The 57,671-nt window shown below is 61.2% G+C and carries 53 protein-coding genes and 1 tRNA gene (2 of these 54 only partly in view); 26 read left to right on the forward strand and 28 right to left on the reverse strand.

The features are described 5' to 3' along the window. Positions 1-701, reverse strand: the 5' portion of a protein-coding gene (locus tag LJD17_RS07830; protein ID WP_227383585.1) for a hypothetical protein. It extends 688 nt beyond the left edge of the window; only the first 701 of its 1,389 coding nucleotides appear in the window; its start codon is at positions 699-701; its stop codon lies beyond the left edge, outside the window. A gap of 150 nt (positions 702-851) precedes the next feature. On the opposite strand from LJD17_RS07830, the gene LJD17_RS07835 reads away from it, so the two are divergent. Continuing rightward, a complete protein-coding gene (locus LJD17_RS07835; RefSeq protein WP_406600770.1) occupies positions 852-1,880 on the forward strand; it encodes an ABC transporter substrate-binding protein in 1,029 nt (342 codons plus the stop codon). Between the two features lie 50 nt (positions 1,881-1,930). Here LJD17_RS07835 and LJD17_RS07840 read toward each other — a convergent pair whose 3' ends face one another. Next, on the reverse strand, positions 1,931-3,010 hold the full coding sequence (locus tag LJD17_RS07840) for a flavodoxin family protein (RefSeq protein WP_227383586.1): 1,080 nt from the start codon (positions 3,008-3,010) through the stop codon (positions 1,931-1,933). An 84-nt stretch (positions 3,011-3,094) separates the two neighbouring features. Then, entirely contained in the window at positions 3,095-4,795 is a 1,701-nt protein-coding gene (locus LJD17_RS07845) for an adenylate/guanylate cyclase domain-containing protein (protein WP_227383587.1), read from the reverse strand. 206 nt (positions 4,796-5,001) lie between these two features. Here LJD17_RS07845 and LJD17_RS07850 point away from each other — a divergent pair, with 206 nt between their 5' ends. Further along, positions 5,002-6,417: an alpha,alpha-trehalose-phosphate synthase (UDP-forming) gene (locus LJD17_RS07850; RefSeq protein ID WP_227383588.1), complete on the forward strand. Its 1,416-nt coding sequence runs from the start codon at positions 5,002-5,004 to the stop codon at positions 6,415-6,417. A gap of 232 nt (positions 6,418-6,649) precedes the next feature. Then, positions 6,650-8,086, forward strand: a complete 1,437-nt coding sequence (gene cls, locus LJD17_RS07855; protein WP_227383589.1) for a cardiolipin synthase — start codon at positions 6,650-6,652, stop codon at positions 8,084-8,086. An 81-nt stretch (positions 8,087-8,167) separates the two neighbouring features. Here the strand turns inward: cls and LJD17_RS07860 are convergent, their stop codons facing one another. The 4 genes from LJD17_RS07860 to LJD17_RS07875 form a co-directional block, all read right to left on the reverse strand. Next, on the reverse strand, positions 8,168-10,066 hold the full coding sequence (locus LJD17_RS07860; RefSeq protein WP_227383590.1) for a calcium-binding protein: 1,899 nt from the start codon (positions 10,064-10,066) through the stop codon (positions 8,168-8,170). A 140-nt stretch (positions 10,067-10,206) separates the two neighbouring features. Beyond that, entirely contained in the window at positions 10,207-11,841 is a 1,635-nt protein-coding gene (groL, locus tag LJD17_RS07865) for a chaperonin GroEL (RefSeq protein ID WP_227383591.1), read from the reverse strand. A 50-nt stretch (positions 11,842-11,891) separates the two neighbouring features. After that, positions 11,892-12,182 (reverse strand): co-chaperone GroES, encoded by a 291-nt coding sequence (gene groES / locus LJD17_RS07870; RefSeq protein WP_227383592.1) that lies wholly within the window; start codon positions 12,180-12,182, stop codon positions 11,892-11,894. 181 nt (positions 12,183-12,363) lie between these two features. Beyond that, on the reverse strand, positions 12,364-13,209 hold the full coding sequence (locus LJD17_RS07875; RefSeq protein WP_227383593.1) for a DMT family transporter: 846 nt from the start codon (positions 13,207-13,209) through the stop codon (positions 12,364-12,366). A gap of 215 nt (positions 13,210-13,424) precedes the next feature. Here LJD17_RS07875 and LJD17_RS07880 point away from each other — a divergent pair, with 215 nt between their 5' ends. The 4 genes from LJD17_RS07880 to LJD17_RS07895 all read left to right on the forward strand — a co-directional run bounded on the left by LJD17_RS07880 (position 13,425) and on the right by LJD17_RS07895 (position 16,656). Beyond that, complete coding sequence (locus tag LJD17_RS07880) at positions 13,425-14,207, forward strand: L,D-transpeptidase (protein WP_227383594.1); 783 nt, start codon at positions 13,425-13,427, stop codon at positions 14,205-14,207. A gap of 524 nt (positions 14,208-14,731) precedes the next feature. Further along, positions 14,732-15,061, forward strand: coding sequence for a DMT family transporter (locus LJD17_RS07885; RefSeq protein WP_227383595.1), 330 nt, complete (start codon positions 14,732-14,734; stop codon positions 15,059-15,061). An 81-nt stretch (positions 15,062-15,142) separates the two neighbouring features. Further along, entirely contained in the window at positions 15,143-15,949 is an 807-nt protein-coding gene (locus LJD17_RS07890) for an AraC family transcriptional regulator (RefSeq protein ID WP_406600771.1), read from the forward strand. Positions 15,950-16,044: 95 nt separating this feature from the next. Further along, positions 16,045-16,656, forward strand: coding sequence for a LysE family translocator (locus LJD17_RS07895; RefSeq protein WP_227383596.1), 612 nt, complete (start codon positions 16,045-16,047; stop codon positions 16,654-16,656). Between the two features lie 81 nt (positions 16,657-16,737). Here LJD17_RS07895 and LJD17_RS07900 read toward each other — a convergent pair whose 3' ends face one another. The 8 genes from LJD17_RS07900 to LJD17_RS07935 all read right to left on the reverse strand — a co-directional run bounded on the left by LJD17_RS07900 (position 16,738) and on the right by LJD17_RS07935 (position 26,746). Further along, entirely contained in the window at positions 16,738-17,460 is a 723-nt protein-coding gene (locus LJD17_RS07900; protein WP_227383597.1) for a DUF2076 domain-containing protein, read from the reverse strand. A 156-nt stretch (positions 17,461-17,616) separates the two neighbouring features. After that, complete coding sequence (locus tag LJD17_RS07905; RefSeq protein ID WP_227383598.1) at positions 17,617-19,611, reverse strand: methyl-accepting chemotaxis protein; 1,995 nt, start codon at positions 19,609-19,611, stop codon at positions 17,617-17,619. A 144-nt stretch (positions 19,612-19,755) separates the two neighbouring features. Next, complete coding sequence (locus LJD17_RS07910) at positions 19,756-20,337, reverse strand: NUDIX hydrolase (RefSeq protein WP_227383599.1); 582 nt, start codon at positions 20,335-20,337, stop codon at positions 19,756-19,758. A 199-nt stretch (positions 20,338-20,536) separates the two neighbouring features. Further along, positions 20,537-22,051 carry a chromosome partitioning protein ParA gene (locus LJD17_RS07915; protein WP_227383600.1) on the reverse strand — a complete coding sequence of 505 codons (1,515 nt, stop codon included), beginning with the start codon at positions 22,049-22,051 and terminating at the stop codon, positions 20,537-20,539. A 96-nt stretch (positions 22,052-22,147) separates the two neighbouring features. Beyond that, positions 22,148-23,500 (reverse strand): glycolate oxidase subunit GlcF, encoded by a 1,353-nt coding sequence (glcF, locus tag LJD17_RS07920; RefSeq protein ID WP_227383601.1) that lies wholly within the window; start codon positions 23,498-23,500, stop codon positions 22,148-22,150. A 9-nt stretch (positions 23,501-23,509) separates the two neighbouring features. Next, a complete protein-coding gene (locus LJD17_RS07925) occupies positions 23,510-24,127 on the reverse strand; it encodes a DUF2585 domain-containing protein (protein ID WP_227383602.1) in 618 nt (205 codons plus the stop codon). Between the two features lies 1 nt (position 24,128). After that, positions 24,129-25,316 (reverse strand): glycolate oxidase subunit GlcE, encoded by a 1,188-nt coding sequence (gene glcE, locus LJD17_RS07930; protein ID WP_227383603.1) that lies wholly within the window; start codon positions 25,314-25,316, stop codon positions 24,129-24,131. Continuing rightward, complete coding sequence (locus LJD17_RS07935; RefSeq protein ID WP_227383604.1) at positions 25,313-26,746, reverse strand: FAD-linked oxidase C-terminal domain-containing protein; 1,434 nt, start codon at positions 26,744-26,746, stop codon at positions 25,313-25,315. Before LJD17_RS07935 ends, glcE begins: the two co-directional genes overlap by 4 nt. Positions 26,747-26,899: 153 nt before the next feature. Between LJD17_RS07935 and LJD17_RS07940 the strand changes: the two genes are divergently transcribed. Continuing rightward, entirely contained in the window at positions 26,900-27,316 is a 417-nt protein-coding gene (locus tag LJD17_RS07940; RefSeq protein ID WP_227383605.1) for a c-type cytochrome, read from the forward strand. Beyond that, on the forward strand, positions 27,313-28,110 hold the full coding sequence (locus tag LJD17_RS07945) for a (Fe-S)-binding protein (protein WP_227383606.1): 798 nt from the start codon (positions 27,313-27,315) through the stop codon (positions 28,108-28,110). The genes LJD17_RS07940 and LJD17_RS07945 overlap by 4 nt, the downstream gene beginning before the upstream one ends. Before the next feature lie 46 nt (positions 28,111-28,156). On the opposite strand, the gene LJD17_RS07950 is transcribed toward LJD17_RS07945, so the two are convergent. From LJD17_RS07950 to LJD17_RS07960, 3 genes are all read right to left on the reverse strand, one after another. After that, a complete protein-coding gene (locus LJD17_RS07950) occupies positions 28,157-31,561 on the reverse strand; it encodes a PAS domain-containing protein (protein WP_227383680.1) in 3,405 nt (1,134 codons plus the stop codon). 295 nt (positions 31,562-31,856) lie between these two features. Next, the gene (locus LJD17_RS07955) at positions 31,857-32,849 is read right to left on the reverse strand and encodes a bile acid:sodium symporter family protein (RefSeq protein WP_227383607.1); all 993 of its coding nucleotides are present in this window, start codon (positions 32,847-32,849) and stop codon (positions 31,857-31,859) included. A gap of 146 nt (positions 32,850-32,995) precedes the next feature. Next, complete coding sequence (locus LJD17_RS07960; RefSeq protein WP_227383608.1) at positions 32,996-33,151, reverse strand: DUF1127 domain-containing protein; 156 nt, start codon at positions 33,149-33,151, stop codon at positions 32,996-32,998. Positions 33,152-33,446: 295 nt separating this feature from the next. Between LJD17_RS07960 and LJD17_RS07965 the strand changes: the two genes are divergently transcribed. After that, positions 33,447-35,132, forward strand: a complete 1,686-nt coding sequence (locus LJD17_RS07965; RefSeq protein WP_227383609.1) for a methyl-accepting chemotaxis protein — start codon at positions 33,447-33,449, stop codon at positions 35,130-35,132. Positions 35,133-35,198: 66 nt separating this feature from the next. Here LJD17_RS07965 and LJD17_RS07970 read toward each other — a convergent pair whose 3' ends face one another. Beyond that, on the reverse strand, positions 35,199-35,555 hold the full coding sequence (locus LJD17_RS07970; RefSeq protein WP_227383610.1) for a hypothetical protein: 357 nt from the start codon (positions 35,553-35,555) through the stop codon (positions 35,199-35,201). A gap of 234 nt (positions 35,556-35,789) precedes the next feature. Between LJD17_RS07970 and LJD17_RS07975 the strand changes: the two genes are divergently transcribed. From LJD17_RS07975 to LJD17_RS08015, 9 genes are all read left to right on the forward strand, one after another. Further along, positions 35,790-36,362 (forward strand): GNAT family N-acetyltransferase, encoded by a 573-nt coding sequence (locus LJD17_RS07975; RefSeq protein WP_227383681.1) that lies wholly within the window; start codon positions 35,790-35,792, stop codon positions 36,360-36,362. A 139-nt stretch (positions 36,363-36,501) separates the two neighbouring features. Continuing rightward, positions 36,502-36,867, forward strand: a complete 366-nt coding sequence (locus LJD17_RS07980) for an ArsR/SmtB family transcription factor (protein WP_227383611.1) — start codon at positions 36,502-36,504, stop codon at positions 36,865-36,867. Further along, positions 36,864-37,397 carry an SRPBCC family protein gene (locus LJD17_RS07985; RefSeq protein WP_227383612.1) on the forward strand — a complete coding sequence of 178 codons (534 nt, stop codon included), beginning with the start codon at positions 36,864-36,866 and terminating at the stop codon, positions 37,395-37,397. The genes LJD17_RS07980 and LJD17_RS07985 overlap by 4 nt, the downstream gene beginning before the upstream one ends. 129 nt (positions 37,398-37,526) lie before the next feature. Further along, positions 37,527-38,960: a LutB/LldF family L-lactate oxidation iron-sulfur protein gene (locus LJD17_RS07990; protein ID WP_227383613.1), complete on the forward strand. Its 1,434-nt coding sequence runs from the start codon at positions 37,527-37,529 to the stop codon at positions 38,958-38,960. Further along, positions 38,957-39,628: a LutC/YkgG family protein gene (locus tag LJD17_RS07995; protein WP_227383614.1), complete on the forward strand. Its 672-nt coding sequence runs from the start codon at positions 38,957-38,959 to the stop codon at positions 39,626-39,628. Before LJD17_RS07990 ends, LJD17_RS07995 begins: the two co-directional genes overlap by 4 nt. A gap of 17 nt (positions 39,629-39,645) precedes the next feature. Then, entirely contained in the window at positions 39,646-40,215 is a 570-nt protein-coding gene (locus LJD17_RS08000) for a putative glycolipid-binding domain-containing protein (protein WP_227383615.1), read from the forward strand. Positions 40,216-40,325: 110 nt separating this feature from the next. Next, complete coding sequence (locus tag LJD17_RS08005; RefSeq protein WP_227383616.1) at positions 40,326-40,583, forward strand: (2Fe-2S)-binding protein; 258 nt, start codon at positions 40,326-40,328, stop codon at positions 40,581-40,583. 83 nt (positions 40,584-40,666) lie between these two features. Next, on the forward strand, positions 40,667-41,155 hold the full coding sequence (bfr, locus tag LJD17_RS08010) for a bacterioferritin (RefSeq protein ID WP_227383617.1): 489 nt from the start codon (positions 40,667-40,669) through the stop codon (positions 41,153-41,155). Between the two features lie 98 nt (positions 41,156-41,253). After that, positions 41,254-41,766 carry a DUF3828 domain-containing protein gene (locus tag LJD17_RS08015; RefSeq protein WP_227383618.1) on the forward strand — a complete coding sequence of 171 codons (513 nt, stop codon included), beginning with the start codon at positions 41,254-41,256 and terminating at the stop codon, positions 41,764-41,766. 34 nt (positions 41,767-41,800) lie between these two features. Here LJD17_RS08015 and LJD17_RS08020 read toward each other — a convergent pair whose 3' ends face one another. The 3 genes from LJD17_RS08020 to LJD17_RS08030 form a co-directional block, all read right to left on the reverse strand. Further along, positions 41,801-44,518, reverse strand: coding sequence for a bifunctional acetate--CoA ligase family protein/GNAT family N-acetyltransferase (locus LJD17_RS08020; protein WP_227383619.1), 2,718 nt, complete (start codon positions 44,516-44,518; stop codon positions 41,801-41,803). A gap of 99 nt (positions 44,519-44,617) precedes the next feature. Further along, positions 44,618-45,151: a GNAT family N-acetyltransferase gene (locus LJD17_RS08025; RefSeq protein ID WP_227383620.1), complete on the reverse strand. Its 534-nt coding sequence runs from the start codon at positions 45,149-45,151 to the stop codon at positions 44,618-44,620. A 45-nt stretch (positions 45,152-45,196) separates the two neighbouring features. Next, entirely contained in the window at positions 45,197-47,890 is a 2,694-nt protein-coding gene (locus LJD17_RS08030) for a PAS domain-containing sensor histidine kinase (protein WP_227383621.1), read from the reverse strand. A gap of 191 nt (positions 47,891-48,081) precedes the next feature. Here LJD17_RS08030 and LJD17_RS08035 point away from each other — a divergent pair, with 191 nt between their 5' ends. From LJD17_RS08035 to LJD17_RS08055, 5 genes are all read left to right on the forward strand, one after another. Continuing rightward, positions 48,082-48,462, forward strand: coding sequence for a phasin (locus LJD17_RS08035; RefSeq protein ID WP_227383622.1), 381 nt, complete (start codon positions 48,082-48,084; stop codon positions 48,460-48,462). A gap of 27 nt (positions 48,463-48,489) precedes the next feature. Beyond that, positions 48,490-48,984 carry a phasin family protein gene (locus LJD17_RS08040; RefSeq protein WP_227383623.1) on the forward strand — a complete coding sequence of 165 codons (495 nt, stop codon included), beginning with the start codon at positions 48,490-48,492 and terminating at the stop codon, positions 48,982-48,984. An 80-nt stretch (positions 48,985-49,064) separates the two neighbouring features. Continuing rightward, positions 49,065-49,499, forward strand: coding sequence for an NUDIX hydrolase (locus tag LJD17_RS08045; RefSeq protein ID WP_227383624.1), 435 nt, complete (start codon positions 49,065-49,067; stop codon positions 49,497-49,499). Positions 49,500-49,836: 337 nt separating this feature from the next. Then, on the forward strand, positions 49,837-50,544 hold the full coding sequence (locus tag LJD17_RS08050) for an outer membrane protein (protein WP_227383625.1): 708 nt from the start codon (positions 49,837-49,839) through the stop codon (positions 50,542-50,544). Positions 50,545-50,753: 209 nt separating this feature from the next. After that, positions 50,754-51,122: a hypothetical protein gene (locus LJD17_RS08055; RefSeq protein WP_227383626.1), complete on the forward strand. Its 369-nt coding sequence runs from the start codon at positions 50,754-50,756 to the stop codon at positions 51,120-51,122. Between the two features lie 100 nt (positions 51,123-51,222). On the opposite strand, the gene LJD17_RS08060 is transcribed toward LJD17_RS08055, so the two are convergent. After that, positions 51,223-52,353 (reverse strand): GGDEF domain-containing protein, encoded by a 1,131-nt coding sequence (locus LJD17_RS08060; protein ID WP_227383627.1) that lies wholly within the window; start codon positions 52,351-52,353, stop codon positions 51,223-51,225. Between the two features lie 435 nt (positions 52,354-52,788). Here LJD17_RS08060 and LJD17_RS08065 point away from each other — a divergent pair, with 435 nt between their 5' ends. Further along, the gene (locus LJD17_RS08065; protein WP_227383628.1) at positions 52,789-53,064 is read left to right on the forward strand and encodes a hypothetical protein; all 276 of its coding nucleotides are present in this window, start codon (positions 52,789-52,791) and stop codon (positions 53,062-53,064) included. Positions 53,065-53,067: 3 nt separating this feature from the next. On the opposite strand, the gene LJD17_RS08070 is transcribed toward LJD17_RS08065, so the two are convergent. The 5 genes from LJD17_RS08070 to LJD17_RS08090 form a co-directional block, all read right to left on the reverse strand. Next, the gene (locus LJD17_RS08070; RefSeq protein WP_227383629.1) at positions 53,068-53,289 is read right to left on the reverse strand and encodes a hypothetical protein; all 222 of its coding nucleotides are present in this window, start codon (positions 53,287-53,289) and stop codon (positions 53,068-53,070) included. Positions 53,290-53,427: 138 nt separating this feature from the next. Beyond that, positions 53,428-53,504, reverse strand: a tRNA-His gene (locus tag LJD17_RS08075). 213 nt (positions 53,505-53,717) lie between these two features. Further along, complete coding sequence (locus tag LJD17_RS08080) at positions 53,718-54,695, reverse strand: tripartite tricarboxylate transporter substrate binding protein BugD (protein WP_227383630.1); 978 nt, start codon at positions 54,693-54,695, stop codon at positions 53,718-53,720. 59 nt (positions 54,696-54,754) lie between these two features. Beyond that, positions 54,755-56,257, reverse strand: coding sequence for a tripartite tricarboxylate transporter permease (locus LJD17_RS08085; RefSeq protein ID WP_227383631.1), 1,503 nt, complete (start codon positions 56,255-56,257; stop codon positions 54,755-54,757). Next, complete coding sequence (locus LJD17_RS08090) at positions 56,258-56,917, reverse strand: tripartite tricarboxylate transporter TctB family protein (RefSeq protein WP_227383632.1); 660 nt, start codon at positions 56,915-56,917, stop codon at positions 56,258-56,260. Positions 56,918-57,200: 283 nt separating this feature from the next. Here LJD17_RS08090 and LJD17_RS08095 point away from each other — a divergent pair, with 283 nt between their 5' ends. Then, positions 57,201-57,671, forward strand: partial view of a TerC family protein gene (locus tag LJD17_RS08095; protein ID WP_227383633.1) — the 5' portion only. Its footprint extends 273 nt past the window's final position; 471 of the gene's 744 nt are visible here — the first part of the coding sequence; its start codon is at positions 57,201-57,203; the stop codon falls past the right edge of the window.

Here is a 57,671-nt window from a genome sequence, read left to right on the forward strand (position 1 = left end):
CCGAACTCGTCAGCAAGGGGATCGGTCGAATACAGTTCATTGGCGAAGCTGGCGATCGGCAATGAGACAAGACCGGTCACCGTGACATCCGTGATGCGCCTCGTGACCCCATGCACGGGCCAGGGCGAGCCCCAAGAACGGACAACGCGATCCTGCACCTCATCCTTGCGGCCTGTCCGATCATCTCTCAATGCCATGATTTGACGAGCCGCATCGACGAACAATGTACGAAAACGCTCTTGGCCTGTTGCTTTCCAAAGAATAATCGCCGCGCGTCCTACGTAGGACCAGGTCCAAGCAAATACCTGCCCTCGGTCTTCAAGTGCGGGAAGTCCCTTCGCAGACGGATCGAGTATCTGGGCGATATGCTTCCTCAATGCATCAAAGAGCACATCAAGATGTGGCTTGGCGGCGGAAAAACTTCCAAGGTCGACCGGATCCGGAACGTTGTCCGAACTATCGAGCAGCTCTTCTATCTCTTTGCGCGGCACACTTTGCCCAGACGCAAGCGTCGTCCAGGCAGAGATGTAGCGTTCATAGAGATTTCGCTCATTTGCTACTGCACGATGCATCATCATGACAAAAGGCAGAGGCAGCGTTTTCAATACCGCGCGGCGCGTGAAACGATATGATGTTTGCTTTAGCAAGCTCAACGTCAGGTTCTCTAGAAGACTCACCCTTCCGCACAGAAAAAGACTCATCCTTCCGTACAGTAAAAGACAAATTCTCCGCTGATAACGCCGCCCACCTCCATTCGTTCACAGATGGAAGCAGCTTGACAATCCGACCGTACTCTCTTGATCTTGGTGACAATATAAGCCGGCTCATATTCGGCACGAGGAGGAAACACCGTGCGCCTACCGATTTTCGTTTTGACCGCCATGACTGGCCTTTGTGCGGCTCCCCTGGCCGCACAAGCGCAGGCCCCGCTGACGGTCTACTGCTCCATTCTGGAAGAACAGTGCCGCGTCGGTGTTGCGGCCTTCGAGAAGGCAAGTGGCGCCAAGGTCACGATGGTCCGCAAGAGCACCGGTGAAACGCTGGCTCAGATCCGGGCGGAAGCCTCGAATCCACGGGCTGACGTGTGGTGGGGCGGCCCCGGTGACTCGCACATCCAGGCCGCGGAGGAAGGACTGACGGCGCAGTACAAATCTCCCATGCTGCCCCAGCTTTACGATTGGGCGGCGCGCTTTGCGGAGCAGGCGGGCTACCGCTCAACCGGGACTTATCTCGGCGCATTGGGCATCGGATACAACACCAAGGTTCTCGCCAGTCGCAATCTGCCGGAGCCGAAATGCTGGGCCGATCTTCTCGATCCGAAATATCACGACGAGGTCCAGGTCTCAGACCCCAATTCCTCCGGCACCGCCTATGTGTTCCTCGCAACGCTCGTGCAGCTCATGGGCGAGGACAAAGCGTTCGAGTACATGAAGGCTCTGCACAAGAACATCAACCAGTACACCAAATCCGGCGCCGCTCCGGTGAAGGCCGTCGCTCTGGGCGAAACCGCCATCGGAATTGCCTTCATGCACGACATGGTGACGATGATCGCAGACGGGGCTCCGGTAAAGACCATCGCTCCTTGTGAAGGAACCGGCTACGAGACGGGCTCCGTTTCCATCGTCAAGGGCGGCAAGAATGCGGAAACGGCTCAGAAATTCGTCGACTGGGCCTTGTCCGCCGAAGCACAGAAACTCGTCGGTGCGGACCTGAAGATCTATTCGATCCCGTCGAACAAGGAAGCTCCGATCTCCCCCGATGCGCCGAAGCTGTCGGAGATGAAATTGATCAGCTACGACACGGCAAAATACGGATCGGTTTCCGAGCGTACCCGTCTTCTCAAGAAGTGGGACGCGGAAGTCAAATCCGCGCCGAAATAGACGTTTCTGGACAAGTCACGAGGCATGGGACCACGCGCAGTCCCATGCCTTTATTTTTGCCGCGGCGGCCTGAGATCCTGCCCCGCCGTGAGCAGCGTTCCCGATCTCTTTGCGGTTACCGCCTCCAGCAGCGCACGAGCGGTATTGCGCATTTCCTCTTGCACCGCGAGGTCGCGGTCCAGCTCCTCGTGGCTCGTCGCATAGGGCTGCCAATAGCCGATATAGCGATCGAGTTCCGCCGCCGGCCCCGCAGGGATGAGATCCATGTCGACAAGCCAATCCGCCAGGCTGCGGCGCAGGGTCTCGACACCGGCCGCATCGCCATGCGTCACGACGGAGAACATGCGGCCGGCAAGGTGCTTTGGATAGTCCCACCCGGCCAGTTCGATATCCTTCGCCTTTTTGGCGTCCTTTCCGTGCGTTCGCGTCGGATCGGGATTCCCCCCATCCGCGCAGACAAGACGGTCCATCATCAGCTTTAACGGGGACGTTGCCTGGTACCAGTTGACGGGCGTGACGATCATGATGCCGTGCGCCTCCACCCATTTTGGGTAAATCTCGTTCATCCAATCCTGGGTTTGCCCCAGGGAGTAGTTGGGATAGCAGGAGCAAGGCCAATGGCAGAGCGCTGCAGCAGTGGAAAAGCAGGCCTTGCACGGGTGAATGTGCCGTCCGTATTCCGACGCCAAACGGCTCAGCTCCAGAACCTCTACGGTAACATGAGGCACCGCCTCGAAGACCTCGCGCGCCAAGGTGACGAGACGATAGCTCTTGGACATTTCGCTCGGACACGTATGTTCGCTGCGAGAAGAGGCGCAAATCAGAAGAAGGCGCGTCGGGCCGCCCCGATCCTCATGCCGCCGCTGCGCAGCATGAATTGCCTCCTGCGCCGCAATCCAGTCGACAGCGAGATCGTAATCCGGATCTGCGAAGCCCGCGCCCGCTTTTCGGGTCCGCGGGCTCTTGCGGGAATGGGAGTAGGCGTCCCATGCTGCCGCGACGATGCGATCGAGTTCGTCTGACAGCGGATCGAAGGCCGGGTCCTGAAACTGATTGAGGAAACGTCTGCGGAACTCGTCTTCGCTCAATGTGGGGTCTGGCGTTCCCCGGCGCGGTTCTGGTGTAGGCAAGACGCGCTCCTCGATGAATCCGGCAGTGGAATGGAGGCCACTTTCCGTTTGTTCCCAGGATATCTTACCTGAATTGGGCGCCGTTCAAGAATGCGCCAAGTCGGATGTGAGCGCTGCGACATCACGAATGATCCAGGCATCGACAGGAGCGGCCCTGCCCCGCACGTTGGCGGTCTGGCGCTCATGCCCGTCCAGGGACAATCCGGCGAGATTGGCGAGCTCCGCCGAAATCACCAGAGCGGCATTGAGCTCCTTCGCCAAGCCCTCAAGGCGGCTGGCGGCATTGATCGTATCCCCGACCGCCGTCAAACCCATGGCTTGGCCGTAACCCATCTCGCCGATGATGGCCGAGCCGGCATGAAGGCTCACCACGACCCGGAGGGGCCTCTCCAACTCGCTTGCATAAAGGCGGTTGAGCTGATCCACCCCCTCGAAAATATTCAAGGCCGCTGCGAAGGCCTGCTTGGTCGCACTTTCGGGCGTATCGGCAAGCCCGAACAGGGCCAAGGCACCATCGCCGATGAATTTGTCGAGGTGGCCACCGGCGGTTTCGATCGCATGTCCGACGGTCTCGAAATAACGGTTGAGGAGAAACACCGTATCGAAGGGAAGGCGGTTCTCCGTCAGGCGGGTAAATCCCCGTAAATCGCAGAACAGGACTGCGATTTCACGCTCCTGTCCCCTTCCCGTGTGGCCGAGATCGGAACGTCTGGATCGTCCGGCATGGGCCGAGGAAAGAACCGGGATAACGGACAGATCGTGGGTCGGTCTGAGCTGGCAGGCAAGGCGGACATCAGGAGCCGCCTTGATCCTTCGAAGGGTCGCGGCCTCCTGCGCCGTCGGTTCCGGCTGCGCTTCCAAGCCGCGGACGACACGGATCCGACAGGTGGAACACCGCCCCCGCCCGCCACAGGCGGATTGATGCGGGATACCGCCGACGCGGCTTGCCTCGAGGACGGTGAAGCCCTGGGGAACGGAGATGGCATCGATCCCCGGATAGGTGACCAGCACCTGTCTGGCACGGTTGCGATAGGTGCGGAATGCCCGTGCCAGAAGAGCCGCGCCGACAGATCCCGAGAAGGCGAGGTAGAGGCCTTGCCGGATATCAAGGAGCAACGCGGCATCCTCGGCCGTCGGAGACGTCTCCGGGAATCGCGTCGGATCGGCGCTGATATCCATTCCGCCTTCCGCGAAGCCGAGCAGCGCCAAGACGGGGACCAAAAGGGCTCCCGAAAAAAGGAGCAGTGAATACCGCGGGAACCAATCCTTGGACCGCAGCCAGAAAGACACGCCGAGGCAGCCGTGCAGCCAGGCAACCAGAAGCGCCACGGTTTGCCTCGCGCCATTGGCGGGAGCCACAACCCAGAGCCCCCGCAGCACATCCGGATAGCCGACCTCCAGGCCGGTCACCGAGAGTTCGATGCGCGTGCCGACCACATGCGGGATCAGCAGAAACGGCAAGGACAGCCCCAGGGCCAGCTGCGCGGCCTCCTTCAAAGGCATGCGCAAGGTCTCGTGCCGGTAAAGCGCCAAGAGCGCCAGACTGAAATGCACCAGCAGAGATCCATAGAGCAGAACCGTGCCGACCGGGTTGCGCCACAGGAGATTGAACACGTGGCGCCCCTGCTCCATCGCCGCAATGGACAGGAGCCCGAGGGCGTGGTTCGTGAAATGCGTCACGAGAAACGCAAGAAGAACGAGGCCGGTCGTAAGCCGAACCTCACGCAGACCTGCTCTGCGCGGTAGGGCGTTTGAAGCGGCAGGGGGTTGGCGTGTCGAATCCATCGAACACTGATCCCTCAAAGCTATACAATATTCCAGTCCGCCCGGGCTTCCATCACAGGCTCTTGATGGCCGCCCGCCCCTTCCCTTGCCAAGTATGAACAGGGAATCACACGTCCTAAGGCTGCCATCCCCCAAAGGTGCACTATCTAAGGTCGTGGTTGTTCCCATCGGGCGTCCTGCCGCCCATGAAGCAATGGAGAGTATTTTTGCCTCGCCTTGTCGTTGTTTCCAATCGCGTCGCCATTCCCGATCCGACCGGTAAAGGCTCGGCCGGAGGTCTTGCTGTCGCCCTGCGGGAAGCATTTCAGGCTTATCAAGGTCTCTGGTTCGGCTGGAGCGGCCGGGTTTCCAGTCATCCGTCGCCCGAGCCGAAGATGGTGGACAAGGGCAATGTCCACTATGCCCTCATGGACCTCACCTCCATCGACCGGCAGGAATATTACAACGGTTTCGCGAACCGGGCCCTTTGGCCCAATATGCATTACCGTCTCGGTCTGTCGGAGTTCTCCCGCGCGGATTATGCCGGCTACCTGCGCGTCAATCGAAGCTTTGCCAATGCGCTGGTCCGGATGATCCGGCCGGACGATCTGATCTGGGTTCATGATTACCACCTGATCCCCCTGGCGGCGGAACTGCGGGCCTTGGGCGTCACGAACCGGCTCGGCTATTTCCACCACATCCCTTGGCCCGCACCCGAGGTCTTCGGGACCCTTCCGGGGAGCCGTGAGCTGCTGCGTTCGATCGCGGACTACGATCTCGTGGGCGTCCAGACGGATCTCGATGCGGACAACCTGCGCCGTGCCATCATGCAGGAGGTGGGCGCGACACCGCAGGGCAGCGATGTCCTTGTTCTCAACGGTCATCGAACGCGCGTGAAGGGTTTTCCGATCGGGATCGACGTCAAGGGTTTCCAGCAGGTCGCCCGCAGGGCGCCGGCGCACCGGGTGGTGACGCAGACCCTGGCGAGCCTCGGATCGCGCAGCCTCATCATCGGCGTCGATAGGCTCGACTACTCGAAAGGCATCCCAGAGCGGATGGAATCCTTCGAGCGGTTTCTCGTCAGCAATCCTGACCAGCGTGGACGCGTCACGTTTCTGCAGATTGCGCCGACAAGCCGTAGCGAAGTTCCTGAATATGCCTCCTTAAGCCGCACGGCGAGCGAAACCCTGGGACGTATCAACGGGACATTGGGCGAACCCGGCTGGGTCCCCATTCACTATGTGACTTCGGCCTATCCTCGTTCGGTGCTCGCGAGCCTCTACAAGATTGCGCGTGTCGGGTTGGTGACGCCCATGCGGGACGGCATGAACCTGGTTGCGAAGGAATATGTGGCCGCCCAGGATCCGAATGACCCGGGTGTGCTCGTGCTCTCCAAGTTCGCCGGAGCGGCCCATCAGCTCACCGATGCTCTGATCGTGAATCCCAATGACAAGTTCGAGGTCGCTGAGGCAATCCGCGAAGCGCTCCACATGGATCTGGATGAGCGCAAGGCACGCTGGCAGCGCATGATGAAAACGATCCAGGACTATGACGTCTCCTGGTGGGCGGATGCATTCCTCAAGGATCTCAGCGGCTATACGGGAACAAGCAAAGCCCGAAACCGCGTGCGGATCGGCGGATAAATCCGGTTGATCGCCTGTTGATCACGCGGCGCGCAGGCATCGCTCAAGTGCCTGCGCGAGATGATCGGCGGGTATATCTCATGAATGCAGGGCCTGAACCGGCTCATCTGGACAGGTTGAGGCCACCTGCTCAAGATGCGCACGGTGGCATGCCATCTTCTCGGCGGACCCATCATGTGCACCGGCAAGGGAGCAGCGGCATGATTTTCATGGTGGAAGGGCGGCGATCCCTATGAGCCTTCTCGCCAACCTGTCCTGGGGATCGGTCTATTTCGCCTCGGAGTGGCTCATCCGCCTCGCGATGCTCATCGTCGTTCCGTTCCGGCGCTCTCCGGAAGCCGCGAAAGGATGGCTCCTCTTCGTGTTCTTCCTTCCCTGGCCGGCTTTGGTGCTCTACCACATCATCGGGCGCCCCAATTACCCCCGCTGGCGCCGGGAGCGCTTTGCACGGCTTCCTGTCGTCTTCAAGGGCGTCGCAGACCGTGTCCGAGCTTTGACCGAACGCCAGGAGCCGGAGCTTCCGGAGAATTTGAAGCAGGCCGCGACGCTGATTCAAAATCTGGGCCGCTTCCCCAGTGTGGATGGAAACAGCGTGGAATTGCTGTGCTCCTACGACGAGTCGATCAACCGATTGATCGCGGATATCGACAGAGCCACCGGGCACGTTCACCTGCTTTTTTACATTTTCGCGGACGACCGCACCGGATGGAGCGTGATCGACGCCCTGGCGCATGCAGTCGAAAGAGGGGTGACATGCCGCGTCCTGATCGATGCGCTCGGCTCCCGGGCATGGGCTCCTCGCGTGGTCGATGCGCTGAGGCAACGTGGTGTGGCGGTGCGGCTCGTCCTTCCGGTCACCCTGCTGCGCCGCAAGTCCGCGCGCGCGGATCTTCGCAATCATCGCAAGATCGCCGTCATCGACGGCATGATCGGCTATGTCGGCTCCCAGAACATCGTCGACGCCGACTTCCGGCCGGGCATTACAAACCAGGAGCTCGTAGTCCGCGCGACCGGTCCTGTCATTCTCGAACTGCAGGGCGTGTTCGTGGCGGACTGGTTTCTTGAGACACAAGAGATTCTCCACACGCCGGACCTGTTTCCGACACCCGCGCATACAGGCCACGTGGTGGCGCAGGTTCTTCCAAGCGGGCCGGATTATCCGGAGGCCAGCGTGGGGCGCCTGATCGAGGCGATGGTTCACGGCGCCCGTCGGCGCGTCGTGATCACAACCCCATACTTCATCCCGAATGAAGGCCTGCTGCACGCTCTCGGAACAGCGGTCCTGCGGGGCGTCGAGGTTCATCTGGTCTTGTCGAAACCCGCGGATCAGCTGCTCGTCAGCCTCGCCCAGCGCTCCTACTACGCGGAACTGCTCGGGGCCGGGATCCGTATTCATCTGTATCGGGACAAGCTTCTGCATGCCAAGCACATGAGCGTCGACCGCCGTGTCTCGCTCATCGGCTCCAGCAATGTGGACATGCGCTCGTTCACCCTGAATTCCGAGGTCAGCCTGATCCTCTTCGACCGGGAGGTGAACGCGGAGCTTCGCACCGAGCAGGAGCGCTATTTTGCATCCAGCGAAGAGCTTTCCCTCGATACATGGAAAGCCCGCTCCCTCGCGTCCAAAACCATCGAGAACATCGCCAGATTGGTCAGTCCTCTGCTATGAGCCGGAACCCAAGGAAACGCGTGAACCTGTTTTCTTGGGTTCAAGATCTATGGAAAGAACTTTCCTGAATCCTGATCCTTGTCACTGGATCAGGAAATCACTGGCCGAAAGGTGAATGCCTGCCTTTACCTGCGCAAATTTCACCGCCCCATAGGCCATATCGGAGCCGTCCTTGTCGTAGAAGAGACTGCCGCTCTTACGATCGTAAAGGATCCGGTCATCTGCAGCGAGCGCCTTGGTGCCGAGCCGGAACTCGTCCTTGCCCAGAAGGCCCTTGCCGATATTGCCGAAGATCTTTCCCGAGAGCTGAATTGTGTCGTCAGCAGTTTTGAAATCGAGGATGCGGTCAATATTGCTCTTGCTGAGCTTCGTCGTGAAGGCGAACACGTCATCGCCTGCTCCGCCCTTCAGCTTGTCCCTGCCGAGACCTCCGTTGAGCTGATCGTCGCCCGCTCCACCGATCAAGGTATCGGATTTCTTGCCGCCTTTCAGAACTTGGGATGCGGTTTGGTCCGCGGCAACAGACCTGTCGCCTTGGCTGACCGCAATGGCAGTGCCAGTGACCGTAACAATCAAGTGAACGTCGAGAGAGGCTCCCTTGGGGTCGCTTGCACGCACGACAAGGTCAAAGGATTTATCCCCTGCCTCGAAAGCCTTATCGACGACGAGTTGATCACCCTGGATGCGAAAATGATGGCCGGGATTAGTAGCGAGGAAATACCCGAGCGTGTCTCCATCCGGATCGACCCCACTGAGATGGCCGACGAGGGCGCCGGGCTTGGCTCGCGCGTCGATACTCGTCGTATCCAGGCTGACGGAGGTCGGTGCAGAGTTGGTCGTCGAAGTCAGCGCAACTGTACGGTCAGCGAACTGCGCGTATTCAATGCCGATCAGCAGGTCAGAGCCGTCGTTCAGGCCGGTGCGGTTATCCATGATCGTGTAGCTGCCATCAGCCTGCTTACGAATGGTGTAATCGGCGAAGTTCCCGCTGTACGCAGAGACATCGACACCGAAGCCTCCGGAAAGGGAGTCGTTCCCTGCGGCTCCGGTGAGCAGGTCATCACCGTTATTACCCTCGAGAAGATCGTTCCCCCCAGCGCCGTTCAGAGAGTTCGCGTCATCGCTTCCATACAGGCGATCCTGCAAGGGACTTCCGGTCAGGTTCTCGACGTTGCGAATCGTATCCCACGCACTATCAGACGTCTTCTGCTCGTCGGTGGCCCTCAGATCCACGAAGACCTGACGACGAAACTGAATTGTATCGATCCCCTCGCCGCCATCGATGACATGGGTGCCGCTCCCGATATGGAAGGTTTCAGAGGCTGCGCCGCCTAAAGCGACATCATCACCACTGTAAAGATAGATATCTCCCGTCAGGCTGCCACCTCGTCCATCATAAACGTCGTTGCCGTAGCCGAGGAGCACGGACCCCTTGATGAGTCCTGAATTGATGACAGTATTTCTTCCGTGAGCGCTGCCGAAGATTGCTTCACCGCCTGTAGCTTCGATCACGCCGGTGTTAGTGATCGTCAGGGACGCTGTGCCGAGGTCGGTCAGATAGGTCCAAATGCCGTGATCTCCCGTGATCTTACCCGAATTGTTGATCACAGTCTGGGCCGTCGTGATGAAAATGCCGGCGTCCTCTCCCGAGATCGTCCCCGCATTGTTCACAGTCGCACTGAGTTCATCGAAGCTGTCCCCAAGGAACAGCCCCTCCACTCCGGATACACTCCCGGACTGCCCAACTGAGAGCATCCCGCTCATCGAAATCCCAATGCCTTGAGCACTGTGAACTCGGCCGTCGATGAACAGATTGACCCATCCAGAGGCATTGATGCCATCTGCCGAATAGCCTGAGGCCCGGATTTCGGCACCCTCTGCCAGAAGAACCACGTCCCTGTCGGCAATCTGGAGCGCATGCTCATAATCCGCCGTGGTTGGCGGGAGGGGGTTAGACGGATCGACGACATAGACGGTCACGGGCAGCTCCACCAAATTTCTATTTAAAGTTATATCATAACAATAGACTTGACAATAAAATCCCCTGTCTCGTTTCGCAAACAAAAAAGCCCCGGAGTTTCCTCCGGGGCTTCCGTAAAGTCAGCGCTGTTCGGCTGGACTTAGAAGTCCATGCCGCCCATGCCGCCGCCCGGCATTGCCGGAGCGGATTCCTTGCGGGGCAGCTCGGCGACCATGGCTTCGGTCGTCACGAGCAGGCCGGCGACCGAGGCCGCGTCCTGGAGAGCCGTGCGCACGACCTTCGCCGGATCGACGATACCGGCCTTGAGCATGTCGACATACTCTTCCGTCTGGGCGTTGAAGCCGAAGGTGTCGGACTTGTTCTCGTTGATCTTGCCGACAACGATCGAACCTTCCACACCGGCGTTCTCGACGATCTGACGGATCGGAGCCTCGAGAGCGCGCAGGACGATGTTGATACCCGCCTTCACGTCAGCGTTGTCGCTGACGAGCTTCGAAACGGCAACCTTCGCACGGAGCAGAGCCGTGCCGCCGCCGGGAACGATACCTTCCTCGACCGCCGCGCGGGTGGCGTTCAGAGCGTCGTCCACGCGATCCTTCTTCTCCTTGACCTCGACTTCGGTGGCGCCGCCGACGCGGATCACCGCCACGCCGCCCGCCAGCTTCGCCAGGCGCTCCTGGAGCTTCTCACGGTCGTAGTCCGAGGTGGTCTCCTCGATCTGCGCCTTGATCTGGCCGACACGGGCTTCGATGTCGTTCTTCGAGCCGGCGCCGTCGATGATCGTGGTGTTTTCCTTCTCGATGCGAACGCGCTTGGCGCGGCCGAGCATGTTGAGGGTCACGTTCTCGAGCTTGATGCCGAGATCTTCGGAGATGGTCTGGCCGGCGGTGAGGATGGCGATGTCCTCGAGCATGGCCTTGCGGCGGTCGCCGAAGCCGGGAGCCTTGACGGCGGCGATCTTCAGGCCACCGCGCAGCTTGTTGACCACGAGGGTGGCGAGAGCCTCGCCTTCCACGTCCTCGGCGATGATCAGCAGCGGCTTGCCGGTCTGAACAACAGCCTCGAGGATCGGCAGCATGGTCTGGAGCGACGAGAGCTTCTTCTCGTGGATGAGGATGTAGGGATCCTCGAGCTCAGCCACCATCTTCTCAGCGTTGGTGATGAAGTAGGGCGAGAGATAGCCGCGGTCGAACTGCATGCCCTCGACCACGTCGAGCTCGGTTTCGGCGGTCTTGGCTTCCTCGACGGTGATGACACCCTCGTTGCCGACCTTCTGCATGGCATGGGCGATCATCTCGCCAATGGAGGCATCCCCGTTCGCGGAAATCGTGCCGACCTGGGCGACCTCGTCGGAGGACTTCACCTTCTTGGCGCGAGCCTGGATGTCCTTCACAGCTTCGGCAGCCGCGAGGTCGATGCCGCGCTTGAGGTCCATGGGGTTCATGCCGGCGGCCACGGCCTTGGCGCCCTCGCGAACGATCGCCTGGGCCAGAACCGTCGCCGTCGTCGTGCCGTCACCGGCGATGTCGTTGGTCTTCGAGGCGACCTCGCGGACCATCTGGGCGCCCATGTTCTCGAACTTGTCAGCAAGCTCGATTTCCTTGGCGACGGTAACGCCGTCCTTGGTGATGCGCGGGGCGCCGAACGACTTCTCGATCACCACGTTACGGCCCTTCGGGCCGAGGGTCACCTTCACCGCGTCGGCGAGAATGTCGACACCGCGCAGCATCTTTTCGCGGGCGTCGGAGGAAAACTTTACGTCTTTGGCAGCCATGGGCTTTGCCTCCAGTTAAATGGAAAACGAATGGAGAGAAGGACGGCCGCTTACTGCGCGACGACGCCCATGATGTCGGATTCCTTCATGATCAGGAGATCCTGACCGTCGATACGCACTTCCGTGCCGGACCACTTGCCGAACAGCACGCGATCGCCGGCCTTCACGTCGAGAGCGACGACCTTGCCATTCTCGTCACGGGCGCCCGGGCCGACGGCGACGACTTCGCCCTCTTGCGGCTTTTCCTTGGCGGTGTCCGGGATGATGATGCCGCCCTTCGTCTTCTCTTCGCTCTCAAGGCGGCGGACGACGACGCGGTCGTGCAACGGACGGAACTTCATGGAACTTCCTCTTTGACTGTTAGCGTAGCCCCCAATGGCCACGTCCTGGTCTGGCGCTGTTAGCACTGTCAGACGTCGAGTGCTAACGCTGGCCGCGAGATAAGCAGGCCGATCCGGGGAGTCAAGACTCTCAAAAGAGATATCGTGAACGCCCCTGCCCTCTCCCGCCCGCCATAGCGCCTCAGCGGCGGGAAGTCAGGAGGGCCGCCAGAACGATCAGAGCACCGCCGCCCATGGTCGCCCAGGTCGGGATTTCACTGAAGACACCGTAGCCGATGAGGGCCGCCCAGATGAGCGCCGTATACTCCAGGGGGGCCAGCCGGGCCGCTTCCGCCTTGGCATAGGCGGTCGCCATGAGGATGTGGCCAATGACGCCGAGCACCCCCATGAGCATGAACCAGGCCAGGTGAGACCACTCCAGAGGGTGCCAGACAAGAAGCGCGAAAGGCAGCACCAGAACTCCGGGGCCCATGTTCTGAAAGTAGACGATGTGCATGAACTTGTCCCGCTGGGCCCGCTGGCGCAGGAGAACAAGGCTGAACGCGTAGGTGACCGCCGACAGGAGCGCAGCCGAGACGCCGGACCAGGACCGGGACGCCTGGGTCCCCTCCGACTGGCCGAGAACGACGATCAGCGTCCCTCCAAAGCCGACCGCGATCGCCAGGATGATCCGGCTATCGACCTTCTCGCGCAGCAGGAGAAGGCCGAACAGCGCGATGAACATGGGTGAGAGGAAGGACAGAACGAGGGTTTCGGCCAGGGGCAGCTGACCGAGGGCATAGAAGAAGCTGACGGCCGTGATGACTGCCGCGATCGAGCGTAGCAGGTTGGCGACGACCGTTTCGCGAGAGGGCCAGCCCGGACGCAGGGCGGCCACGACGCCCGTCGCGACCAGAGTCCCGCAGGCAAAGCGCAGGAAAGCGACCTGGAATATAGGATAATGTACGGCCATCGCCTTGATGACCGCATCCATGACGGACAGGACCGCGATTCCCGCGGCTGCCCGCAAGGCGGGACCGAACTGCATAATATCTCGACGATTGTGGAAGCGCCCAAGAGAGCGCTGCTGGTGGCCTAGTAGCGGCTCATAGCGCAATCGGGTCACATTATCACTAGCGGTTTTGGCCGTTTTGACAGGAAAGAAAACCGGTGTGTCTTCCTGTTCTGGCGTTTTTTGGGAAACAATCGCCGCGCTTTCCGTTATGTCAGGAAATACCAAAGCTTACACAACAGGATGCTTCGATGCGCCACCTGCTTCCTTGCACCGCCACGCTCTTCGCGCTTCTTTTGCCTGCTGCCGCTGCGGCCCAGCCTGCCGGCTACTACGGGATTCCGCGAGACGTCTACGGCAACCCGCTCGTCGTGCCGGACACCAATGCCGGATATGTGCCGGGATACAGCTTTCCGCCAGGCTACCCCCAGGATGGATACCGTGAAACCTATCCGCGCGTGACCCGTCCGGCGCGGGTGGAGGTTTATCGTCAGGTCGACCCGATGACCGGCGCCTCCTACGGCCGGGCCTCCGCCTCTCTTCCCGATGAGGACCTGACGGGAACCGATGGCAGCTTCGATTATGCGATCAAGCCGCAGTTCCAGCGCCAGATCGTTGCATATCGGGGCCCCGAAAGGCCCGGCACGATCATCATCGACACACCGTCCCGGTACCTTTATCTCGTCCAGGCTGGAGGCCGCGCCATTCGCTACGGCATCGGCGTCGGTCGCCCGGGCTTCGAGTGGGCGGGCCGCAAGACCGTCAGCATGAAGCGGGAATGGCCTGACTGGCGCCCTCCGACAGAGATGCTGAGGCGCCGGCCCGATCTGCCGAAACACATGGAGGGCGGTCCAGACAATCCCCTTGGCGCGCGGGCCCTTTATCTCGGGTCATCCCTCTACCGCATCCACGGAACCAACGAGCCCCACACCATCGGCCAAGCGGTTTCGTCCGGTTGCATCCGCATGCTCAACCAGGATGTGATCGACCTCTACAATCGCGTGCCCGTTGGGGCTCCGGTGATCGTGATCTGATCCTGTCTTTCACGGCTTGGTATAGGGACAAAGGCCGGGCGACAGCTCGGCCTTTTTCATGCATGTCGCGAGCCGAAACGAACAATGTTCTATTTCCGTTCGAAAACTATACCGATTTCGAATAATGTTACATATTTTGGAGGGCGTAAGCCGAACAAAGGACAAATAAAACGGGAACAACTAATCCGTAATTCCCATCGTGATCAAAATACTCCCTAAATATATAGCTTACCCTTGGTCAATAGTCCAGTCTAATTTCCTAACTCCCTATATGAATGAAGGGGATTGTTGTATCCAAGCATCGATGAAGTCTTTGAGTTGAAGGATGCGTCAAGAATAGAGCGCTCCCCGCAAAGATACTACTCCGCCAATATTTCGTATGGCATCGACAGACATTCCTCGAACCGGATGACCTCCGCCTCCTCGGTCACAGCCATGCTCACGGAACATAAAGGCGGGATCTTCCGGCCCCCGTCCTTTCCGGGTTATCAGGGACGCGCGTCGTCCCAACACCCCGAGGCTCCATGACCTATGCCTACCTCCTCGTCGCCATCCTCAGTGAGGTCATCGCCACATCGGCCCTGAAAGCGACGGAGGGCTTCACGCGGTTATGGCCGTTGGTGATCGTGGTGATCGGTTATGGCGTGGCGTTCTTCTGTCTCTCCCTCACCCTGCGGACAATCCCGGTGGGAGTCGTTTATGCCCTGTGGTCCGGAATCGGGATCGTTCTGATTGCCCTTGTCGGATGGTTCCTCTACCGCCAAGCCCTCGACGTCCCGGCCATACTGGGCATCGGCCTGATCCTGGCAGGTGTGCTCGTCATCAACCTGTTTTCCCGCACCGTAGGCCATTGACGCAGGTTCGGCGCATTGGTCCTGACGGGCTCGCATGAAAGCCGGAGGCCGGCTACACTGAGACCGATCGAGAAGCCAGCAATGATGCCCCGTGCCTTCCGGATGCTTCGGTCCCATATCGATGGGGTGGATGCGGTCATGGCATCCACTTCGCACGCCTTTTCGCGCCACATACATGATCAGTTCGGAATTGGCGTGATTTCACAGGGGGCACAAAAATCCGCCAGCGGGCGTGGTCCGGTGGAAGCGGGTGCGGGCGATGCCATAACGGTCAATCCCGGCGAGGTTCACGATGGAGCGCCCATCGGCGATCGCGGCCGATCGTGGCGCATGCTCTATATTTCCCCTGCGGTGATCGAAGAGTGCCATCGAGACATCAGCGATGGCCGAAGTTCCTATGGGGAGTTCACCCATCCCGTCATCACGGATGACCGACTCGCTCATCGTTTCGAATGCCTGTTTTCGCTGATCACGTCAGGGGATGAACACGACGCTTCATTTTGTGAAGAGCAATTGCTGTTGCTGATTGCATCGACCACCGAGGTGCGCAGCTCTGTTCAAGACCGGGGCATCCCTCATGTCATCGAACGCGCCGTAAGCCTGATGGATGACGATCCGACGAGCACCGTCGGATTATCTGAACTGGCACAGATAAGCGGCCTCAGCCGCTTTCAGCTGCTGCGTGGGTTTGCAAAAGCCACCGGGCTGACGCCTCACGCGTACCTCGTTCAACGCCGCATTCAGCTTGCAAGGCGTCTCATTGCCGAAGGCACTCCGCTGATCGATGCCGCCCTTGCGAGCGGCTTTGCGGATCAGAGCCATATGACGCGGATTTTCAAGAAAGCTTATGGGCTGTCCCCAGGGGCCTACGCGGCAGCGATCCGCTAAGCCCCGAGCGCCTGCAATTTCCTTCAAGACAGGCGGTCCCTGTCGCGAGAAGCTCGTGCGCATCAATCCTTTGAGCGTCTGAGAGCTTCAAACCAATGGGTATCGACTATCTCGTCAAGTCATTGATCATGATTGCGTCCCCTGGGACCGGCGCGATCTATACGCTTGCTGCCGGGCTCTCGCGGGGATCGCGGGCCAGCATCGTCGCGGCTTTCGGGTGCACCTTGGGCATCATCCCGCATATGGCGGCGGCGATCTTCGGCCTGGCCGCGCTGCTGCATACCAGCGCCTTGGCATTTCAGAGCCTGAAATACGCGGGCGTAGCCTACCTGCTGTACATGGCCTGGGATTCCTGGCGGGAGAAAGGGGCTTTGCGGGTGGAGAAGACGAGCGAAGTTCGGTCAAACCGGCAGATCGTCATCAGGGCGATCCTGATCAACATTCTCAATCCCAAGCTCTCGATCTTCTTCCTCGCCTTTTTGCCTCAATTCGTCAGCAGCGACGAGCCGCTTCCCATCACCCGAATGCTCCTGTTGAGCGCCATGTTCATGATGCTGACCTTTGTGGTCTTTGCCGGCTATGGCCTTTTCGCCGCATCCATGCGTCGCCATGTCGTTTCTCGCCCCGGCACCATGATGTGGATCCGACGCATTTTTGCTGCGAGTCTCGTCAGCCTGGGCGTGAAACTGGCTCTTTCCGAACGCTGAGCGATGGCGCCATTGGGCCAGCGCTGGGACAGACGGACCGATCCCGGCGCGCCCGGTCGACACGCCTGCTCGGAATACCCGTCAGATCCAGTCGCCTTGATCTTCGCCCTCGCCATCCATGTCCCAGTCGCCGGATGCGCTGTTGTCGTCCTGTTGGTTCGGATAAAGCGCGTCGGTAATACCGGCATTGCCACTCTCGTTGGCCGGCGCAGGGTCGAGCCCCGCGAGCGCCGATCGATCGCCGAGAGCGTTCTGGGCCGCTTCCCCAGCGCCGCCGAAAGCGTGAGACAAGGCGTTGGCGATCATCATGCCGCCCGCAACACCCGCCGCGGTTGTAAGAGCGCCGGACAGGAAACCTCCCCCGCTTCGCATGCCGCCACCCCATGGGCCGGGAGCACCCATCATGCCGGCCTGCTGGCCGCCGAAGGTCTGCTGGGGCGGGTACGGCTGCGGCGCTGAAGGCTGCGGCTGCCCCCAAGGCGAGGCCTGGCGGGGCGGCTCGCGATATTCAGGTTCGGGCGCGGGCGCCCTCCCGCCACCGAAGATTCCAGACAGAAATCCTCCCTGCTGGGGTTGGCGGCGCTCGGTCTCGAGCTCTGCGCGCAGGGCTTCGTTGTCCGCTTGAAGTTTTGCAAGCGCCTGCTCTTGAACGAAGACCGCCTGCGCCATCGCATAGGGGGCGTAGGGTTGACGGCGGATATTCTCGGCAATGAAGGCTTCCGCCTCAGGATCGCGCGGCTGGTTGGCCACCTGCTCCAGGCGGCGGAAAATATCGGCAATGACCTGGCGTTCCTGGTCGTTCATGACAAATCTCCTTCATACGCCTTGCGTATCGGACGAGATGTAAGCACCGCTTCAGGGTTTTTTAGAGGTCTGCTCTCGTCATCTTGAAGAAGGATCTGCGCAATTGGGATCAACCGCGCCCTCGTAGAAGCGGCTTCTTCCCATGAGCAGCCGCGATCACGCGGCCCTGACGTTGTTGAGGAACTGGCCGATCTCGGCACCGAGCTGCTCAGCCTGCCTTTCAAGCGCGACCGACAGGTCCGCCACCGCCTGGGCCGCCTCGAGGGAGCGTACGGCGACCGTCTCGGTCGCCTGAATTGCGGTAGCTCCAGCCTGAGCCTCGCTCGACACCTGAGAAACCGACCGGGCGATTTCAGAGACTGCGGCCGTTTGCTGACCGACCGAAGTTGCAACGGCCGACACAACGGACGCCAGATTCTCCACACTGCCCTGAACGCTGCCGAGCGCGCCGAGGGTGTTGCGGGACGCCTCCTGAACTGCCTCGATCTGTCGGCCAATATCCTCCGTCGCTCGGGTTGTCTGTGCCGCGAGGGTTTTCACTTCCTGCGCCACCACGGCAAAACCCTTGCCGGCTTCACCGGCTCTTGCGGCCTCGATGGTCGCATTGAGAGCAAGGAGGTTCGTCTGAGCGGCGATCGAGCGGATCAAGCTGGCCACTTCGTCGATCTGCGACGTTGCCGTCGACAGAGCCTGCATGCTGTCGGATGCTCCTCGGGTCTCCGTGACAGCCCTCTCGGACGCTTGTGTCGAGGCGCTTGTCTGCGCGGCAACTTCCGCGAGCGATGCATCGAGCTCTTCGGCCGCGCTGGCCACCGCAGAAACGTTCATCGACGCGCGGGTCGTCGCATCTCCGGCCAGCTGGGCCTGCTGGGTCACCTGATGAGCCGAACCCTGAAGCTCGCCGGCCGCCCTCGCGAGTTCAGCGGACGCATGGCGGACCTCGGTCAGGATCTGTTCGACGGAGGCATCAAAAGCACTGATCGCCTGGGCAATGGCGCTGGCACGCTCCGCCTCGAAGGACGCAGTCCTTTCACGCTCCCCGGTCAGACGTTCGCGCTCCCGGGCATTGTCACGGAAGACCAGAACGGTTCTGGCCATCGCCCCAATCTCGTCAGACGCCTTGGTCGACGGGATCTCGGACCGGGCATCCCCATCCGCGAGACGTTGCATTGCCTGTTGCAGGCGGGTCAGCGGCAGCGAGATCGAACGGCCGACCAGGACAGTCAGGATCAAGCCGAGCGCCAAAGCGCCTCCCATGACCCAAAGAATTTGGGCAAAGGTCTCGTGCTGCGAGGCGATCAACTCCGTATCGGCCTTCGCCGATTCCGCCCGGACCTTTGCAAGAAGCTGTTCGAGGGTCGGCACGAGAAGTTCGAACTGCCCCATCAGATGCTGGCTCTCGCCCGAAACCTTTTGCTCCAGGTCGGCCCACGCCGCAAAGGCCTTCTGATAAGTCTCTCCCGCCTCCTCGAGAGCGGGCTTGTTTTCCGCGGCCTCTCCGGCAAGGCGGTTGAGAGCCCGCGAGAACCGGCCCTGCTCCACGTCGAAGTTGCCGAGAAGCGTCGTGTCCTCCAGGGATTCGTGTGCCCGTGCCTCCTGCAGGAACATGCCCAGCGTCGCCGCCCAGAGGCGTTGCCCCTCCGTTTCACCACTGCTGGCAAGGGGCCGGACGAGCTTCTCCAGGTTCGCCTGAGCTTTCAGAAGGTCACCGCGCGCGCCCTGGTCCGCTTGATAGCCGATCTGCAGATAGAGACTGTCCAGAATCCGGGCCTGCTGGTTCAGCCCGGTAGCACGCTGAACGAGCTCCGCCACTTCGGGACCGACGAGCGCGGCCCCCCGCGCAGCGTTCATGGCGACGAGCTGCTCCACAAGGGCATTATGCTGATCGCTGAAGGCTTGGCTCAGGTGGCCAAGCCGTGAGGCCGTCCACTCCCGCGCCGTCACCTTGAGGGCGTCGGCCCGAACCCGGAACTGATAGGCCTTGTCCGCGAGAGCTGAGTAGGTCTGCTGAGAATCGAGAGCCCGTTCCACCCCCGACCGTCCGCCCTGGAAGACGACGGCGACGGTGCCGAAGCCGAGGATCATGACAGCACTCAGAGCCGCGACACGCACCCGTACCGACGGCCATCGAAAACGAGCAAGCAACGCCATTGCCCGACCCTCCGCACTATTCTACGGCCAGCACAATGTCGTCAAACTCGTTAATGATGACTTAGCGTAATACGCAAGCGACGTCTTCGTTCGTCGAAGTAATGATGTCCGGACCCGGTTCAAACAACTTCGAGTCAGCTGATGTCAGGAATAAACGACTCCCGCTGCATGCATATGCGCCAAGGCTTGAGGCGCGATACCGGCCAAGATACCGAGCGGATGCCAAGCGGCCTGCTCTACTTCCCCTAGGTCCGGTCTCAGGTTGTCGGTGCCGCGGGCACGCATGAGGTAGCGAATGTCGTGGTGCCAATGCTCCGGCTCGCCTCGCTGAGGACGAGCGGGAATGAGGTGGCTGTCGATATCGATCGGGATTCCTGTTTCCCTGTGCCACGGGTCGAGGGAAATCCCCGCCAGACCTGTTTCCTCCAGCGCCTCGCGAAGGGCGGAGGCCTCGAGCGCATCGGGCACTTCGTAATGCCCGCCGGGTTGCAGCCATCGCTGGAGGGAGCGATGGCGAATGAGAAGCGTGCGCTGGCCGGTCTCATCCAGGATCAGGGCCGACGTGGTGATATGACCGGGAAAGGTGGATCGGGAATGGATGTCCTGCCCCATCGCAATCTGGCTGCGTAAAAGGGCGTGATCGGAAAGCTCGCGGCCGAAATAGGTGTTATGAGCGTCAAGAAGATCCAGCACCGTCTGCCGGAAGATCGCCGGATCGAAAGTCAATGGATCTCCCCGCCGTTGACGGCGGCCCTCTTCAACGGGCTCGAATCGCACGTATCCTCTAGCCTGGCGATGAAGACGGCAAGCGGTTCCTGGAAAGCCAGAATCCGCTTCGTTTTCACCGCAGGGAAGCGAAGCCTCTTGCTGCGCCGGTCAAGATCGGAAGAGCGCCGTCCCGCCGAAAAGCCCTCGGGGTGAAATCCTACTCGGCATCCGACGACTTCAGCGGCCGGACATTGGTTTCAACCTCCACGTCATCTGCGTCAAAGAGAGTCGGATCCTCTTCCGTCATGTCGAGACGGGTTTTCTTGCGCAGCGAAACGTATTTCTTCTGGATCTTGATCCGGCTTTCGCGAGCGATCTCCAACGCCCCCTGGACAAGGGAGCGCTCGGCCTTCTCGTTCTGCAGCTCCTCCGTCAGGCGGCGATTAGCGGCCTCCAGGGCATTGCGGTCCTGCTCGAAGCGCTTCGTCAGCTGGTCGATGCGCTCGGCAAGGCTGGTGACCTTGTTGTCGGAGCTCTCGATCTGGAAGTCCTTCGCGGCGATGGCCTTGTTGAGCATCTCGACCCGCTCCTGCAGTTCGATGCGTGAGCGCTGAAGCTCGTTCACCATGGCGACCTGACGCTCGACCTCCTGCTGTGTTGCCTCCAGGCGCCGCTCCATCGTGTTCTTTTCGATGGTTGTTTCCTTCAGGCCGCGTTCGACGCCCCTCAGCGCCTCGTTCTTGTCGCGCAGCTGGTCGCGGGTGTGCGCCAGGATCTTGTCCGTTGCGGTGAGGCGAGAATTCAGCCCCTCGATCTTCATATCGAGCGCGGAAAGGTCGGTCTGATGGGCGGAACGCTCGGAATCGAGCTGCGTCTCCAGCCTTTGGCGAAGAACCTGCTCACTCATGAGCCTGGTTTCGAGTTCGGATGCGCGCTGTCGGGTGGCTTCGAGCTGGGTTTCCAACTCGCCATAGCGATTGGTCAGGCTCGACAGGCGATAATTCTGCTCTTCGGCGACCTTCTGAAGTCTCTTCACCTCATGGTCGAGAAGGCCGTTTCGCTCGCGGGTCTCGATGAGTTCGCGCTCGGCACGGGCAACGGTCTGGTCCGCCTCCTGAGCTTCCAGCCTCAGGGCCTGGTTTTCCTCCGTGATATTGCGCGCCCGCTCGGTCTCGATCGTGAGCTGGTTTTCAAGGTCGGCAACGATGGCCTCCTTGTCCTTCAGGTTGAGTCGAAAGTCCTCGACCAGGGATTCCTGCTCCCGAACCTTGGTCTCGGCCTTCCGGAGTTGAGAAACCGTGGCTGAAAGATCGTCGGTCATGCGGGCATGAATGCCGGTGAGCTCGGCCAGCTCGCGTCGCAACTGCGCCGTCGTTTCCGTTTCCTGGCGCAGCACAGCCTCGGTTTCCAGGAGGCGCGACTGGAGGCCGGGATAGCTGCGGATCAGATCGCTCACAGGCTCGCTGAGGAGGGTGAAATCGTCCTTCAGACTGCGGATTTCCTCCAGGCGATCAATCATATTGGCAAAGCGAACGCGGATCAGCTCGTTCTTCTGGCCGACGGAATCAAGTGCTCCGTTCGGGCGGACATGAAGCGGCTCCTCCTTCGGGGCCACAGCCGTCGTTGCAGGAAGTCCCGCAAGCTCAGCGGCTTCCGGCGCAAGATTCATCACAACCTCTGCCTCCGGCTTCTTGCCGAAACGGTTCTTGAAAGGCATCCAGCCGGATGACATCGTCGCCCCCTTTGACCCAGGACCTACTCTGAGCCCTTTTACCTCAGAGACGACGCCAACGGAAACGAAATTTCGTTACGAAAGATTGTCGCAGGGTCACTCTGCGGCGATCGCAAGGGAATCGAGGCGTTTCTCGAAGCCCGCCGCCTCCAAGGCTTCCGGCAGAGGCCCCCCTGTGGCCCAGTCGAGAAGCTCGACCGTATGCACGATGGGGATTCCGGTTCCCTGCCCGATCTGGGTCATGCAGCCGATATTGCCGGTGGCAATCAGATCGGGTTGGGTTCGTTCGATATTGGCGACTTTCCGGGCTCGCAGCTGGGCGGCGATTTCCGGCTGGAGAAGGTTGTAGGTTCCGGCGGACCCGCAGCAGATATGGCCCTCCGGAACATCCTTCACTGTGAAGCCTGCCCGCTTGAGAAGGGTCTTGGGTTCGGTGCGGATCTGCTGGCCGTGCTGCATCGAGCATGCGGAATGGTAGGCGACCACGAGATCGGTTGCGCGTACCGGCTCCATCAGGGTCAGGCCGGCGACATATTCGGTGACATCCTTGGCAAGGTTCGAGACCCGGGCGGCTTTGTCCGCATAATCCGGATCATCCCGGAACATGAAGCCGTAATCCTTGATGGTCGTGCCGCAGCCTGAGGCCGTGATGATGATCGCGTCGAGCCCCTCTCCGTCCATCTCGGCAATCCAGGCGTCGATATTGCGCTTGGCGAAGGCGTGCCCTTCCTCGTCCCGTCCCATGTGGTGGACCAGGGCGCCGCAGCACCCTTCCCCCTTGGGCTGCACCACCTCAACGCCGTGGCGATTGAGGAGCCGCACGGCGGCTTCGTTGAAGCCCGGTTTCAGCACGGGTTGCGCACAGCCGGAAAGGATCGCCACGCGGGCGCGGCGCTCACCTTGCGTCCGAAAGACGCCAGGTCGGTCGAACGGCGACCGCGCCGGCACACGGGCGGGGGCCAGGTCGATCATCGCCTTGAGACGATTGCCGAACAGGGGAAGCGCGCCAATCAGGCTCCGGAACGGCTTGGCCAGAAGCGCCGCGCCGATCGCGAGCCGGAAGCGGTTCGGGTAAGGCAGGATGGAAGCCAGGACGGTGCGAAGAAGGCGATCGTGCCACGGTCGTGTGTAGGTCGCTTCGATATAGGAGCGCGCATGATCGACCAGATGCATGTAATGCACGCCCGAAGGGCAGGTGGTCATGCACGAAAGGCACGACAGGCAACGGTCGATATGCTTGACCACCTCCGGCGTTGCAGGTCTCCCGCCCTCCAGCATGTCCTTGATGAGATAGATCCGTCCGCGAGGTGAATCGAGCTCGTCGCCCAGAAGCAGATAGGTCGGGCACGTTGCCGTGCAGAAGCCGCAATGGACACAGGTCCGGAGAATTTTCTCCGAACTCGCCATGGCCGGGTCCTTCAGCTGATCGGGCGTGAAATTGGTCTGCATGGTTTCAACTCAACTGCCCGCCTGCCATTGGTTGATGGCCTCCACGGGATGGATCAGCATAATGATGTTCAGGGTGAGATTGTCGCGGATCCAGTAGCCGACCACGACCTCCATGAGGATCGCCACCCCTACCGTCAGCCATATCGGCCAGATCCGAGCGAGCCAAAATCCCACCGACATCATCACGATATCGGATACGGAATTGATGACGCTGTCGCCATAATAATCCAGGGCGATATTTGTCGCACGATAGCGCTCGATCACCATATTGGTGTTCTCGAGAATCTCCCAAGCGCATTCCGCCCCGAGCGCGAGGAGAAACGCGATGCCGACAGGCAATGGCTTGCCGCGCAGGCGCCCAATGATCCAAGCTCCCATATAGAACAGGAAACCATGGATGATGTGCGAGAACGAATACCAATCCGTCAGGTGCTGGGAATTGCCGGAATCCATGACGGTTCCGTGCCAGAGCTCGACGGTACCGCATCGGCAGATCGGCGTCCGCCCCATGGCGAGCAGGATGGCGGCGGTGACGAAAACAAGCGCCAAGCTCAGCCCGAGATAGATCCATGTCGTCCTGGAGCGCGGCAAAATCCTATCGGGGCGAAGAACTGCGCTGTCGATCATGTCAGAGTCCTGCATACATTCGACCTGGATTGAGAATGCCGGCCGGATCGAAGGATGCCTTGATGCCCCGGGTCAACATCGTGACGGCATCGGTCTGGGGTTCAAACACATCAATACGAGAGCGTTCTGAATCCGGGGCGCTGACGAGAGTCGCATGTCCGCCCAGGGCCTTCGTCGCGTCTCGAATGACAGTCGCCCCAAGATCGCCGATAAGGGGGGTGGAGATCCAGACCAAGCCGCCACCCCAATCATAGAACCATTGTGCGTCGATCGTCGTGGCGACCCGCGCGACGAGGTCGGGCCCTTTCGTCGGCGCCGTCGAAACCCGCCAGACCGCACGGTCGCTTCCCCTCTCCTGCAGGACGGTTGCGTCACGCACGGATTGCCACAGGGCGTCCGCCCCCCGCCCTTCGAAAATGTCGGCGGTCCCAAAGCCTTTGAGAAGCCGGCGCAACTCGTTCAGCCGGTAGTCTACGGACACGGAAAACCCTTCAAGACGCACCAGGGTGCGAGCACCGAGACGATCGGGAGCCGGAAGATGCGCAGCACCCGTGACATCGAAGGGGGATCCGAGGGCGGCCGACAAGGCCTCGATGGCGGTCACATCGTCGAGTCCGCGGATCAGCAGAGTGGATACACGCTCCGGTTTCGGCAAAACCTTGAAGGTGACCTCCGTCAGAAATCCCAAAGTGCCCCAGGCGCCTGCCTGGAGCTTGACGAGATCGAGACCCGTGACGTTCTTCATCACGCGCCCACCTGACTTCACCGCTTCCCCGCGACCATTAATGAAGCGCACGCCGATCAGACTGTCGCGGGCCGCCCCCGCCATGATCCGGCGTGGGCCGGAAATGTTCATCGCGGCCACGGCCCCTATGGTAGGCTCGCCCTTCGTGCCGAGCAGCGGGCGATAATCCATGGGCTCGAACGGCAATTGCTGGTTCTTCTCGGCCAATGTGGCGACAATTTCCGACAAGGGTGTGCCGCTGCGCGCGCCAATCACCATCTCGGCCGGTTCATAGAGAGTGACACCACTCAGTCCCACCGAGCTGACGGAAGCTTCGGTCTGGTTCGGGCGCCCCATCGCTGCCTTGGTGCCGTTGCCCATGAGAGTCAGCGGCGTGCCCTTTGCGGCGGCCTCGGCAATGACGGCCGAAGCGTCCTGTTCATCGCGCGGAGAAAAGCTGTTCACGCCGCAAACCTTCCTTCAAGGGGGAAGACCTTGGCGGGGTTGAGAAGCCACCCCGGATCGAAGACGCCGCGCACACGCATCTGCTGTTCCAGATCCATGGGGTTGAACTGGTATGTCATCAGATCCCGCTTCTCGATCCCCACGCCGTGCTCGCCGGTGAGGCAGCCTCCGACTTCAACACACAATTTAAGGATGTCCTCGCCCGCCGCTTCCGCTTTCTCCATCTCGCCGGGCTTATTGGTGTTGAACATCACAAGAGGATGGAGATTGCCGTCCCCCGCATGGAAGACATTGGCGACCCCAAGTCCATATGATTTGGCGATCTCGTCGATCCGCCTGAGCACGTAAGGCAACTGCCCGGTTGGGATCGTGCCGTCCATGCAGATGTAGTCGGCCACCCGGCCGGTGGCACCGAAGGCGGATTTCCGCCCCTTCCAGATCGCCGCGCTTTCCGCTTCCGATTGTGAAACTTTCACGGTCTTCGGCCGAAAAGGTTCGGCGATGGCCACGATCCGCCGCAGCATGTCGTCGATTTCGGCATCGGACCCTTCAACCTCGATGATCAGCATCGCATCCACGTCGAGGGGATAGCCGGCGTGGGCAAAGGCCTCGCAGATCTGAATGGCTGGCCGATCCATGTATTCGAGAGCCACCGGAATGATGCCGGCTGCGATGATGGCCGCCACGCAAGCTCCGGCATCCTCCACCCGCTCGAAACCGAGGAGCGCCGGGCGGGCGCCCTCCGCCGCACGAAGGATGCGCACGGTGGCCTCCGTGACGACCCCGAGCTGGCCCTCCGAGCCGGTGATCAAGCCGAGAAGATCGTAGCCGCCGCTGTCGAGGTAATCGCCGCCGAGCTGCACCACTGTCCCGTCGAGGAGCACGAGAGTGACGCCGAGAAGGTTGTTCGTGGTGACGCCATATTTCAGGCAATGTGCTCCGCCGGAATTCATGGCGATGTTGCCGGCAATGGTGCAGGCCAGCTGGCTCGATGGATCGGGAGCATAGAAGAACCCTTCGTGGGCGACCGCCTGGCTGATGCCGAGATTGGTGATTCCGGACTGCACCCGCGCAATGCGGTTCTTGAAATCGACCTCCAGGACGCGGTTCATCTTGGCGACGCCGAGAACGATGGCATCCTCCTGAGGGATCGCTCCTCCCGAGAGGGACGTACCGGCACCGCGCGGCACGACCTTCACCCCGTGATCGCGGCAGAAGCGCAGCACGGCGGAGACCTCCTCCGTGGTCGAGGGGAGGACCACGGCAAGGGGCAGCTGTCGATATGCCGTCAGACCGTCGGTCTCGAAGGCGCGGCGCTCGTCCTCGGACACGATCAGAGCCTCAGGGGCCACGAGGCGCCCCAGGCCAGCCAAGATCTCGCTCCGGCGGGACAGAACGGCTTCATCCGGCTTGGGGAATGCGATCGACATGGCAGCTCTCCCTGACCTTGTGGCGACAGCTTGGCACGGCTTGCGCTGGACGCATGGTCCCGTACCAGGAGAAGGTAGCTGTCCTTCGGCCATTTTTCCAATAATGTGGAACTTCTCTAAAATGGCTCAGCCATACAAGCAAAGGAGTTTTTGATGCGCGTGCCGTTCCTGACTGCCGCCGCTCTGGCCGCTTTCGTCCTCGGGGCAGCCCCCGCCCTGGCCCAGGATGCCGCCGCGAAGGCCGGGGATCCGGCAGCCGGAGAAAAGACCTTTGCTCAGTGCAGAGCCTGCCATCAGGTCGGAGAAAGCGCCAAGAATGCCGTCGGTCCCGTGTTGAACGGAGTCATCGGCCGCAAGGCGGGCACCTATGAAGGTTATAACTACTCTCCCGCCAACAAGAATTCCGGCCTCACGTGGGACGAAGCAACTTTCCGCGAATACATCAAGGATCCCAAAGCGAAGGTTCCCGGGACGAAGATGATCTTCGCCGGCATCAAGGACGATAAGAAAATCGACGATCTTCTCGCTTATCTTAAGCAATTCGATGCCAGCGGAAAGAAGGCCCCATGAGCGGACCGGCTCTTCCCGGGGCACGCGCGGGAAAGATCCGCGTCGGCCTGTTCGTCACCTGCCTGGTCGATCTGATGCGCCCGTCGGTCGGGTTCGCGGCGGTGAAGCTTCTTGAGGACGCGGGCTGCATCGTCGATGTGCCGGTGCAGACATGTTGCGGCCAACCGGCCTTCAATTCCGGCGACCGGGGCACGGCGCGAGACCTCGCCGAACAGGTGATCACGGCGTTCCGGGGTTATGATTATGTGGTCGCCCCGTCGGGATCATGCGCCGGGACGATTAAGGTTCACTATCCGGAGATCTTCGCGGACGACCCCAATTGGCTTCCCAAGGTCGCCGATCTTGCGGCCCGCACCTACGAACTCACGAGCTTCCTGGTTGACGTGATGGGTGTCACCTCCGTCGATGCACGCTTTGACGGTGCCGTGACCTATCACGATTCCTGCTCGGGCCTTCGTGAGCTCAAGGTAAAAGCGCAACCGCGCAAACTGCTGGCCAGCGTCCAGGGGCTGACCCTTGTCGAGATGAACGACAGCGACGTGTGTTGCGGCTTCGGCGGAACGTTCGCAGTCAAGTATAGCGACATCTCGGGCGCCATCGTGGACGCCAAGGCGAAGAACATCGAAGCGACCCATGCGCCGACCTTGTTGGCAGGCGATCTCGGCTGCCTGATGAACATGGCAGGCAAACTGTCCCGCGACGGCAAACCCATCGCTGTCCGTCACGTTGCCGAGGTCTTGGCCGGCATGACCGACGAGCCGGCGATCGGCGAAGCAAAGGAAACATCCTCGTAAGCAGGCGACCGCTGTGGCCGCCAGCTTCCCTTTCGGAAGCGGCAATCTAGTCAGCCGCGCCGAGGCGTGCGCCCCGTAGGGCGGCAGTCAGGGCCTGAGCCAGGTCGTCCTCCGTATAAGGCTTCACCAACAGTACCGCCGCCGCAAGGTCAGGCTCCTTGGGAATACCCTCGTCGCCCGTGGCAAAGATCATGGCGAGATCGGGGTGGAGCTTCTTGGCCCGACGGGCAAGTTCAATGCCTGAGAGATCAGGGAGCCCGATATCGGTCACCAGGGCGTCGGCGGGACTATCCTTCAAGGCTTGCAGAGCCGCCGTCGCGTTTGCGGCCTGGACGACCCGATGCCCCAGTTCGCTCAGCATATCCGCCGTGCTGCTGCGGATCAGGTCATCGTCCTCAACGAGCAGGACGACATGGCCGGGATCTGTTTTCGTTCCTGCGGCGGGTTCGCTGGTTGAAGCTGAACGAAGGGGGAAGGATACGGTTGTAGCCCGATTGCGCTGCTGCTGGTTGGCGAGAACATGACGGATTTTCCGCGCCAAATCCTCCCGGGTATAAGGTTTCGGCAGAAGCTCCACACCCGTGTCCAGGCGCCCTCCGTGCACAATGGCATTTTCCGTGTAACCGGAGGTGAACAGAACCGCGATGTTCGGCAGGCGCACCCGTGCCTTGCGGGCGAGTTCCGGGCTCCTGAGAGGGCCGGGCATCACCACATCGGTAAAGAGGAGATCGATCTCCATCCCGCTTTCGATCACACTGAGGGCACTCGCAGCATCGCGCGACTTGAGGACGCGGTATCCCAGATCCGTGAGGAGCGCGACCGCGGTCTCGCGCACCTCGTCATCGTCCTCGACAACAAGAATCGTCTCCGTTCCGCCGCGCACCGGTGCCATGCGGATATCCGTGAGTACGTCCTCCTGCTCATAAACCCGCGGAAGGTAGATCTTCACCGTCGTCCCGAGGCCGACCTCGCTATAGATCTTGATATGGCCACCGGATTGCTTGACGAAGCCGTAAACCATCGACAGGCCCAGCCCCGTACCCTTGCCTTCCGGTTTCGTGCTGAAGAACGGATCGAAGACGCGCTCGAGAACGCTGGACGGAATACCGCAGCCCGTATCCGTCACGGCCAGCATCACGTATTGCCCGGGCTCCACTTCATGCTGGAGTGAGTAGCGGTCATCGAGAAGCGCATTACCGGCCTCGATCGTGAGCCGCCCGTGACCGTCCATGGCATCGCGCGCGTTGATCGCGAGGTTGAGGATGACGTTCTCGACCTGGACCGGATCCACCAGCGTGTTCCAAAGACCGCCGGACACGACCGCCTCGATCTCGATCTCCTCGCCCAGAGCCCGCCGCAGCATGTCATCCATGCCCTTGATGAAGCGACCGATATTGACGACTTTGGGCTCCAGGGGCTGACGCCGCCCGAATGCGAGGAGCTGCGAGGCGAGTTTCGAGCCGCGCGATACGCCGGCGAGGGCATTGTCGAGACGTTTCTCGGCCCGGGGGTTTCCGGCAACCTCCTTGGCCAGGAGCTGTAGATTGCCGCTGATCACCTGAAGCAGATTGTTGAAGTCGTGCGCGACTCCGCCGGTCAGCTGGCCGAGCGCTTCCATTTTCTGCGCGCTGCGCAGATGCTCCTCGAACTGCTTGCGTTCGGTAATGTCGCGGCCGGCTGCGTAGAACTGGTCGCCCTCCGGCACACAGAACCAGCTATACCAGCGGTAGGATCCGTCCTTGGCGCGCATCCGCATGTCGAAATCGCGGATGCTCTGGCCGGATATCAGTTGCCCGAACTGCGCTCGCGTGGCCGCAAGATCCTCCGGATGCGCAAGAGCATCGAACGACATTCCGACGAGTTCTGCCGGATTATAGCCAAGCGCCTCCTGCCATGCCGGGTTGACGCTACGGTAGAAGCCGTCGAAGCCGCAAAGCAGGAAGAGATCCTGGCTCATGCGCCACACGAGATCACGCTCGTGGGTTCGCTCTCGCACCTGCTGTTCCAAAGTCTCGTTCAACTGACGCAGGGCTTTCTCGGCGCGCCGTTGGTGCGTAACGTCATGGCCTTCCGCAAAGATGCCGGAGATGCTTCCGTCCGCCTCCACGATGGGTTGGTAGACGAGATTGAGGAAACGCTTTTCGAGAGGGCCATGAGGCACCCGCTGGATATCGACCGGCATGCTGCGGCCGATGAACGGCTCGCCTGTCCGATAAACCTCATCCAGAATTTCGAAGAAGCCCTGCCCTTCGATCTCGGGCAGCGCATCACGAACCGGCAGCCCTGTGAGATCGCGGTGCCCGACAAGCTGCTGGTACGCCTCGTTCATGAACTCGAAAACATGATCCGGCCCACGCAGGACGCACATGAAGCCCGGCGCCCGCTGAAACAGCGCCCGCAACCGATCGCGCTCGGCCGTCCTGAGCTTAACCTCGGAAGCGAGCCGCGTATTGACTTCTTCCAGCGCCCGCGCCGCCTGCTGACGCATATCGAGCGCCTCCGCCAGAGCAGTCGCGCGGCGATGCTCGGCCTCGTAGGCATCGGCGCTGGCGAGGCTGGATGAGATCTGCCCGGCAAAAAGCTTGAGGAACCCGATATAGTCTTCATCGAACGGACGATGCGGGTTGAGACCGACAACCATGGCGCCAATCGGCGCCTCGCCCCCCTGTCCGATCAGGGGCACGACAACCGCATTCGCGGGAGCGCGGCTCCATGCACCCGTGGGCAGGTCTTGGAAGCCCGACAGGTCGACCAGCGTTTCGGGCTGGTTGAGGGGCCAGGCCCCTGGATGTCTGGGGTCCACATGCTCCGGCGCCGCCGGATGACCGGGCGGAAAGCCCGTCGTAAACGCAAGCCGCGCCGTTCCGTCGTCACGGAAGAGATAAACCAGGCTGAAGGGAAGATCCTGCGGATTGGCGGCAGCTGCCGCCTGTGCGGCGCTCAGGACAGCCGCTCGCGTGTCAGCACCCGACAGGCCGCTCGCCAGCACCTGCAGGGAACCGAGCCTGCGTTCGCTGATGATCCTGTCGGTATCTTCCGTAACGGCGCAGAACACACCCCCGACCCGGCCGTCCTCGCCGAAGACCGGGCTATAGGAAAAGGTGTGATAGGTTTCCTCGGGATAGCCGTTCCGCTGCAGGATTAGGAGCAAAGCTCGGTCGAACGTCGCCTCGCCCTGCTCATAGACCGTACGAATTCGCGGCTCTACGTCGTCCCAGATTTCCGCCCAGAGTTCCCGGGTCGGCTTGGCGAGGGATTCCGGGTGCTTGAGGCCCAGGGTTGGACGATACGCATCATTGTAAAGGAAGGCGACCTCCGGTCCCCAGCCAAGCCACATCTCGAAACGGGACGTGAGCAGGATCCTCACGGCGACCTTCAGAGCCTCAGGCCATCGCTCCGGCGGCCCCAGGGAGGTCTGCGTCCAGTCCTTTGCCCGCATCAGGGCCGCCATTTCGCCGTCGCCAACGAAAATTTCCGGCTGTCCTGATAAAGATTGCGGCAAGGAAGGAACCCCAGAATATCTGAATGGCGAACCTCTATAGGTCGCCCGCAAGAAAGTGACTTAGCAGAAAGCGGAGCGTTTCACCGCGTGCTCACAGGTATGTCTTTGTCCTGAAAAGACAAGCGAGACAATGGGTCGAGAGACTTGAAATGCCTCCCATCAGCGGCCCGCAATCTCGAGAGAAACAATATCCCCATCCGTCCAGCAACTTTTCCCGGTGAGGGAGTTGTCGCGATCCGGCTCGCTAGGCTGCCGCCTTCCGGTCTTGATGGGAAGGATGCCTCGTGCTGCTGGCGAAACGGCGCGCGAGCACCGCACACACCATGAGCTGGATCTGGTGGAAGATCATGAGGGGCAGCACGATCGATCCGACATCCTGCCCGGCGAAGATCACGTTTGCCATGGGCGCGCCGGACGCCAAGCTCTTCTTGGAGCCGCAGAAGGCGATGGTGATCCGATCCGCGCGCCTGAAACCGAACCAGCCGCTGACGTAATACGTGAAGCAGAGAATCGCCGCCAGGAGGATCACATCGATGATGACGACGGCTGTGAGGTCCAAAGCCGAGAGCTTGTGCCAAAGTCCGCCGATCACGGCCTCGCTGAAGGCTCCATAGACAACCATCAGGATGGAGCCCCTGTCGACGATTTGCGTAAGCGCCTTGTGCCGTCCCAGCCAACAGCTGAGAACCGGCTGGAGGACTTGCCCCAGGATGAAAGGCGCGAGGAGCTGCAGCAGGATTCCCTTGAGCGCGTCCACCGAAAACCCTCCGTTTCCCTGCGTATGGAACAGCAAGCCGACGAGGAGCGGCGTCAGGAACATTCCCAGGATGTTCGAGGCGGAAGCAGAGCAGATCGCCGCCGGGACATTGCCTTCGGCGATCGACGTGAAGGCGATCGAGGATTGAACCGTGGACGGCACGACACAGAGAAACAGAACGCCGGTCGCGAGAGCAGGCGTCATGAGGCCCGGTACGGCGACCACGATGAGACCAAGGATGGGAAAGATCACGAATGTCGTCGCAAGCACGAAAAGGTGCAGACGCCAATGGATCATTCCGGCGATGACCACGTCACGGGACAAACGCGCCCCGTGCAGGAAAAACAAGAGTGCGATAGCCAGATTGGTGGCTGTCGAAAACAGCTCCGCCGGCTCGCCCTTGAGCGGAAAGATCGATGCGAGAACGACCATCCCAAAGATGGCGATCGTATACCACTCGCGTTTGATGATCGAAGCCATAGTGAACCTTGCGTCTGTCCGCGTTCGGAGCGGAATGCGTATCTCAGTCCCAGGCTTCGTTAGGCTGCCGCAGTCGCCCGAGCTGGTCCCATGGAAGTACCCGCCATAGCGCGGGCACGAGCGTCAGGTCCAGCATTCAGGCCGATTTAAGCGAGAGATGCGTCCCGGGCCAGGCGGGGAATGTCGAAGCGGGCGATCCCGAGATCGGCAAGGTCGCGGTCCGAAAGCTGGGCCAATTCACGGACCGTGGTCCGGTACAGTTTGTAAGCGCGGATCTTCGAAAGAATATAAGTGACGAACATGGAAAGCCCCAACCACAAGCCGGTCGCTCGACCGGCTTCTCTGCTCTTGTGCAATGCAACATATAGAGACTGGGAACGCCGGTGAGGAGGCAATCCAGGGGATTGCTGTTATGCTCCGGCGGCATGACACGCGGGGCCCACGACCCGACAGACCCGCGCCGGGCGCATCGTTGTCATGGAACCGACACCTTGAATTCACGCCAATTTAAGGTTTTCCCGTTACGGCCAAGCTACATTCCATCATAGGGCGGCAACCCACCTCTCCCGACCTGGAGCGGTCGCGCCGCAATGCACAATGACTCTCAAGAACGTCTCCATCCTGCACAAGATTATCGCAGTCGTCTCGCTGATGGGTCTGGTCGCAGCGGCCATTGCTGTCGTGGGCTGGCGGGAAACCACCGATTTGGGCCGCACCATGACCGTCGTCGGACTGCGTGAGGAAGCCGCCCGCGAAGCGATGGATCTGCGGGTCGATATCATCGCGATCAGCCGCATGACCTATCAGGTGGCCCAGGAACCCAAGAAGGCTGCCGCCTTCAAAGCCGAAGCCAACCGCCGAACCGCCGAAATGCTTGGCCGGTTCCAGAAGCTCGAAGCCGTCGCCGACGGCCAGGAGCGCAAGCTCCTCGATGACATGCGCGCTGCACTGAACGCATATTTTGCCGTCATTCGCGCGATGATCGATGTGGCGGGCTCCGATAAGGGCGGCGACCCCGCCGTCATGATGGCAGAGGTCGAGAAAGGGCTAGCGGCCCAGCGCGCCGTGACCGACTCGGTCAAGGCCTACAGCACCTATACGGCCAAGAAGATGGCCGATATGCGCACGGACGCCGCAGCCTCCGCCGAATGGGCGGCCCGGTTCCAGATCGGTGTCGCGGTCGTGGGTATTCTTCTGGGCATGCTGGTCAGCCTCCTGGTGACGAAGCGCGGCATCGCATCCCCCGTGCGCCGCCTCACTCAGATCATGAGGCGCTTGGCGGAGGGAGATCTTTCGGTCGAGGTCACATCGACCGGAGGCCGGGACGAAATCGGCCGGATGACCGACACCGTGCGCGTCTTCAAGGACAGCATGGTGCGCAATAAAGCTTTCGAGCTCGAAGCCGCCCAGGCGCGTGAGCAGTCGGAAACGCAGCGCAAGCAGATGATGCAACAGCTCGCGAGCACCTTCGACGCCTCAGTCGGAGACATTGTCGATGCCGTATCGACAGCCGCGGTCGAAATGCAGATGACGGCCGAGAAGCTGACGAATTCCGCACGGCAGACCGCAGCCCGGTCGACCGCCGTCGCGTCCGCCGCCGAGCAGACGTCCGTGAACGTCCTCACCATGTCGAGCGCGACCGAAGAGTTGGGCGCCTCCGTGAATGAGATCAGCCGCCAGGTCGAGCAATCGGCTCAGATGTCCCAGGAGGCGGTCGTCGAGGCCGGCGCCACGCAGGAGATCGTCTCCGCCCTCAGCGCCGCGGCCAACAAGATCGGCGCGATCGTCGAGATGATTTCGGCCATTGCAGAACAGACCAACCTTCTGGCTCTCAATGCCACCATCGAGGCCGCCCGTGCCGGAGAGGCCGGACGCGGCTTCGCCGTCGTCGCGACCGAAGTGAAGGGCTTGGCGGAACAGACCGGAAAGGCGACGGCAGAGATCTCGAGCCAGATTGCCGCGATCCAAACCTCCACGACCCAGGCGGTTCAGGCGATCGGCTCCATCACGCAGCGCATCGCAGCCATGAACGAGGTCGCGGCCAGCATCGCATCCTCCATCGACCAGCAAGGTGCCGCGACCCGCGAGATCGTCAGCTCGGTCAATCAGGCGTCCGCCGGAACCAACGAGGTGACGACCAATATCAACGGCGTCGCCCAGGTTGCCGAAGAGACCGAGGTCGCGGCCGCCCAGGTTCTGACGGCAGCCTCCGCTTTCTCCGGACAGGCGCAGCGCTTGCGCGATCAGGTCAATCTGTTCCTCACCAATATCAGAGCAGCCTGAGCGGCCGTTCTTGATATTCAGCGGGCCCGGCAGCCACTCTGCCGGGCTTTTGACGTTTCTGTCTCGTCAGTTCTGAAAATGGTCGATGAGGATGGCAAGCAGCCATGTGCCGCTCAGCCAGACTCCCCCGCTCAGGACCAGCATGGCTCCCGATGCGATACCTGCGTTTCGATCCATCCAAAGTGCGCTCATAATTCGACTGGGCCGATCCGCGGCGCTTGCGGCAATTCCGGTCGAGCCGTCCGTTCCGGCACTTGAGCCCATGAACACGAGCGCCCCGAGCGCTCCCAAACCGAGTCCGACATAGTTGGCGAGATCGAGCAGATCCGAGACGGAGTGTCGTTCCAATCCCCAGGCCGCCGCTGCCGTTAGGATGACGGCCAGGGCGTTGAGGAAAACCATACCTCTGACGATGCCTTTCATCCCGCCATGCCTTCGGCGAACGGGACGGTTTTCACTCCGGACACCCTGTTCATGGATAACCATCATCGACCCTAAGGCAACCCCGATGCGTCTTCCGTGGTCCGATCCATCTGCCGGCGAAAAGACCTCTCGCGTTGACCGTCCGCTTTCGATAGGCCTGACGCTGAAGGCTCGCCCAGCCGGCAGGCGATGGCGGCCTTTCTGTCCCATTGTCAGCAAGAAGGCTTGTTGAGCGTGTTCAAAGACGGCTTCGATCCCCAACCACAGCTCGCCGGATCAACTCTGGCGATCCGGGCCCTGAATCAAGCCGATTTCGAGGGACTTTTCTCCGCCGCAAGCCATCCTGAAATCTGGGCCGGACATCCGGCGAAGGATCGCTATCAAAAGGAGAAATTCGAGCCGTACTTCGCCTCTCTGCTCGACAGCCAAGGCGCGGTCGTCGTGACGGACCGGCAATCGGACGCCATCATCGGGTGCTCACGCTACTATGTAGCGCCGGATCAGCCCGACGGCATTTCCATCGGCTTCACCTTTCTCCATCATGCTTATTGGGGTGGAGGCGCGAATTACGAGCTCAAGAGGTTGATGCTCGAACACGCCTTCAAGACATACCCGGAAGTCTGGTTTCACATCGCCCCGTCCAACGTCCGTTCCCAGAAAGCCACCGCCAAGCTCGGCGCGGAACACGCCTATGACGCGACCTTGAACCTAGCCGGCTCTCCGGCGCCGTGGCTGTGCTTTCGCCTGACCAAGGAAGCCTGGGAAAGAATCCGCCAGATGAGAAGCGATCAAGCCGGGCCGCGCTGACGGCGTCGCCTAGAACGGGCTGTTATTTTACCGGCGGCCTTCGAAACGGCATCCGAGGCTTAAAGGCTTAACGCGGTCTTGAGCGAATTATTCAACCATTCGGTTGACTTTCCAAAAACAGATCGTCATATTCAACCACATGGTTGAATTACAAATCTCTCAGCTCGACACGGTTTTTCACGCTCTCGGCGACGCCACCCGCCGCCGGATGCTTCGCGACCTGTCCAAAGGCGAGCGAACGGTGAGCCAGCTTGCCGAGCCGTTCGCGATCTCCCTTGCGGCTGCCTCGAAGCATATCAAGGTGCTGGAGCATGCCGGTCTGATCCGTCGCGAGATCCGCGGCCGTACCCATTTGTGTCGCCTTGAACCTGGGCCGCTCGCGAGCGCCCATCAATGGCTGACCTTCTATGAGCGCTTCTGGACTGGCCGTCTGGATGTCCTCGAACGGCTCCTCCGTGAAGAGGATGCCCGCAACACCCCCGCCCCCGAAGGAGACGACCCATGACCGACCTTGCGACCCCAGACACCTATGGTGTGCTGGCCGAGCCTGCCACGTTGACCCTCCAGCGCCTCTTGCCCGGTCCCATCGAGCGCGTCTGGGCCTATCTCACGGAAAGCGACCTGCGCCGTCAGTGGCTGGCATCGGGAGAGATGGACATGAAGGTCGGCGCTCCCTTCGAACTCGTCTGGCGCAACGACGAGCTCTCCAATCCGCCCGGACAACGGCCGGCCGGCTTCTCCGAAGAGCATCGCATGGAGAGCCTGATCACCGAACTTGATCCCCCTCGGAAGCTCGCTTTCACCTGGGGAAGCACCGGCGGCGTCTCCTTCGAGCTGAAGCCGCAAGGCCGTGACGTCTTGTTGACCGTGACTCACCGCCGTCTGCCCGACCGTTCGACCATGCTCAATGTAGGCGCCGGCTGGCACATGCATCTCGACATCTTGGTTGCCCGCGCGAGCGGCAGGGAGCCGGAACCCTTCTGGGAGGGCTGGAGCCGCCTGAAGAAGGAATACGACCAGCGGCTTCCCGCCTGACGGAGGCGCGATAGAGCTCTACCCGGCCTAGCCGGGTGGAGCAGCTCTCGATGCAGACGGAAAGGTCGGGTCGCACAGTGCGGCTGTTGCTCCCTCGCGCTTTTTGCGTTTTCAGGCTAAACAATGGGCATGACCGTTCATGCCACCTCCCCCCAATTCAAGCAGAATGCTGCGCGCGCCCTCGCCGACACGCAGCTGCAAAAGGCGCTCGGCAACGTCAAGCAGGGCTTTATCGACAAGCGCCAGCGGGCGGCCGACAAGCTGCCGGAATTCGAGGCGCTGCGGGATGCGGCGCGGGACATCAAGAACCATACGCTCCAGCATCTCGACCTTTATCTCGAAGCCTACGAGGAGAAGGTCAAGGCATCCGGCGGACATGTGCACTTCGCCCGCAATGCGGAGGAGGCCCGTTCCATCATCCTGTCGATCTGCCGGGAAGCCGACGCCAAAACGGTCACCAAGGGCAAATCGATGATCTCCGAAGAGATCGGGATCAATGCCCATCTCGAGGCGAACGGGATCACCCCCGTGGAAACCGATCTCGGCGAGTACATCATTCAGCTGCGCCACGAGATGCCGAGCCATATCATCGCTCCGGCCGTGCACCTCAACGCCATCCAGGTGGAGCAGGATTTCCGTCGGGTCCACACGAACCTCGATCCGAAGCGCGACCTCTCCGAGCCGGTGCAGCTCCTGACGGAGGCCCGCGCCGTGCTGCGCGAGCGCTTCCTTGCGGCAGACGTGGGGATCACAGGGGCAAATTTCCTCGTTGCCGAAACCGGAACGTCGGTGATCGTCACGAACGAGGGCAACGGCGACCTGACCCAGATCCTGCCGAAGACCCATATCGTCCTTGCATCGATCGAAAAGCTGGTGCCGACCCTCGAGGACGTCAGCCAGATCCTGCGCGTGCTTGCCCGCTCGGCCACCGGACAGGAGATGTCCGTCTACACGACATTCTCCACCGGCCCCCGCCGTTCCGCTGACGCGGACGGGCCGCAGAACTATCACGTCGTTCTGATCGACAATGGCCGCTCCGCCATGCTCGGCACCGACTTCGAGGAAATGCTGCGATGCATCCGGTGCGGCGCCTGCATGAACCATTGCCCGGTCTACCACGCGGTCGGAGGGCACGCCTACGGCTGGGTCTATCCCGGTCCCATGGGGGCCGTCCTCACACCCAGCTTGATCGGCGTGGACAAGGCAGGGCATCTTCCCAACGCGTCGACCTTCTGCGGACGATGCGAAAGCGTCTGCCCGGTACGCATTCCGCTGCCGAAACTCATGCGCCATTGGCGCGAGCGTGAGTTCGAGCGGCATCTCATGCCCGCCACATTCCGCTCCGGTCTTTCCTTCTGGGGCTTCTTTGCCAAGCGTCCTGCCCTTTACCGCTTGGCGACACGCGTCGCGATGGCCTCCCTTGGCCTAGCGGGCCGGCGGAGAGGTCGCTTCACATGGCTTCCGCTCGCGCGCGGCTGGACGAAATATCGGGACTTCCCGACACCGCAGGGAGATACCTTCCAGGCCCGGTGGCGCCGTGAGCGCAAGGGGAGGACCGTATGAGCGCGCGCGACGAGATCCTTGCCAACATCCGCCGCTCACTCCGCGTGGGCGGGAACGAGACCATCCGCCGGCAGATTGCGACCGAGCGATTGGAGCGTGCCCCGAAGGGGCTTGTCCCCTCCCGCGGTCAGCTACCGGCTGAAGAGCGCCTCGCTTTGTTCAAGCTGCAGGCCGAGGCCGCTCTCGCGACGGTCACGGAAGTCGATTCTTCTGCCGATGTCCCGCAATCCATCGCCACTTTTCTACGTGACCATAACCTTCCGGCGACGCTGCGCATGGGGAGCGACCTGCGCCTGACGGCCATGCCCTGGAACGACACTTCTCTTGAGATTGCCCATGGTCCGAGCCAGGGAAGCGACCTGAATGCGGTCAGCCACGCTTTCGGCGGCGTTGCCGAGACCGGAACGCTGGTGCTGGTGTCAGGCCCTGAAAATCCGTCGACGCTGAACTTCCTGCCGGACAATCACATCATCATCGTTTCGGCAAAGGACGTGGCCGGCGACTACGAGACCGTGTGGAATAAAGTGCGCTTTGCTTTCGGCAAGAGCGGGATGCCTCGGACCGTGAACTGGATCACCGGTCCCTCGCGCTCCGGAGATATCGAGCAGACCATGCTGCTCGGAGCCCACGGCCCACGCCGCCTGCATATCGTTGTGGTCAGGGATTAGTCGGCGAGGCACCCACCATGCCCTCGAACTTCATCGCCAGGACGATCCGTTGGTCCGCTTGGGAAGGGTGCGAGGCGGGGCTGGAGCATGCGGAAGTCAGCCCCATCGAAGGAGGACTCGAGTTCTCCGGAGTCATCATCGGCCATGCGGAGACCTTGCGCTTCGGCTTGACCTACAAGGTCAAGGTCGATGGCTACTGGCGCACGCGGGAAGCCCATCTTCAAATGGCTTCCGGAAGAGCGCTTCACCTCGAGAGCAACGGCCAGGGATTGTGGCGGGCCAACGGCACCGAGCGACCGGAACTTCAAGGTTGCCTAGATGTGGACATTCAGGCCTCGCCGATCACCAACACGCTCCCGATCCGCCGGCTCTCCCCGAAAGCCCAGGAAACCATCGATGTCCGGCTGTGCTACATCTCCATCCCCAGCCTGGATGTCTCGCCTCGGGACCAGCGGTATACGGCAACTCGAGCGGGGCAGCTGTACCGCTTCGAGAGCGTGGATAGCGGATTCACGGCCGATCTGCCCGTCGATAGCGATGGCTTTGTTCTCGATTATCCGGGCCTTTTCAAACGCCTTGCTCCCTAACGCGCGGGACCGTGACAACCGGGCGCAGCCGGAAGGCTTTGCGCGAACGGCACCTTTCAGGTTAAGCAGTTGATAAATATCTACTTTTTAACCGTTCTAAACTGAACATCATGATCGTTTGCTCCTGTAACGTTTTATCCGACGGCGACGTCAAATCATGCCTGACGCCGGGACCGGGCTGTCCGCAGACGCCCGCTCAGGTTTACCGCTGCCTCGGCTGCAGTCCCAATTGCGGACGCTGCGTCCGTACGATCCGCGCCATCATGGATAAGGCTCTCGCGGATGCCGGCGCGGAACCCGTTCCGGCCTGCCAGCGGGGATGCTGCCCGGCCCTTCCCCAGCAAGCTGCGGCTGAACCTGCCATTTGATGTACGAAGATCCTTTTCCTCGTTCGGAATTCCTCTAAATAAGGAGCCGAGGCGTGTCAGCGCCTGTTCGAAAGAGGACCAGGATGAAGGGCGATCAAAGAGTTATCGAGTATCTCAATCGCGGTTTGCGCAGCGAGCTGACGGCCGTCAATCAGTATTGGCTGCATTACCGGCTTCTCGACGATTGGGGCTACAAGGAACTCGCCAAGGCGTGGCGCGAGGAATCCATTGAAGAGATGCATCACGCCGACCGGTTCATCGAGCGCATCATCTTCCTCGACGGGTTCGCCAATCTTCAGGTCCTGGATCCGCTGAGGATCGGCCAGAATGTCCAAGAGATCCTTGAATGCGATCTTGCTGCCGAATATGACGCCCGCAACCTTTATGGTGAAGCCGCAGCCTATTGCGAAAGCGTGGGTGATCGTGTTTCCAAGAACCTGTTCGAGGATCTGATGAAGGACGAGGAAGGTCATATCGATTTCCTCGAAACTCAGATCAACCTCGTCGAACAGCTCGGCCTGCAGCTCTATGCCCAGAAACATGTGGGCGATGTGAAGAGCGAAGATCACTAGCCCGGGATATTGTGGCGAATAGGCTTCTCAACACGCGCATAAGCTGCTCTTGTGCGCGTATTCCATTTGTGGGCTGTGAAGCGGACCGGACGATATCCATGCCTTCCTTGACGTTCACCTTCCGTCTTGCGAACCGTCTGGTATCGCGGGCGATCGTTTTACTCTTGCTCTTCGTCGCGCCATCAAGTCCGCTCATGGCGGCGGAAAGCACTCCTCAACAATTCCTGACTTCGATCTACAAGAACTATAAGGGCTCCGACGCTTCGGGGGTTCGCTGGCGCGGAAGCAAGGCAGGCCAGTACTTCGACGCAGCCCTGACGAAGCTGATCCTCCAGGACCTGAAGGAATCGAAGGGCGAGGTTGGCCGCATCGAGTTCGATCCTTTTGTCGACGCGCAGGATTTCGACCTGGATAAACTCGATATCAAAATCGTGTCGCAGGATGCGAACGCCGCAAGCGCCCTTGTGTCGTTCAACAATCTCGGGGAACCTCACGAGATCGCCTATGATCTCGTGAAAACTCCTAAGGGCTGGCGCATTGCCAATATGACCTGGAAGCGATCGGGCACCGGTGGGGACGACCTCCGGTCCGTGCTGTCGCGCCCCCTCTAGTTCTCTCAAGGAGCGGCATGCCGGATGCTGACCATCAGCTGGGGATCAGCTCCATATCCGGCACGTCTTTGACCGGCAGCGTCACGACGCGCAATTCCGGATCGTCGGGATCGTTGCGGATTGCGAAACCGAGCTGGCGGCACATGTCGAGCATCGTCACATTTTCTCGAAGTACCTGACCTTCGACGACACGCAATCCCTCGACCTTCGCCCACTCGATCATCATCCGCATCAGCTCCCAGCCGAGCCCGAGGCCTTTCAGATCGGAGCGAAGCAGGATCGCATATTCCCCGGTCTCATGATTAGCGTCCGCATGGAGCCTGACGGCCCCCATCATGTCGCCGGTTTCCTTGTCGAAAGCCACGAACGCAATAGCGCGGGCATAATCGATCTGCGTCAGACGGGCGAGAAACGTGTGGCTGAAATCGCGCACGGGCGCAAAGAAGCGAAGACGCAGATCCTCGGGCGTCACCTGCCCGAAAAACCGGCGAAACTCCTCCTCATCCTCCGGCCTTACCGGACGAACGAAGGCTTCGCGCCCGTTCCGGAGCGGCATCGAGCGTTCCCACTCCTTCGGGTAGGGTCGCACGGCAAAACGCGGATGCCCCCTTCCCTTTCGGGTTTCCGGCGCCACCGCCACACGGGCGTCGACGGCGATAACGCCATCCTGATCCGCCAGAAGCGGATTGATGTCGATCTCCCGCACATCCGGCAGATCGGCGGCGAGCTGCGCCAGCTTTACCAGCACGAGTGCAATAGCCCGCTCATCCGCTGCCGGCACGTCGCGATATCCTTTCAGGATTCGTGAAACACGGGTCCGTCCGATGAGATCATGGGCCAGCTTGAGATCGAGCGGCGGCAGCGCCAATGCCTTGTCGTTGATCACCTCAACCGCCGTTCCGCCGCGACCGAAGAGCACGATCGGCCCGAAGGAAGGATCGTCCGCAAGGCCGACGATCAGCTCTCTCGCCTTGGCGCGGCGAACCATCGGCTGCACCGTGACTCCCTTCACGATCGCCTCGGGCCGCAGCTTCGCGGCCCGGTCGAAAATATCGGCCGCTGCCTTCCTGACCGCCTCCTCCGTGGGAAGGTCGAGCTTCACACCGCCGATATCGGACTTGTGCACGATATCCGGAGAGAGAATCTTCACGGCGACCGTTCCGCCTTCGGAGAGAATCGGGCGGGCGGCGGAAACCGCCTCTTCCGGCGTCGTGGCCAGGGTCACCGGTGCCGTTGGAATGTCATAAGCCCGCAGCAGAGCGTTGACTTCCAAGGGGTCGAGCCAATGGCGCTTGTCCGCCAACACACCTTCGACGATAGCCTGGGCCGCAGCCACATCCGGCGCGAAGTCGTGCGGAAGGCTGTCGGGCGTTTCCATGAGCTCATTCTGGGCTTCACGATAGCGAACGATCTGCATGAAGCCCCGAACGGCATCCGCCTCCGTTGCGAAATGAGGAATGCGGACATCCTCGAAGATGCGAGCGGATTCCGGATCCTCTCCGATCCAGGCGGCAAAAACGGGCTTCTGGACATATCCGGACGCGCGAGCCTGCTTGATGGTTTCGGTCACGGCCGCCGCTGCGGTGGGGGCATTCGTGACCGCGGTCGGGACGTTGAGGATGAGGATCGCGTCATTGTCCGGATCCGACAGGAGTGCGTCGAGAGCACCCGCATAACGGGCCGGGTCGGCATCTCCGATGATATCGACCGGGTTTGATCTCGACCATGTCGGCGGCAGAACCTCATCGAGCTTTCGCTTTGTCTCGTCCGACAGGACGGCCAGCGTTCCACCGAGATCGATGAGCCGATCGACGGCCAGCACGCCGACGCCCCCGCCATTGGTCAGGATCGCGAGGCGCTTGCCGGGAAACGGCTTTTGACGGCCAAGCGTTTCAGCCGCGGCGAAAAGCTGATCGAGATCGAGAACGCGCAGGAGACCGGCCCGGCGAAAGGCCGCTTCATAGACGGCATCGGAGCCGGCCAGAGCACCCGTGTGGGTAGCGGCCGCCTGCGCTCCCTGCGCATGCCGGCCGGCCTTGATCGCAACAACCGGCTTGGTGCGCGCCGCGGCACGCGCTGCCGACATGAATTTCTGCGCGTTGTCGATGGATTCGATATAGAGAAGGATCGCCCGGGTGCCTGCGTCTCCCGAGAAGAAGTCCAGGCAATCGCTGAAATCGACATCGATTTTATCGCCGAGCGACACAATTGCCGAGAACCCCACGTTGCGTTGCGCCGCCCATTCCACGAGGCCGGCCGCCACCGCTCCGGATTGGGACACCAAGGCGAGGTCGCCGGGAACCGCACCTCTTGCGGCAAAGCTCGCATTGAGCTTCGCCCTCGGAGCAATGATGCCGATACAGTTGGGGCCGACCAGGCGCAGTCCATAACGCCGCGCGGCAAGACGGGTCTGCTCCGACAGTGAGCCAACGCCGTATCCGAGGCCCGAGGTCGCTATGACAGCCGCCGCGACGCCGCAGCGGCCGGCTTCCTCGATCACATCGACCACCCTCGCTGGAGGAACGGCGACCACAATGAGGTCAGGCACCTCGGGAAGCGCCGTAATGGACGGGTAGCATTTCCGGCCTTCAATCTCACGGTGATGCGGATTGATCGGAAAGATCTGGCCGGCAAACCCACCTTCGACAAGGTTGTGCAGAAACGTCAGGCCCAGCGAGCCCGCACGCGGACTTGCTCCGATCACGGCAACCGAGCGGGGCGCAAAGAGCTTATCGAGCCGATAGGTAGACATGAGGATCCTTCGTCTCGTGGGAGAGATACCGACGCACCTAGAACATCTTTCGGGTTTGTCTGCCCCCTGATGCCCGAGAACGCTTCCTAATCCGACGTTTTATAGGAGACTCTCGGAGAAATCGATGAAGAGCAACTCTTCATCATAAAAGGTGTCGTCGATCCGAAGCGCCTTGCGCTCGATGCCATACGGTTTGAAACCGAGCTTGTGATAGGTCCGCCGCGCTCTCTCGTTCGAAAGTCCCACGGCGGCTTCGAGCACGATGACATGGTCCATGGCGTGCCTGATGACCTGTTGAACCAAGGCTTCGCCGAGGCCGCATCGACGCGCCTCGGGACGGACGTAAACGCCCCACAAAATGCCTTTGTGCCTCGACTTCAGCCGATCCTGAACCACAAAACCGGCAACTCCCATTAGTTCCGGTCCATCGAAGCCGCCATAAATCCTGTTCGGTCCCGTCGCGGGAATACGCGCCCGAAAGTCATCGAGCGAAAGCGCGGCCTCCTCCTCGTAACTGGCTCCGAACGCCTCCGGTGTGTCGAGGAGCGATTGCAACCGGATCGCCCGATAGGCTTCGGCCTCCGACGGTGTCAGAGCCCTGAGTGCATAGGCGCCGATGGTGCCAAGCGTCACCGACATCCCCTGCATGGCAAGTGAAACTTGTTCAGCAACTGACGGTCACTCGGCCAGCACGCGCGTCGGAGGGAAGATGACCTCGACGAGGGTGCCCTCTTTAGGACTGCTCGAGATTTGAAGCGCACCACGGTTCGCCTCGACAAGGGCTTTCGTGAGTGGAAGCCCGAGTCCGGTGCCGCCCCTCCTGCGCGATGTGGCGAGCTGGCGGAACGGTTCGAGAGCGGCTTGAACTTCCTTATCCGTCATGCCGATCCCCGTGTCGCGAACACGGAAAGCGATCTCTCCGCGGTCGGTAAGGGCCGTCGACACGATGACTTGTCCCCCTGCATCCGTGAACTTGATGGCATTGGACACCAGATTGAGCACGATCTGCCGCATGGAGCGCTCGTCCGCGACAACGGGAGGAAGTTTCGCCGGAAAGCTCGTCCGCATGACGATGCGCTCACGGGCCGCCTGAGGCTGCAGGAGCGTGACGCACGCGGCAACGAGCTCGTTGAGGCTGACGCTGGTGAACGCCAGCTCCATGCGCCCAGCCTCAACCTTCGCGAGATCGAGCAAATCGTTGACCAGACTGATCACATGGGCGCCGGAGGCGTGGATGTCCTTGAGATATTCCTTGTAACGCTCGTTTTCGATCGCGCCGAACCGCTCTTCCAGCATCACTTCGGCGAACCCGAGAATAGCATTGAGGGGCGTGCGGATCTCGTGGCTGATCTTCGCCAGAAGATCCGACTTCTGGGCGCTGGCTTCCTCGGCGGCGCGTTTTGCACCGATCAGCTCGCCCTCTGCTTTCTTGAAAGCCGTCATGTCTCTCAGGACCGCACAGAACTTCCGCCCCGGCCCGTCGTGGACTCGCCCGATGGTCATGAAAAGCGGAATGGTGCCGCCCTGGCGCACGCGGCCCTGGACCTCGCGTCCATCATTGAGAAGGCTTTGCACGCCCGAGAAACGAAGGCCTTCGAGATAATCAAGCGCAACGATATGGCTCTCCGGAGCGAGAAGAACCGTGATGGCGCTCCCGACCACGTCGCGCCCATCATAACCGAAAAGCGCCTCCGCCGAACGGTTGAGCGAGATGATGCGGCCGGTCTCGTCGAGAACGATCACACCGTCGGTCGCGGTGTCTAGGATCGATTCCAGTTCGTGGACGCGAGCTTCGCGCCGGCGCAGGTCGGTCTCGACAAGGAGCAAGCGCGGCTCTGCCTCCGGAAGAGGCCGTATCGTCATGAGTGCTGCCGGCTCGCCGCCCCACTCGGTGGATGCGAGGCGCACATCCACGGGGACGCTCTTGCCCGCCCGAGCGGTGATCTCCAGCAATGTATCCTCAGTCGCCCCGTGCAAGACCGGGGAGTCCCGGAACAGGCGGACGAGGCCTCCATCCGCCACCACCTCGGACAGGCTTTCAAAGCCTGTAAGATCGAGAAGATAGCGGTTGAGGAAAAGCAGTTCCTCGCCCCGGTGCACGAGGACGCCGATCGGCAGACGGTCGAGCACCCTGTCGCCTTCGGGCGTCAGGGGATCAGGTCCGGATGGCCGTGGCTCCTCCTGATGCGGCACGGCATCGTTCCCGGCTTCATTGGATGCCTCATCCGAGGACGAGGCGTCGAATTCAAAGCGGGCCCCCAAAGCACGGGCGATTTCGCGAAATGCGTTGCGTTCGGCATTGGACAAGCCGGAAGCGGCATTGGAACGTCGGCCCGCGACATCCTTGTCTTCGGAGGGCGTGGTGTCTTGAACCGGCCGATTTTCATCGGCGAGGAAGGTTCCCGCAACAACCTGCAGGCCATCCTGTGGATCCATTGGGTCGGGTGGGAGCCTCCCGTCCCCCGACGCCGCGGCAGGCTCCATGCCGGACCCTGCGCGATCCTCCCCGGCCCCATCCGGCCGGGTTGTGGCAACCGCATGTTCTTCCGGCTGTTCCACATCGGAACCCATGCGGACCAAGCCGAACCCTCTGAAGCCGACGAGCTCGCGCCGCGTGCCGAAAACCGGCATTCCGGCCCAGTCGATCGAAGCACAACGATCGTGATCCGTCCGCCAGACGACGGACTGCCCACTCCAGGTTTCGCGTTTGGCGAAAAACTCGGCGATCTGGTCACCGGAGCTGTCCAGGAAGCGCTGCGCGACCTCTGCCCATGTCGAGCCGACGATCTGAGAGTTCCGGGGACCGACAGCCTCTGCGAGCCCTGATGACACCTCAACGAAACGAGTGTCCGCATCGGTCCGCCAGATGAAGCGGATAAGGTCCCGCTCCTTCTTCGCCGGGCGGGGATGCTCGGCGAGAGACGACGTTCCGACGGTTGGCTCAGGTGAAGGCGGGGTGAGAACCCGCGCGTGGCGAGGACGGGCGGGAAGGCGCGGGACAGTACCGATCATGAGCGTGACCAGGACGGATTGCCCCTCATCGACCTCCACGATACGGCACGCACAGGTTACAGGAGGCGATAAACCACTCGGGTCGAACCAGAGGCGCTCCAGCCGCATGCCTTCTCGGGGAGCAAGACCCTGGGCCAGGATCTTCAGACGAGGCCGCGCCTTTAAATCAGGGAAGACGTGACCATTCTCATCAGCAAAGACGGATGACAGCTTGGTCGCGGCTGGGGAGGCCCACAGGAGACGGGAGAGCTCGAGATCCCACACCAGTACCCCGGCCTCCGGCTTTGCGAGCGACGAGAAGCCGGCCTCGGCGGCCAGCTGAGCCAGCATCCTTTCATACCGATCTGGAGTCTCCGTCATCAACGGCCCCACCCCTTGCACTCACTCGCAAGCCACTTTTTTCCAGCTTAAGCGATTATCGGCTAATGGTCTTTCAGCCTAAACTCCTAAATATCTTTACTTCGTGCTAACCTTAACGAACAGGCTTAGGATTGATTTTGCACCGCACAATGTGATATTGCAGTGCACAATAGCCGCAACAGGAGCGATCAATGGCGACAAACCAGCCGACGGGTTACGAGATTCCGGAAGAAATGCGTGATTTCGCTGAGAAGAGCGTCGAGCAGGCCCGGAAGGCCATGGACGGCTTTCTCGGCGCCGCCCAGAAGACGGTCGATACCTTCGAGGGATCTGCGAACAACGCTCAGGCGAGCGTTAAGGACGTGACGCGCAAGACCTTCTCCTATGCGGAACAGAATATCGCAGCCGCCTTCGATCTCGCCCAAAAGATGGTGCGTGCCAAGAACGTCCAGGAAGCGATGCAGTACCAGGCTGAGTTCGTTCGTTCTCAGGTCGAGTCCATGCAGGCGCAGATGAAGGACTTCGGAACGGCGGCCCAAGCCGCCATGAAGCAGCCCTCTTCCAAGAAATAACACCCACTGCCAAATAAGGACGTGGCCATGGCCGAAGCAAAGAAAGCAGGCGCTCCACGCGCCCGAAAGCAGGCGTCGGCGCGGAAAGCCGGACCGGAGCTTGCCCTCGAATCCGTGCAGAGCGCAGCCGTTTCCGATGTTCCCCCTGCCCTGCCGCCGGTGGCTGACCAGCCTGTCATGCCGGAACCGATGCAGTTCTCTCATGTGGGGCAGGACCGGGTGGACACGATGCGGCAGGCCTTGAGCCAAGCCGCGTTCGCAACCGCCCACGGGGCGCTCGAGATCAACGACAAGATCATCAACGCCGTCCAAGCCCAGGGCGAGGCCGCTCTCGAATTGTGGCGCTCGACCATGGATGCACCGCACCTGACCGACGCCCTGCGCCTGCACAGCAACGGGACGCGGCAGGCCTACGAGGCTGCATCGGCCCAGTGGCGGGATATTGCAGAGACCACGGCCCGATGGTTCCATAAGAGCATCGAACCGCTCCAAGCCGCCATCATGGTGGACAAGAGGGCCTGACCCTGATGCGGGGTGCCCGTCGCCGGCGGCATCCCGCAAATCCACTCCCCTCAGGCTCTCGGATGCGATAAGGCTTGGCCATGACCGGCCAAGCTCGCCCTGCTCCCAGCCCTGCGGTTATCGCGGTCGTCATCCATGATGACCGTGCGCTCCTGGTGCGCCGCGCCAATCCTCCCGATGCGGGCCTCTGGGGCTTCCCCGGAGGCAAGATCGACTATGGGGAAACCGTTGCGGCGGCAGCCCTACGGGAGCTCCAGGAAGAGACCGGCGTCCAGGCCGAGGCCCGCGAGATCATTACCGCCCTCGACATCTTCGACCATGATGACAGCGGACGCCTGCTCTATCATTACATCCTCCTTGCCGTCCGCTGTGAGTATGTTTCCGGCGTTCCCGAAGCTGGCGACGACGCTCTCGAGGCGCGCTGGATCCCGATTACGGAGCTCGATCCTCGCCGTCTCCCCATGAGCGCGGATGTCGATGTGATTGCCCGTCGCGCCCATCAGATGAAGGCTTGAAGATCGTGCAATCCTCCTGCCCGACCGTCCGTGAGCAGCCCTAAAACCCTCATTTCACAAAGAAAAAGCCCTGCTTCATCAGCAGGGCCAAGGTCTCATTGTCTCTCGCTTCTGGCTCACGGCCATCGGGTCGCAGCAATCTGTTCATAACGCTCCCTCTATCGTCAAGCTTGGCAGCAGGCTCATGGTTGATGAAAAGTAAACGTTCATCAATTGGAAAGCATAGCAGCACGCCGCAATTGAAAGACTATTGCGCTCTTCTTTCACAAGACGATATTTGGCCCCTGACGGGCACTTCAAGCCTTGAGCTTTTGGTCCTTAAGCACGGAAAAAAGTTATGCGTACCTCTCTTCTTGGATTCTTGACTGGAACCGCCGTCTTGGCTCTCGTGGCTTCGCAGGCACAGGCCGCCGATCTTCCCTCGCGCTATTCGCCGGCTCCGGCCTATGGCGCCATGCCCGCCTTCACGTGGACAGGCTTCTATGCGGGCGTCAACATCGGCTACGGCTGGAGCACCGGAACCAGCCGCTACTATGATCCCGCTTTCGGCTATGCCGGCGGCGGCAAGAGCGGCGGCTTCGTCGGCGGCGCTCAGGCCGGCTACAATTATCAGTTCGGTATGTTCGTCCTCGGTGCTGAAGCCGATCTGCAATACGCGGCGGTCGGCAACAAGGGCGCATCCTACGGCCGGATCTATTATCCGGGGAATTCCGATGGCTTCTTCGGCACCATTCGCGCCCGCGCCGGTGTCGCCTTCGACCGCGCCCTCATCTACGGAACCGGCGGCTTTGCCTATGGCGATATCGGCGGCAACAACGCCTACGACCCGCTCCTCGGATACCGCCGGGAGGACAGCACCAATGGCGGCTGGACCGTGGGCGCTGGCGTGGAATACGCCGTGACGGACAACATCACGGCCAAGGTCGAGGGTCTTTATGTGAACCTCGATACCCGTAGCAACTATGTCGGCAGCGCGTACGAGGCCGTTCGCCGCGATACCGAATTCGGTGTTGTTCGCGCCGGCGTGAACTACAAGTTCAACTGACAGCTCTCTCCTTGGAGGTGGAAGGGCCCGGTGTCATCACCGGGCCTTTTCATTTTGTGCGCGGACCAGACAGGAAGACAATCATCCGGTAATCAAATCCTACTATCTTCTGCGGCGTACGCTCTCTTGCACGACAGATCTCGGGCGAGCGTCGTGTTCTGATCGTTGCCCGAATCGTACCGGCAACAGGCGTCCTGAAGGAGGTTTTCGTGACGAAACTGGCTGTTGTCGCTGGATTGGCAATGCTGGCCGCCGGTTGCGCGTACCAGCCGCAGGGAGAGGTGGTCATGGCCTGCAGCGATTATATCGGCCGTCCCATTTCCGATCGCATCGCTGCTTATGGGGCGCCGAAAACCGTCGTCAGACTCAGCCCCGCGGAAGTGGGCTACACATTCTTGACCAAGACGACGACCTATTCCGGCGGCGAAGTCTATTATACGACCAACTACATGGTCGGATCGAACGCCCATCGCACGCCCGTCTACGCCACGACGACGACCTGCCAAGGAACCTTCGTAACCCGTGCGCCATACGACGCTCTTCCGGTCGAGCAGCGTATCATCGTCGACGTCAGGTAACGAAAAGGCGCCTCGCGTGCCGGATCAACCGTAGTCGCGCCTCTCCGGCTGCGGTATCGGCGCCACGGGCCGACTTTAGCATCGAGAACAGCGCATCCGATTACTCTGCGGCCAGGACGACGGCATTTCTGCCTGCGGCCTTGGCCTGATAAAGCGCATCGTCGGCGTCATGGACCAGCTGGTGCGCCGTTGCGCCGATCGCCGTTGCGCAGCCGACGCTCACCGTTCCATGGACCTGTTGCCCGAGAACGATCCTCGCCTCGGCGGCGAACGCCCGCCTGATATCGTCCGCAAGCGGCTCGACCCTGTTCCGCGGCAAGGAAACAATGGCCGCGAACTCCTCGCCGCCCATTCTGGCGAAAGACCCGACAGGGAGATGTTCTGCCAGTACCTTGCCGAAGATCGTGAGAATGTGGTCCCCGATCTCGTGCCCGAACCGGTCATTGATCTTCTTGAAATTGTCGAGATCGAACAGAAAGCACGTGGCCGGCCTGTCCCCAAGGCGGCGCAGGAGGCCGGCGGCGTGACGAAAGAAGGCTCTGCGGTTGGGAACTCCGGTGAGCGGGTCTACGAGGGCAGCCTGCTTGTGCTCATACTCCACCTGCTCCTTGGCCATCGACAAAAACACGAAGGCCAGCGCCGGAATGAACAGGAGGAGGAAGAGACCAAGATTGGAGGACCATCGGAGGGCCAACACATCCACCCATCCGATCCCCGTGGACAGGAAGCCCAGGAGGCTTCGGAACACATAGAAGGCGGCAAGCAAAGCCAGAAGAACGATCGCGAGCTTCTGGGAAACGAGACGGTGGCGGGCGTGGCGCCACAATTCCCAGACCGACAACGCGGCATAGACGCCTGCGATCATCGAAGCCACGAAAAGTCTTGCCGGGAAGGAGTGCTGAATTACCGGAAAGAGAAGGACCCAGACGGCTGCGCCCGGCAAGGCGACAAGAACCGTACGAGAGCGCCCGTTGAAGACCCGGCATCCGGCATAGAGAATGCCGCCGACAAGGGCCATCACGGCATTCGAGACCAGAAGAACGCGTGGCCCGGGAGAGGTTAAGCCCAGGCTGACCAACCCCATTCCAAACGGCACCAGGCAGAAGGCCGCGCCCCACCATGCGAGGGCCTGAACGTTGCGATTCAAAACCCAGGAGAAAATCAGGAGCAATCCGAGAACGCCGCAAAGCAGCAGGAACGCCAAACCGAGTGTCGCGGAATCAAGGCTCATGAGCCGCCCCTGCGCTCGGACCCCGAAGCGGCTTAACCCTCGCCTGAACCCGTTCCATTCCCGCTCCGAAAGGCGCCGTTCGTCCATCGAACGTGACCATGCTGTAGATCGTTCCCGCATTCACGAGAACTGATGGGCGCATGGCTTATCGACTGATCCGATGGGCTGATGACCTTGCGTCATTTGCATGGAAATAAGGCTTTCGGCAACTGTGCTTTACCGTAACATGATGGGATTATGATCTCTCGGCACTGGGGCGGATACCTTTGCAGGGTGACTTTGCGATCCTGCAAGAAACAGGGCAACCTCGCGGGAAGGGACGAAAGGCTGCCTTATCGAACCGGAATCAAGCTTAGTCGTTATGATGGTGACCATGAGACTCCGAGGGCCATCCTACCATCATGGTTTTTCCGACATTCCATAATGTTGCAGGGCATGACCAAACAAACCAAAGCCGCCGCCATCGCCATTCCGCCAACCGAGGCTGCCATTGTGACGGCCAGCAACATGACGGAACTGGAACTGGTTCTACCGGATATCGCCGATGAGGATCTTCCGGAGATCCCAACCTTCCTCGTAGCGTGCGCCATGCGCTTCCACAGCGATCCGCAATTCGTTCAGGATCAGCTCGAGTGGCTGGCCCGCATGCGCGTTGCGGATGTGGACGAGGGGCTCAAGCCCGACGAACTCAACTCTTCCAACGACGACTGACTCTCAAGGCATTTTCGATCGCTTCAGGTCGAGCAACCGCCGTGCGGCCGTGCCGGCCGGAGTGTCGGAGTACAGCTGGTCGTTCAGTTTCTCCACCTGGCTTTTCTGAAGCTGCAGGAGAGCCTTCAAACCTTTGATCCGGGCATGAAGCACATGGGCTTCATGAAGCCGGCTGAGAGACCCCGCAGACCTGCGGCTCCCTTTAACCTCAGTGAGATCGGTCATGATGTTCGGATTCAAGCGTCGGGAAGGAAGCCCGGAAGGGCCGGCGTGAATCTGCCGAAGATTGAGGTAATTTGGCGACCGAACTGTCCCAAAATTGCGCGATGGGAGGCGGCCTTTGCAGCCCGGAACGGGGAGGAATGGTACAGCCGCCCCGGCTCGAACGGGGGACCCCCAGATCCACAATCTGGTGCTCTAACCAACTGAGCTACGGCTGCACACGGGGCAGGGTGTAATCGCCTCTGCGGCGGATTTCAAGACCAGATTGGCGCGACATTGGGACAATGGGGAAATCCCGTCGGCCAAATGGGCCCGACGCCCACCAGAAGAGACGCTCAAGACCTCTCTCCGAAAGTCCTGAAGATCGCGGGCACCAACAAAAAAAGGCGCCCGCCGGATGTCCGGCGGGCGCCTTCTCGCTGCGTCGTCAATTACTGTGTCTTGTTTCCGGCCGCCTTCAGGACCGGCGTCCAGCGGGCAACCTCGGTGTCGACGAGCTTCTGGAGTGCTTCGGGTGAGCGATCGCCGCCGCTCGGGATGACGCCGCCCAGATCAAGGAGCCGCTTCCTGGTGTTCTGGTCATCGAGTGCCTTCACGAGAGCGTCGTTGAGCTTCTTGACGATCTCGGGCGATGTCCCCTTCGGGGCGAAAATTGCATTCCAGGCACTCACCTCAAAGCCATCGAGCCCGGCCTCCTTGGTGGTCGGAACGTTCGGCAGAACCGGGGAGCGCTCAGGGGTCGCGATCGCATAGGCCTTGATCGTACCGCCCTGGATCTGCGGCGCCACGTTGACGATCTGGTCCGTCATGAAGTCGACGGTGTTGCCCATGAGATCGTTCAAGGCCGGGCCCGTGCCGCTGTAGCTGACCATCGTGGGCTTGGCCTTGATGACGGAACTGAAGAAAATTCCGGTCATGTGGGACACCGAGCCGACACCCGCATGGGCCATGTTGACCTTGTCCCCATTGGTCTTCACGTATTCGACGAAGCCCTTGAGATCGTTCGCCGGGAAGTCCTTCCGGGCAACGATGAGAATGGGAGTCCCGGCCGCAAGGCCGACCGGCGCGAAGTCCTTCGTCGGATCGTACTTGAGATTGGGATAAAGGGCCGGAGCCGCCCCATGGGTTCCCATGTGGCCCATCATGATGGTGTAGCCGTCCGGCTGGGCCTGGGACGCGCGGGTGATGCCCGTCGTGCCGCCGGCACCGGCGACGTTCTCGACGACGATCTGCTGACCGAGGGTGTGAGACATGTGCTCACCGACAATGCGGGCGATCACATCCGTGGGGCCGCCCGCGGCGAACGGCACAACCATCGTGATCGGCCGCTGGGGATAATTCCCCTGCGCTTGGGCGCCCGTCACGGCAAGTCCGAGGCCCGCGGCGAGAGCCAGTACAGCTTTTTTCATCGTTTTCTCCCTGGAAAGTTATCGTCTTACATTTTGGAACAGCATGCCGGACTGGCAAGCTACTCGGTGAAAACCTCGTCTCTTCCCTTCCGGATGGACGGCAGCAGCGCCAGCGCGAGCAGGATCATGGCGATCACCAGCAGACCTGCGCTGATCGGGCGGTCGACGAACGTGGACAGCGAGCCGCGGGACAAGATGAGGGCCCGCCTGAGATTTTCCTCAAGAAGCTTGCCCAGGACGAAGCCCAGCAACAACGGCGCCGGCTCGAACCCGAACCGGATCAGCAGATAGCCGACGATCCCGAAAAAGCCGATGAACATCACGTCCGTCGGCAGGGAGTTGATCGAATAGATGCCGATGCAGCAGAACATCAGAATCGCCGGAAACATCAGGTGATAGGGCACCTTGAGCAGGCGCACCCACATGCCCACCAGCGGCAGGTTGATGATCAGCAGCATCAGGTTGCCGATCCACATGGATGCGATCATGCCCCAGAACAGGTCCGGATTGCGGGTCATCACCTGAGGACCCGGAACGATGCCGTGGATCGTCATGGCGCCGACCATCAGGGCCATCACGGCGTTGGGCGGGATTCCAAGGGTCAGCAAGGGAATGAAGGAGGTCTGAGCACCGGCGTTGTTGGCGGATTCGGGGCCCGCGACGCCTTCGATGGCGCCCCGTCCGAAGCGGCTTGGATCCTTGGCGATCTTCTTCTCGACCGTATAGGAGGCGAACGGCCCCAGAACGGCGCCGTTACCCGGCAAAATCCCCAGAATGGCGCCGATGAACGTGCCGCGCAGGACCGATGGGGCCGCCTGCTTGAAGTCGTCCCGGTTCGGCAGGAGCCGGCCGATCGCCTGCCGGACCACGTCGCGGGTTTCCGTATGATCGAGGTTGCGCAGGATCTCGGCGACGCCGAAGACGCCCATGGCGAGGACCGCGAAGTCGATCCCGTCCGACAGGAACGGGAGCCCGAAGGTCATTCGCTCCTGCCCCGTCTCGAGATCCGTCCCGACCGTGGACAGGAGAACGCCGAGCAGGATCATCGCGACGGCCTTCAGGATCGAGCCCCGCGCCAGCACGACGGCAAAGACCAGGCCCATGACCATCAGGGCGAAGTATTCCGCCGGGCCGAAGATCAGAGCGAGACCCGTCAAGGGCGCCCCGAGGGCGGCGATCACGATCGTGGCGACCGTGCCGGCGAAGAACGACCCGATGGCCGCGATGCCCAATGCCACGCCGGCGCGGCCCTGGCGGGCCATCTGGTGGCCGTCGAGGGTCGTGACCACGGACGTGGCCTCGCCGGGGATGTTGACCAGAATGGCGGTCGTGGAACCGCCGTACTGGGCGCCGTAATAGATGCCCGCCAGCATGATGAGAGCGCCGACGGGATCGAGCCCGAAGGTAATCGGCAGAAGCATCGCGATGGTGGCAATGGGGCCGACCCCGGGCAGAACGCCGATCAGGGTGCCGACAAGACAGCCGAGGAAGGCAAGGCCGAGATTCTGCAGAGAGAGCGCGACCCCGAAGCCATGGCTCAGGTTGGAGATCAGATCACCCATTTAGACCTCCTCGGGCTGCCGGACGACATCGATCCGGTTGCTGCGGCGCCTGCGCCCTGTGAAATGGACCAGCAGGGCTGCCAGCACCATCAGGGCGGCCAGAATTCTCAGGATGGTCTTTTGCGACCAGGAGGCCGGCAGCACATTGGCGAGGCTTTGAGGAAAAATCGGGATCGGCAGATTCAGAAGATCGCCGAACAGCACCATGCAGAAAGGGGTCAGGCCGAGCGCGAGCACAAGAAGCGGACGAGGCTCTGCGTCCGGCGTCGCATATCCGCCGATCAGGATGGCCAGGGGGCCGGCAACCACCATGCCCAGACCCGGGATCGACAGGGAACCGAGGCTGAGGGGACGGATCGTGACCGCGAAGGCGACGATGGAGAGCAGGACGAAGAAAGGCCCCCGAAGATTCCACCCTTCAAGACCCTCGCCATCCTTGAGGAAGCCCGCGCCGAGAAGCGCCAGACCGCAAAGGCCGACCCCATAGGCAAGCCAGTCCGGCAGCATGCTGGGGCCCATGGCGCTCAGACGCCCCTGGGGCAGATCCCGGGTCAGCCAGAGGGCCAACGCGGCCAGAAACAGCAGAAACAATCCTGCGGCAAAGTTCTGTGGCGAACGGACGAATCCGCGGTGTTTCCCTTGCCCGTGCGATATGGACATTAAGCCTCCCGGAAGAGCGCATCCACCGCACGCTCCGTTATTCTTCATGATCGGTTTGTGCCCAAACCGATCGTTGGGATCAACCGAACCGATAAAGTTTTCAAGGATTTTGGACCAAAGCCTAGTGTGAAGAATCTAAGACCTTCGGCTGATTTAAAATCCGGCCGAACAAAGTTGCCTGATTTTTGAGCAATTTGGGTCTTTGAAACCCGTCCGCTCATATATACCTAAGCAGCCTCATCATCCTTCGGCACGATCCAAAGAGCACTCCAGAGCTTGGCGCATGGACTATTTTTTCTCTAGTACCTTTCTCCTGTCCCTGCTTCAGGTGATCTGGATCGACATTCTCTTGTCCGGCGACAACGCGGTCGTCATCGCAATGGCATGCCGGTCGCTTCCCGCGCATCAGCGCAAGCTCGGCATCTTTCTGGGGGCCGGCGTCGCGGTCGGGCTCCGGATTCTCTTCGCCCTGGTGATCTCCTATCTGCTCGGCGTGCCTTATCTGCGCATCATCGGCGGCCTGTTGCTGTTCTGGATCGCCCTCAAGCTGATCCAGGGCGAGGACGACGGTGGCCACGAGGTGAAGGCGAGCGAGTCGCTCTGGAAGGCGGTCCGCACCATCGCCATCGCCGATGCGGTCATGAGCCTCGACAACGTCGTGGCGATCGCCGCTGCCTCGCGCGGACACCCGGAACTGTTCATTTTCGGCCTTCTCCTGTCGATCCCGCTGATCATGGTCGGCGCATCCCTGATC

Source organism: Microvirga rosea (assembly GCF_020595095.1).
Lineage (GTDB): Bacteria > Pseudomonadota > Alphaproteobacteria > Rhizobiales > Beijerinckiaceae > Microvirga > Microvirga rosea.

Coding starts and splice junctions, on each gene's coding strand:
- LJD17_RS08080 (WP_227383630.1), bottom strand. CDS start 54,695: ATGAAAAAAGCTGTACTGGCTCTCGCCGCGGGCCTCGGACTTGCCGTG.
- LJD17_RS07885 (WP_227383595.1), top strand. CDS start 14,732: ATGACCTATGCCTACCTCCTCGTCGCCATCCTCAGTGAGGTCATCGCC.
- LJD17_RS07880 (WP_227383594.1), top strand. CDS start 13,425: ATGCGCCACCTGCTTCCTTGCACCGCCACGCTCTTCGCGCTTCTTTTG.
- LJD17_RS07955 (WP_227383607.1), bottom strand. CDS start 32,849: ATGGCTTCGATCATCAAACGCGAGTGGTATACGATCGCCATCTTTGGG.
- LJD17_RS07915 (WP_227383600.1), bottom strand. CDS start 22,051: ATGTCATCCGGCTGGATGCCTTTCAAGAACCGTTTCGGCAAGAAGCCG.
- LJD17_RS08040 (WP_227383623.1), top strand. CDS start 48,490: ATGGCCGAAGCAAAGAAAGCAGGCGCTCCACGCGCCCGAAAGCAGGCG.
- LJD17_RS07845 (WP_227383587.1), bottom strand. CDS start 4,795: ATGGATTCGACACGCCAACCCCCTGCCGCTTCAAACGCCCTACCGCGC.
- LJD17_RS07985 (WP_227383612.1), top strand. CDS start 36,864: ATGACCGACCTTGCGACCCCAGACACCTATGGTGTGCTGGCCGAGCCT.
- LJD17_RS08090 (WP_227383632.1), bottom strand. CDS start 56,917: ATGTCCATATCGCACGGGCAAGGGAAACACCGCGGATTCGTCCGTTCG.
- cls (WP_227383589.1), top strand. CDS start 6,650: ATGAGCCTTCTCGCCAACCTGTCCTGGGGATCGGTCTATTTCGCCTCG.
- LJD17_RS08005 (WP_227383616.1), top strand. CDS start 40,326: ATGATCGTTTGCTCCTGTAACGTTTTATCCGACGGCGACGTCAAATCA.
- LJD17_RS07965 (WP_227383609.1), top strand. CDS start 33,447: ATGACTCTCAAGAACGTCTCCATCCTGCACAAGATTATCGCAGTCGTC.
- LJD17_RS07925 (WP_227383602.1), bottom strand. CDS start 24,127: ATGATCGACAGCGCAGTTCTTCGCCCCGATAGGATTTTGCCGCGCTCC.
- LJD17_RS08070 (WP_227383629.1), bottom strand. CDS start 53,289: ATGACCGATCTCACTGAGGTTAAAGGGAGCCGCAGGTCTGCGGGGTCT.
- LJD17_RS08065 (WP_227383628.1), top strand. CDS start 52,789: ATGACCAAACAAACCAAAGCCGCCGCCATCGCCATTCCGCCAACCGAG.
- LJD17_RS08085 (WP_227383631.1), bottom strand. CDS start 56,257: ATGGGTGATCTGATCTCCAACCTGAGCCATGGCTTCGGGGTCGCGCTC.
- LJD17_RS07990 (WP_227383613.1), top strand. CDS start 37,527: ATGACCGTTCATGCCACCTCCCCCCAATTCAAGCAGAATGCTGCGCGC.
- LJD17_RS07950 (WP_227383680.1), bottom strand. CDS start 31,561: ATGGCGGCCCTGATGCGGGCAAAGGACTGGACGCAGACCTCCCTGGGG.
- glcF (WP_227383601.1), bottom strand. CDS start 23,500: ATGCAGACCAATTTCACGCCCGATCAGCTGAAGGACCCGGCCATGGCG.
- LJD17_RS07905 (WP_227383598.1), bottom strand. CDS start 19,611: ATGGCGTTGCTTGCTCGTTTTCGATGGCCGTCGGTACGGGTGCGTGTC.
- LJD17_RS08000 (WP_227383615.1), top strand. CDS start 39,646: ATGCCCTCGAACTTCATCGCCAGGACGATCCGTTGGTCCGCTTGGGAA.
- LJD17_RS07960 (WP_227383608.1), bottom strand. CDS start 33,151: ATGTTCGTCACTTATATTCTTTCGAAGATCCGCGCTTACAAACTGTAC.
- LJD17_RS08035 (WP_227383622.1), top strand. CDS start 48,082: ATGGCGACAAACCAGCCGACGGGTTACGAGATTCCGGAAGAAATGCGT.
- bfr (WP_227383617.1), top strand. CDS start 40,667: ATGAAGGGCGATCAAAGAGTTATCGAGTATCTCAATCGCGGTTTGCGC.
- LJD17_RS07875 (WP_227383593.1), bottom strand. CDS start 13,209: ATGCAGTTCGGTCCCGCCTTGCGGGCAGCCGCGGGAATCGCGGTCCTG.
- LJD17_RS08015 (WP_227383618.1), top strand. CDS start 41,254: ATGCCTTCCTTGACGTTCACCTTCCGTCTTGCGAACCGTCTGGTATCG.
- LJD17_RS08060 (WP_227383627.1), bottom strand. CDS start 52,353: ATGAGCCTTGATTCCGCGACACTCGGTTTGGCGTTCCTGCTGCTTTGC.
- LJD17_RS07980 (WP_227383611.1), top strand. CDS start 36,502: ATGGTTGAATTACAAATCTCTCAGCTCGACACGGTTTTTCACGCTCTC.
- groES (WP_227383592.1), bottom strand. CDS start 12,182: ATGAAGTTCCGTCCGTTGCACGACCGCGTCGTCGTCCGCCGCCTTGAG.
- groL (WP_227383591.1), bottom strand. CDS start 11,841: ATGGCTGCCAAAGACGTAAAGTTTTCCTCCGACGCCCGCGAAAAGATG.
- LJD17_RS08020 (WP_227383619.1), bottom strand. CDS start 44,518: ATGTCTACCTATCGGCTCGATAAGCTCTTTGCGCCCCGCTCGGTTGCC.
- LJD17_RS07900 (WP_227383597.1), bottom strand. CDS start 17,460: ATGAACGACCAGGAACGCCAGGTCATTGCCGATATTTTCCGCCGCCTG.
- LJD17_RS08050 (WP_227383625.1), top strand. CDS start 49,837: ATGCGTACCTCTCTTCTTGGATTCTTGACTGGAACCGCCGTCTTGGCT.
- LJD17_RS08030 (WP_227383621.1), bottom strand. CDS start 47,890: ATGACGGAGACTCCAGATCGGTATGAAAGGATGCTGGCTCAGCTGGCC.
- LJD17_RS07890 (WP_406600771.1), top strand. CDS start 15,143: ATGATGCCCCGTGCCTTCCGGATGCTTCGGTCCCATATCGATGGGGTG.
- LJD17_RS07995 (WP_227383614.1), top strand. CDS start 38,957: ATGAGCGCGCGCGACGAGATCCTTGCCAACATCCGCCGCTCACTCCGC.
- LJD17_RS08045 (WP_227383624.1), top strand. CDS start 49,065: ATGACCGGCCAAGCTCGCCCTGCTCCCAGCCCTGCGGTTATCGCGGTC.
- LJD17_RS07945 (WP_227383606.1), top strand. CDS start 27,313: ATGAGCGGACCGGCTCTTCCCGGGGCACGCGCGGGAAAGATCCGCGTC.
- LJD17_RS07895 (WP_227383596.1), top strand. CDS start 16,045: ATGGGTATCGACTATCTCGTCAAGTCATTGATCATGATTGCGTCCCCT.
- LJD17_RS07970 (WP_227383610.1), bottom strand. CDS start 35,555: ATGAAAGGCATCGTCAGAGGTATGGTTTTCCTCAACGCCCTGGCCGTC.
- LJD17_RS07935 (WP_227383604.1), bottom strand. CDS start 26,746: ATGTCGATCGCATTCCCCAAGCCGGATGAAGCCGTTCTGTCCCGCCGG.
- LJD17_RS07940 (WP_227383605.1), top strand. CDS start 26,900: ATGCGCGTGCCGTTCCTGACTGCCGCCGCTCTGGCCGCTTTCGTCCTC.